Annotated in this window: 47 protein-coding genes and 1 pseudogene; 28 read left to right on the plus strand and 20 right to left on the minus strand. The window is 71.9% G+C overall.

The genetic code is table 11. From position 1 onward, the window contains the following. Nucleotides 1-842 precede the first annotated feature (842 nt). Nucleotides 843-1,058 (plus strand): DUF397 domain-containing protein, encoded by a 216-nt coding sequence (locus ACRX5S_RS03140; protein ID WP_436771156.1) that lies wholly within the window; start codon nt 843-845, stop codon nt 1,056-1,058. On the opposite strand, the gene ACRX5S_RS03145 is transcribed toward ACRX5S_RS03140, so the two are convergent. Further along, entirely contained in the window at nt 1,016-2,017 is a 1,002-nt protein-coding gene (locus ACRX5S_RS03145; RefSeq protein ID WP_436771157.1) for a helix-turn-helix domain-containing protein, read from the minus strand. The genes ACRX5S_RS03140 and ACRX5S_RS03145 overlap by 43 nt on opposite strands. A gap of 526 nt (nt 2,018-2,543) precedes the next feature. Between ACRX5S_RS03145 and ACRX5S_RS03150 the strand changes: the two genes are divergently transcribed. The 3 genes from ACRX5S_RS03150 (at nt 2,544) to ACRX5S_RS03160 (ending at nt 5,859) form a co-directional block, all read left to right on the plus strand. Then, entirely contained in the window at nt 2,544-4,247 is a 1,704-nt protein-coding gene (locus ACRX5S_RS03150) for an ABC-F family ATP-binding cassette domain-containing protein (protein WP_436771158.1), read from the plus strand. A gap of 38 nt (nt 4,248-4,285) precedes the next feature. Further along, nucleotides 4,286-5,116, plus strand: coding sequence for an exodeoxyribonuclease III (locus tag ACRX5S_RS03155; RefSeq protein WP_436771159.1), 831 nt, complete (start codon nt 4,286-4,288; stop codon nt 5,114-5,116). A gap of 533 nt (nt 5,117-5,649) precedes the next feature. Then, entirely contained in the window at nt 5,650-5,859 is a 210-nt protein-coding gene (locus tag ACRX5S_RS03160; protein ID WP_436771160.1) for a hypothetical protein, read from the plus strand. Between the two features lie 248 nt (nt 5,860-6,107). On the opposite strand, the gene ACRX5S_RS03165 is transcribed toward ACRX5S_RS03160, so the two are convergent. Together ACRX5S_RS03165 and ACRX5S_RS03170 are read right to left on the minus strand one after the other, a co-directional pair. Continuing rightward, a complete protein-coding gene (locus tag ACRX5S_RS03165; protein WP_436771161.1) occupies nt 6,108-7,337 on the minus strand; it encodes a DUF4328 domain-containing protein in 1,230 nt (409 codons plus the stop codon). Between the two features lie 646 nt (nt 7,338-7,983). Next, nucleotides 7,984-9,330 (minus strand): aromatic ring-hydroxylating oxygenase subunit alpha, encoded by a 1,347-nt coding sequence (locus ACRX5S_RS03170; RefSeq protein WP_436771162.1) that lies wholly within the window; start codon nt 9,328-9,330, stop codon nt 7,984-7,986. 281 nt (nt 9,331-9,611) lie between these two features. Between ACRX5S_RS03170 and ACRX5S_RS03175 the strand changes: the two genes are divergently transcribed. Beyond that, nucleotides 9,612-10,193: a TetR/AcrR family transcriptional regulator gene (locus tag ACRX5S_RS03175; RefSeq protein WP_436771163.1), complete on the plus strand. Its 582-nt coding sequence runs from the start codon at nt 9,612-9,614 to the stop codon at nt 10,191-10,193. 215 nt (nt 10,194-10,408) lie between these two features. Further along, a complete protein-coding gene (locus tag ACRX5S_RS03180) occupies nt 10,409-11,641 on the plus strand; it encodes a cytochrome P450 (protein WP_436771164.1) in 1,233 nt (410 codons plus the stop codon). 371 nt (nt 11,642-12,012) lie between these two features. Here ACRX5S_RS03180 and ACRX5S_RS03185 read toward each other — a convergent pair whose 3' ends face one another. Then, entirely contained in the window at nt 12,013-13,044 is a 1,032-nt protein-coding gene (locus tag ACRX5S_RS03185) for a GlxA family transcriptional regulator (protein WP_436771165.1), read from the minus strand. 128 nt (nt 13,045-13,172) lie between these two features. Here ACRX5S_RS03185 and ACRX5S_RS03190 point away from each other — a divergent pair, with 128 nt between their 5' ends. After that, nucleotides 13,173-14,054: an NAD(P)-dependent oxidoreductase gene (locus ACRX5S_RS03190; RefSeq protein ID WP_436771166.1), complete on the plus strand. Its 882-nt coding sequence runs from the start codon at nt 13,173-13,175 to the stop codon at nt 14,052-14,054. Between the two features lie 73 nt (nt 14,055-14,127). On the opposite strand, the gene ACRX5S_RS03195 is transcribed toward ACRX5S_RS03190, so the two are convergent. Continuing rightward, a complete protein-coding gene (locus ACRX5S_RS03195) occupies nt 14,128-14,511 on the minus strand; it encodes a winged helix-turn-helix transcriptional regulator (RefSeq protein WP_436771167.1) in 384 nt (127 codons plus the stop codon). A 170-nt stretch (nt 14,512-14,681) separates the two neighbouring features. Between ACRX5S_RS03195 and ACRX5S_RS03200 the strand changes: the two genes are divergently transcribed. The 3 genes from ACRX5S_RS03200 to ACRX5S_RS03210 all read left to right on the plus strand — a co-directional run bounded on the left by ACRX5S_RS03200 (nt 14,682) and on the right by ACRX5S_RS03210 (nt 16,907). Next, nucleotides 14,682-15,527: an NAD(P)H-binding protein gene (locus tag ACRX5S_RS03200; protein WP_436771168.1), complete on the plus strand. Its 846-nt coding sequence runs from the start codon at nt 14,682-14,684 to the stop codon at nt 15,525-15,527. Nucleotides 15,528-15,763: 236 nt separating this feature from the next. Next, nucleotides 15,764-16,408: an excalibur calcium-binding domain-containing protein gene (locus tag ACRX5S_RS03205; protein WP_436771169.1), complete on the plus strand. Its 645-nt coding sequence runs from the start codon at nt 15,764-15,766 to the stop codon at nt 16,406-16,408. A gap of 322 nt (nt 16,409-16,730) precedes the next feature. Next, a complete protein-coding gene (locus tag ACRX5S_RS03210) occupies nt 16,731-16,907 on the plus strand; it encodes a hypothetical protein (RefSeq protein WP_436771170.1) in 177 nt (58 codons plus the stop codon). 160 nt (nt 16,908-17,067) lie between these two features. On the opposite strand, the gene ACRX5S_RS03215 is transcribed toward ACRX5S_RS03210, so the two are convergent. Together ACRX5S_RS03215 and ACRX5S_RS03220 are read right to left on the minus strand one after the other, a co-directional pair. Then, nucleotides 17,068-17,829, minus strand: coding sequence for a hypothetical protein (locus ACRX5S_RS03215; protein WP_436771171.1), 762 nt, complete (start codon nt 17,827-17,829; stop codon nt 17,068-17,070). Between the two features lie 263 nt (nt 17,830-18,092). After that, nucleotides 18,093-19,508 carry an MFS transporter gene (locus tag ACRX5S_RS03220; protein ID WP_436771172.1) on the minus strand — a complete coding sequence of 472 codons (1,416 nt, stop codon included), beginning with the start codon at nt 19,506-19,508 and terminating at the stop codon, nt 18,093-18,095. 479 nt (nt 19,509-19,987) lie between these two features. Between ACRX5S_RS03220 and ACRX5S_RS03225 the strand changes: the two genes are divergently transcribed. After that, nucleotides 19,988-20,935 (plus strand): helix-turn-helix transcriptional regulator, encoded by a 948-nt coding sequence (locus ACRX5S_RS03225; protein WP_436771173.1) that lies wholly within the window; start codon nt 19,988-19,990, stop codon nt 20,933-20,935. A 101-nt stretch (nt 20,936-21,036) separates the two neighbouring features. Further along, nucleotides 21,037-21,837 (plus strand): hypothetical protein, encoded by an 801-nt coding sequence (locus ACRX5S_RS03230; RefSeq protein ID WP_436771174.1) that lies wholly within the window; start codon nt 21,037-21,039, stop codon nt 21,835-21,837. Nucleotides 21,838-21,962: 125 nt separating this feature from the next. On the opposite strand, the gene ACRX5S_RS03235 is transcribed toward ACRX5S_RS03230, so the two are convergent. Further along, nucleotides 21,963-24,245: a glycoside hydrolase family 3 C-terminal domain-containing protein gene (locus tag ACRX5S_RS03235; RefSeq protein WP_436771175.1), complete on the minus strand. Its 2,283-nt coding sequence runs from the start codon at nt 24,243-24,245 to the stop codon at nt 21,963-21,965. Nucleotides 24,246-24,487: 242 nt separating this feature from the next. Between ACRX5S_RS03235 and ACRX5S_RS03240 the strand changes: the two genes are divergently transcribed. After that, nucleotides 24,488-25,090, plus strand: a complete 603-nt coding sequence (locus ACRX5S_RS03240; RefSeq protein WP_436771176.1) for a TetR/AcrR family transcriptional regulator — start codon at nt 24,488-24,490, stop codon at nt 25,088-25,090. 246 nt (nt 25,091-25,336) lie between these two features. Further along, nucleotides 25,337-25,507, plus strand: a complete 171-nt coding sequence (locus tag ACRX5S_RS03245) for a hypothetical protein (RefSeq protein ID WP_436771177.1) — start codon at nt 25,337-25,339, stop codon at nt 25,505-25,507. Between the two features lie 173 nt (nt 25,508-25,680). Here the strand turns inward: ACRX5S_RS03245 and ACRX5S_RS03250 are convergent, their stop codons facing one another. Together ACRX5S_RS03250 and ACRX5S_RS03255 are read right to left on the minus strand one after the other, a co-directional pair. Then, nucleotides 25,681-26,175 carry a DUF3037 domain-containing protein gene (locus tag ACRX5S_RS03250; RefSeq protein ID WP_436771178.1) on the minus strand — a complete coding sequence of 165 codons (495 nt, stop codon included), beginning with the start codon at nt 26,173-26,175 and terminating at the stop codon, nt 25,681-25,683. Next, on the minus strand, nt 26,172-26,951 hold the full coding sequence (locus tag ACRX5S_RS03255) for a HipA family kinase (protein ID WP_436771179.1): 780 nt from the start codon (nt 26,949-26,951) through the stop codon (nt 26,172-26,174). Before ACRX5S_RS03255 ends, ACRX5S_RS03250 begins: the two co-directional genes overlap by 4 nt. Nucleotides 26,952-27,214: 263 nt before the next feature. Between ACRX5S_RS03255 and ACRX5S_RS03260 the strand changes: the two genes are divergently transcribed. Both ACRX5S_RS03260 and ACRX5S_RS03265 read left to right on the plus strand, forming a co-directional pair. Further along, nucleotides 27,215-27,832, plus strand: a complete 618-nt coding sequence (locus ACRX5S_RS03260; protein ID WP_436771180.1) for an effector-associated constant component EACC1 — start codon at nt 27,215-27,217, stop codon at nt 27,830-27,832. Beyond that, nucleotides 27,832-33,408, plus strand: coding sequence for a caspase, EACC1-associated type (locus ACRX5S_RS03265; protein WP_436771181.1), 5,577 nt, complete (start codon nt 27,832-27,834; stop codon nt 33,406-33,408). Before ACRX5S_RS03260 ends, ACRX5S_RS03265 begins: the two co-directional genes overlap by 1 nt. 158 nt (nt 33,409-33,566) lie before the next feature. On the opposite strand, the gene ACRX5S_RS03270 is transcribed toward ACRX5S_RS03265, so the two are convergent. The 4 genes from ACRX5S_RS03270 to ACRX5S_RS03285 all read right to left on the minus strand — a co-directional run bounded on the left by ACRX5S_RS03270 (nt 33,567) and on the right by ACRX5S_RS03285 (nt 35,754). Continuing rightward, a complete protein-coding gene (locus ACRX5S_RS03270) occupies nt 33,567-33,878 on the minus strand; it encodes a hypothetical protein (protein WP_436771182.1) in 312 nt (103 codons plus the stop codon). Nucleotides 33,879-34,157: 279 nt separating this feature from the next. Then, nucleotides 34,158-34,400: a hypothetical protein gene (locus ACRX5S_RS03275; RefSeq protein ID WP_436771183.1), complete on the minus strand. Its 243-nt coding sequence runs from the start codon at nt 34,398-34,400 to the stop codon at nt 34,158-34,160. 104 nt (nt 34,401-34,504) lie between these two features. Beyond that, nucleotides 34,505-34,948, minus strand: a complete 444-nt coding sequence (locus ACRX5S_RS03280; RefSeq protein ID WP_436771184.1) for a VOC family protein — start codon at nt 34,946-34,948, stop codon at nt 34,505-34,507. A gap of 170 nt (nt 34,949-35,118) precedes the next feature. Next, on the minus strand, nt 35,119-35,754 hold the full coding sequence (locus ACRX5S_RS03285) for a TetR/AcrR family transcriptional regulator (RefSeq protein WP_436771185.1): 636 nt from the start codon (nt 35,752-35,754) through the stop codon (nt 35,119-35,121). Nucleotides 35,755-35,989: 235 nt separating this feature from the next. Between ACRX5S_RS03285 and ACRX5S_RS03290 the strand changes: the two genes are divergently transcribed. After that, nucleotides 35,990-37,570: an AMP-binding protein gene (locus ACRX5S_RS03290; RefSeq protein WP_436771186.1), complete on the plus strand. Its 1,581-nt coding sequence runs from the start codon at nt 35,990-35,992 to the stop codon at nt 37,568-37,570. A 39-nt stretch (nt 37,571-37,609) separates the two neighbouring features. Here the strand turns inward: ACRX5S_RS03290 and ACRX5S_RS03295 are convergent, their stop codons facing one another. Next, complete coding sequence (locus ACRX5S_RS03295; protein ID WP_436771187.1) at nt 37,610-38,161, minus strand: hypothetical protein; 552 nt, start codon at nt 38,159-38,161, stop codon at nt 37,610-37,612. A 252-nt stretch (nt 38,162-38,413) separates the two neighbouring features. Here ACRX5S_RS03295 and ACRX5S_RS03300 point away from each other — a divergent pair, with 252 nt between their 5' ends. After that, nucleotides 38,414-39,250 carry an ATP-grasp domain-containing protein gene (locus ACRX5S_RS03300; RefSeq protein ID WP_436771188.1) on the plus strand — a complete coding sequence of 279 codons (837 nt, stop codon included), beginning with the start codon at nt 38,414-38,416 and terminating at the stop codon, nt 39,248-39,250. 111 nt (nt 39,251-39,361) lie between these two features. Beyond that, nucleotides 39,362-39,589 carry a DUF5133 domain-containing protein gene (locus ACRX5S_RS03305; RefSeq protein ID WP_436771189.1) on the plus strand — a complete coding sequence of 76 codons (228 nt, stop codon included), beginning with the start codon at nt 39,362-39,364 and terminating at the stop codon, nt 39,587-39,589. 242 nt (nt 39,590-39,831) lie between these two features. Here the strand turns inward: ACRX5S_RS03305 and ACRX5S_RS03310 are convergent, their stop codons facing one another. Continuing rightward, on the minus strand, nt 39,832-42,198 hold the full coding sequence (locus ACRX5S_RS03310) for a molybdopterin-dependent oxidoreductase (protein ID WP_436771190.1): 2,367 nt from the start codon (nt 42,196-42,198) through the stop codon (nt 39,832-39,834). Nucleotides 42,199-42,363: 165 nt separating this feature from the next. After that, complete coding sequence (locus ACRX5S_RS03315; protein WP_436771191.1) at nt 42,364-46,185, minus strand: indolepyruvate ferredoxin oxidoreductase family protein; 3,822 nt, start codon at nt 46,183-46,185, stop codon at nt 42,364-42,366. A gap of 328 nt (nt 46,186-46,513) precedes the next feature. Here ACRX5S_RS03315 and ACRX5S_RS03320 point away from each other — a divergent pair, with 328 nt between their 5' ends. From ACRX5S_RS03320 to ACRX5S_RS03335, 4 genes are all read left to right on the plus strand, one after another. Next, a complete protein-coding gene (locus ACRX5S_RS03320; protein ID WP_436771192.1) occupies nt 46,514-46,954 on the plus strand; it encodes an Lrp/AsnC family transcriptional regulator in 441 nt (146 codons plus the stop codon). 111 nt (nt 46,955-47,065) lie between these two features. Further along, nucleotides 47,066-47,998, plus strand: a complete 933-nt coding sequence (locus tag ACRX5S_RS03325) for a 3-keto-5-aminohexanoate cleavage protein (protein WP_436771193.1) — start codon at nt 47,066-47,068, stop codon at nt 47,996-47,998. A 106-nt stretch (nt 47,999-48,104) separates the two neighbouring features. Continuing rightward, nucleotides 48,105-48,632: a hypothetical protein gene (locus ACRX5S_RS03330; RefSeq protein WP_436771194.1), complete on the plus strand. Its 528-nt coding sequence runs from the start codon at nt 48,105-48,107 to the stop codon at nt 48,630-48,632. Continuing rightward, nucleotides 48,629-49,540, plus strand: coding sequence for a LysR family transcriptional regulator (locus ACRX5S_RS03335; RefSeq protein ID WP_436771195.1), 912 nt, complete (start codon nt 48,629-48,631; stop codon nt 49,538-49,540). The genes ACRX5S_RS03330 and ACRX5S_RS03335 overlap by 4 nt, the downstream gene beginning before the upstream one ends. Nucleotides 49,541-49,733: 193 nt before the next feature. Here ACRX5S_RS03335 and ACRX5S_RS03340 read toward each other — a convergent pair whose 3' ends face one another. After that, a complete protein-coding gene (locus ACRX5S_RS03340) occupies nt 49,734-50,303 on the minus strand; it encodes a L,D-transpeptidase (protein ID WP_436771196.1) in 570 nt (189 codons plus the stop codon). 464 nt (nt 50,304-50,767) lie between these two features. Between ACRX5S_RS03340 and ACRX5S_RS03345 the strand changes: the two genes are divergently transcribed. Then, on the plus strand, nt 50,768-51,352 hold the full coding sequence (locus tag ACRX5S_RS03345; protein WP_436771197.1) for a TMEM165/GDT1 family protein: 585 nt from the start codon (nt 50,768-50,770) through the stop codon (nt 51,350-51,352). A 94-nt stretch (nt 51,353-51,446) separates the two neighbouring features. Here ACRX5S_RS03345 and ACRX5S_RS03350 read toward each other — a convergent pair whose 3' ends face one another. Then, nucleotides 51,447-52,004, minus strand: coding sequence for a pyridoxamine 5'-phosphate oxidase family protein (locus ACRX5S_RS03350; protein WP_436771198.1), 558 nt, complete (start codon nt 52,002-52,004; stop codon nt 51,447-51,449). A gap of 181 nt (nt 52,005-52,185) precedes the next feature. Between ACRX5S_RS03350 and ACRX5S_RS03355 the strand changes: the two genes are divergently transcribed. From ACRX5S_RS03355 to ACRX5S_RS03365, 3 genes and pseudogenes are all read left to right on the plus strand, one after another. Beyond that, complete coding sequence (locus tag ACRX5S_RS03355; protein ID WP_436771199.1) at nt 52,186-53,004, plus strand: DUF4253 domain-containing protein; 819 nt, start codon at nt 52,186-52,188, stop codon at nt 53,002-53,004. A gap of 181 nt (nt 53,005-53,185) precedes the next feature. Then, nucleotides 53,186-54,040 carry a TIGR03619 family F420-dependent LLM class oxidoreductase gene (locus ACRX5S_RS03360; protein ID WP_436771200.1) on the plus strand — a complete coding sequence of 285 codons (855 nt, stop codon included), beginning with the start codon at nt 53,186-53,188 and terminating at the stop codon, nt 54,038-54,040. Between the two features lie 60 nt (nt 54,041-54,100). Then, nucleotides 54,101-54,469: pseudogene (locus ACRX5S_RS03365) on the plus strand (cold-shock protein); the annotation flags it as partial. A gap of 66 nt (nt 54,470-54,535) precedes the next feature. Here ACRX5S_RS03365 and ACRX5S_RS03370 read toward each other — a convergent pair. After that, nucleotides 54,536-55,369 (minus strand): SIR2 family NAD-dependent protein deacylase, encoded by an 834-nt coding sequence (locus tag ACRX5S_RS03370; RefSeq protein ID WP_436771201.1) that lies wholly within the window; start codon nt 55,367-55,369, stop codon nt 54,536-54,538. 184 nt (nt 55,370-55,553) lie between these two features. Here ACRX5S_RS03370 and ACRX5S_RS03375 point away from each other — a divergent pair, with 184 nt between their 5' ends. After that, on the plus strand, nt 55,554-55,940 hold the full coding sequence (locus tag ACRX5S_RS03375; protein WP_436771202.1) for a RidA family protein: 387 nt from the start codon (nt 55,554-55,556) through the stop codon (nt 55,938-55,940). The last annotated feature ends 118 nt before the right edge of the window (nt 55,941-56,058 follow it).

Below are 56,058 nucleotides of genomic sequence, written 5' to 3' on the forward strand. Positions count from 1 at the left end.
CGCGCGCCGAGACGCAACACGGCGCCGGGCGCGGCGCAGTTGTCCCGCGCGGTGCGCGGGCTGGGGAAGTCCGGCACCCGGGATGACGTGCGGAAAGAGCGCACGCGGGCGCCGGAGCGGGATCCGCCGCCGCGAATGCTTCGTCGGCTACTACGGGCATGCGCGGCACGACCCGGCTCACGTGCCGGGTACGGCGGTTCTCCGAAAGACGGGCCGGGGCACGGCATTTCGTGCCGGGGCCCGGAGAGCAGATGTTTCAGCCGACCATAGGCGGCTCCCCGAATTGTCCCGAGCGCGTGGGTTATCAACGCGTGTCACAAGTATGGCACACGTATATAGGGGTGAGATAAGAGGGAAACCCGGATCCGTGCCGGAGCATAGCGAATTGCCCCGTTTTGCCATCCTCTGTTCCCAGTGATGGCTCCGGGGCAATTCGCGGAGACCGTGGCGGTAGCCGATCGCCACGTCTCGTCCTTCTCATATTGTGCCAGCTATGTGTCAACCAGCCAAGTGTCGCGGCGCCAGTGTCATCCAGACGTGTCGCAACCCGAGAGCACTCTACAAGCCCGCAGTCAGCGCACGTGCAGGCCGCACGCTTGTTCGCCCCATGACCCGTGGCACACCGCCGAGTTGCCTTCGGCCGGGTGGCCGCGGGCGACTCCTCCGGGATTGCCCCCGAGGGATCCCGCGCCCGGGGTTTCCGTCCGCGTGTCCGAGGGTACGCGCGGGCATCCGCTGTGGTTCAATTCCGGACAGTGGCAGCCGTCCGCACGACGGTGTCGGCGCGCTGCAACGCGCCCCCGTGCGGGCCTTCGAGTTCGAGCGCAGAAGGAGTACGCACGGTGGAGCACCCTGTCGGGTCGGACCTGCACTGGCGGAAAAGTCGGGCCAGTCAAGCGTCCAATTGCGTTGAGGCGGCACGCTCGACCGGCGTGTTCGTCCGGGACTCGAAAATTGCGGTCGACGGTCCCGTTCTCGCTTTTCGCACCGGCAGTTGGGCCGACTTCCTGGATGCTCAGTCGGCACCGTCCACGCCCGCGGGCCCCTCGGTCGGCTGAACGGTCGGCTGAATCGTCGGGGGTTGGGCGTTCGGAGACTGGGCGTTCGGCGGCGGCAGGGCGGTGAGCGGAAACGGCGCACCGCCCCCGCCCGGAGGCTGGGCCTGGGCCATGCTGGCGATCGCGGCGTCCAACAGCGTCGGCGCCATCGCGGTCGGGGCCAACTGCTCCAGCTCCCAGAATGAGGCGAGGTAGTCGCCGGGGGTGTCCTCCTGGGCGCCCTCCACGGTGATCATCTCGCCGGTCTCCGCCTCTCGGAACAGGACGTCCGGTTCCTCCTCGGCGAACTCGAACAGCACATAGGCCATGCGGTAGTTGGCGTAAAGCCCCTCCCACCACGGCACGACGCGCACCGTCACGTTCGGGTACTCCGCGACCGCCAGGATGTGGCGCAACTGCCTGCGCATGAGAGCCGGGCCGCCGACCGCCCGCTGCACGACCGAGTGGTCCATGATGAAGTGCACGTTCGGCGCGTCGTCGCGCGTCAGCAACTCCTGGCGTGCCATGCGCAGTTCGACCAGCTCGTCGACGCGGCTCAGGCCCAGCCGCATCATCGTCTCGCGCGCGTAGTCGGGAGTCTGGAGCAGGCCCGGCACGACCACCGGCTCGAAATTACGGATGACCTGCGCCGACGACTCGAAGCCGATGTACGCCAGATACTCCGAACTGGCGATCCCCCGGTACACGCTCCACCACGCCCGCTGCCGGGCCGCGCGCGCCAACTCCACGAGATCGGCGGACAGTTCGGCGTCGGTGTCGTAGTGCCGCAGCAGCGCCCGGAGATCCGTGGTGGTCACCGCGACCTGGCCCGTCTCCATCCGGATGATCTTGGACAGGGACCAGTCCATCTCCTCGGCGACCTCGCGCTGCGTGAAGCCGGCCCCCTCGCGCAATCGCCGCAGCGCGTCCCGCAGCTTGCGTCGCGCGACCATCGGGTCCTGCCTCTGTCGCTCCGCCATCGTCGGTCCCCCACGACGTCCATGGTGCTTGCTGAAAGGCGTACCCAACCGGTCTGCCACCCGTGTCCGAGTCCGGCGCGGGTGTCGCGCGGGTGTCGAAGCGAAGTGCGCCAGACGGCGAGATCGCTGCCCGCCACCCGGCACACCGCCTGGTAGACGAACGACACCTGGTAAAGAGAATCGCCGGTCGGCGCCACCTGGGGCAAGACCTCACCCGTGCGGGTGGCACTGGTCGGAGGGGCGCACGGCGGCGCACGGGGGCACGCCGCACGCGCCCGCGGAACCGGATTCCGCCCCCGGGGTGGCCGAATGCCACCTCGTCAGTGTCCACGCCGCGACCGTCCACCTCGTCACTGTCCACCTCGTCACTGTCCACGCCGCGACTGTCCACCTCGTCACCGTCCACCGCGCGACCCGACACCTGGCCCGCGGCCACATGGCGCGCCCGCGGCGCCGCAAAATCGCGTTGGCGGACGGCCTCGCCGGCAGATAGAAACGGGGTGGACGGCGGGGGCACCACCAGGGCATGGGAGCGGCGTACACCGTGGGACACATCGACATCAACACGGTGAGCTACTCGCTGCCCGACGGCCGCGTGCTGCTGGACGAGGTCTCGTTCCGCGTCGCCGAAGGCGCCACCACCGCGCTCGTGGGCGCCAACGGAGCCGGCAAGACGACGCTCCTGCGCATCGTCACCGGCGAGGTCAAACCCGACTCCGGTGCCGTCACGCGCGGCGGCGGACTCGGCGTCATGCCGCAGTTCATCGGCCGGATCCGCGACGAGTCGACGGTCCGCGACCTGCTGGTCTCCCTCGCCCCGCCGCGCGTGCGCGACGCCGTCCGCGCGGTCGACGACGCCGAACTCGCCCTCATGGACACCGACGACGAACCCACCCAGATGCGGTACGCCGCCGCACTCGGCGAGTTCGCCGACGCCGGCGGCTACGACATCGAACCCGTCTGGGACCAGTGCTGCACCGCCGCCCTCGGCCTCGGGTACGACGTCGCCAAATGGCGGCAGATCACCACCCTCTCCGGCGGCGAGCAGAAGCGCCTCGCCCTGGAGGCACTGCTGCGCGGACCCGACGACGTCCTCCTCCTCGACGAGCCCGACAACTACCTTGACGTGCCCGGCAAGCAGTGGCTGGAGCAGGCGCTGCGCGACACCCCCAAGGCCGTCCTGCTCGTCTCGCACGACCGCGAGCTGCTCTCCAACGCCGCCGACCGCATCGTGACGGTGGAACTCGGCGCCGCGGGCAACACCGCCTGGCTGCACGGCGGATCGTTCGGCACCTACCACGCCGCCCGCGAGGCCCGCTTCGAGCGCTTCGAGGAGCTGCGGCGCCGCTGGGACGAGGAGCACGCCAAGCTCAGGGCCCTCGTCCTGATGTACAAGAACAAGGCCGCCTACAACGACGGGCTCGCGTCCCGCTACCAGGCGGCGCAGACCCGGCTGCGCAAGTTCGAGGAGGCCGGACCGCCGCAGAACATCCCGCGCGAGCAGAACGTGCGGCTGCGGCTGCGCGGCAGCCGTACCGGCAAACGCGCGGTCGTCGCCGAGGCGGTGGAGCTGACCGGCCTGATGAAACCGTTCGACCTGGAGGTCTGGTACGGCGACCGGGTCGCGGTGCTCGGCTCCAACGGCTCCGGCAAGTCGCACTTCCTGCGGCTCCTCGCAGCCGGCGGCTCCGACCCCGACGTCGAGCACCGGCCGGTCGGCGAGGTCGCCATCGCCGCCGTCGCGCACACCGGCCGCGCCCGGCTCGGCGCCCGGGTGCGCCCCGGCTGGTTCGCACAGACCCACGAGCACCCGGAGTTCGCCGGGAGGACGCTCGTCGAGATCCTGCACCGCGGCGACGCGCACCGCTCCGGCATGGGCCTGGAGCAGGCCGCGCGCGTCCTGGACCGCTACGAGCTCGCGTACGCCGCCGAGCAGCCGTTCGACACCCTCTCCGGCGGCCAGCAGGCGCGCTTCCAGATCCTGCTGCTCGAACTCTCCGGCGCCAACCTGCTCCTCCTCGACGAGCCGACCGACAACCTCGACCTCGTCTCGGCCGAGGCGCTCCAGCAGGCGCTTGAGGCGTTCGACGGGACCGTCCTCGCGGTCACCCACGACCGCTGGTTCGCGAAGGCGTTCGACCGCTTTCTGGTCTTCGGCGCCGACGGCCGGGTCCGGGAGAGCGCCGAACCGGTGTGGACCGAGGCGCGCGTGGACCGGCCTCGGGGCTGAGCTCCCGGGACTTTGCCCCGTTTGGGTACTCTTCCGGGATGCTCACCGTCAGCTCGATCAACGTCAACGGCCTGCGCGCGGCGACCGCCAAGGGCTTCACCGCGTGGCTCCAGGCCACCGCGTCCGACGTCGTGTGCCTCCAAGAGGTCCGTGCCGAAGCACACCAGCTCACCGACGCCGTCCGCGACCCCGACGGCTGGCACACCGTGTACGCCCCCTCCGTCCTCAAAGGCCGCGCCGGCGTCGCGGTCTACTCGCGCCTCGCCCCCACCGCCCACCGCATCGGCTTCGGCTCCAGCGAGTTCGACAGCGCCGGACGCTGGCTCGAAGTCGACCTCCCCGGCCTCACCGTCGCCAGCCTCTACCTCCCCACCGGCGAGGCCGAGACCCCCAAGCAGGACGAGAAGAACCGCTTCATGGCCGAGCTGGCCGCCCACATGGTCCGCATGCGCGAAAAGGCCGCCGCCGAGGGCCGCGAGGTCCTGGTCTGCGGCGACTGGAACATCTGCCACACCGAGGCCGATATCAAGAACTGGAAGGGCAACCTCAAGAAGTCCGGCTTCCTCCCCGAGGAACGCGCCTGGCTCACCGAGGTCTTCGGCGCCGTCGGCTACCACGACGTGGTCCGCAACCTCCACCCCGGCGTCGAGGGCCCGTACAGCTGGTGGTCCATGCGCGGCAAAGCCTTCGACAACGACTCCGGCTGGCGCATCGACTACATCGCCGCAACCACCGCCATCGCCAAAACCGCCACCACTGCCACCACCGGCCGAGCCCTCACCTACGCCGACCGCTGGTCCGACCACGCCCCGGTAACGGTCACCTTCGACTACGCCGCGTACGCCCCCGGGGACGGCGGGGACGCGTAGCGCGGGACGGATAGGGCGACGATGTGGGAACAGTGCCGAGACCGCCGCGGTCTCGGCGCCACCGGCTGAGCCCCCGCCGGCCCGGACAGCGCGGCGGCCGTGCCCAAATACCCGTAACCGGCGACGGCGAGGACGATCGGCCCGTCCGCGCGCAACACCGCATCCGTCAGCTCGAACAGCGCGTCCGCGCGGGTGGTCGGGCAGTCGCGGAACGCCCGGCGGAACCGGGAAAACACGTCGACGGCTCGACGGCGGGCACAGCACACGCACACCCGTCACAGCGGCCGCATTCGTATGCTTCGTGGCTCGACATCTCGAAGCGTAAGCAACAGCCGCCCCTTGCTGTCGCCGACACGGTGTCTCGCAGCAGATCACGACCGCAGCGAAGTTGGCGGACAGGCTGAGACCGGCGCCTGCAAGCGGGCCCGAGCACGACTGCCGGGGCTGGGGTGGCGCAACCGGGGGTGGGGGAATGTCGTCTGTGGGGGTGATGCGGTGGTTGCCGTGTCGGGGGAGTTGAGGGGGAGGGTGCAGTGCGCACGCTCATGAGGATCATCGCGCCGCGTTGGTACGCCCGTTGGTCGCACGCCCGGTCGGTCACCCGGCATCCGGCGTCCCACCTGACGCCTGCGCCGGTGCGCCGGGCGCGCAGGCGCTTCGGGTGGGTCCGCAATCCGCGCCGGGCCGCGCGCAGCCGGGTCGAGCAGGAAGTCGTGCGCGAGGTACGCCGCCGCCTGCGGTGAGGTTCGGGATTCGCGCGCGGGGTGGCGCCGCGTTCGGCCATGGCGCGGGACTGCTTCCCGTGTTGGTCGGGGCTTGCGCGTCGCCGGTGGATGGGTGGGAACCGCTGTTTGGAGGGGTGTGCTCGCGCCTCGTGTCGTGTCGAGGTGCGGCCAGCGGGGGTGTGGAGGCGTAGGCGAAATGCGCGAGGCCCCCGGTCTGTCCTCGGGGAGGGCGGGCCGGGGGCCTGGTGATTCTTCGGGTGTGCGCGTCAGTGCTTGTTGAGGTCGGGACCTTGGCCCGGGGCGGGGGGCGCGGGCGGGGGCTGCCGGCCGCCCCAGCCGGGTTGCGCGCCGGGTTGTGAGCCCGGTTGGGAGCCCGGCTGGGAGCCGGGGTAGCCGCCGGGTTGTGCGGCGCCCGGGTGGCCGCCCGGGTGCGGGACGCCCGGCTGCGCCGGCGGGAAGCCCGGGGTGCCCATCGGCATGCCGGGGGCGTAGCCGACCGGCGTCGCCGGCTCCAGGCCGAGGCGCTGGCTCTGCCACTTGGTGATCTTCTGGACGACGAGGATCGCCAGGATGGCCGCCGCGATGCGCAGGAGGCTGGACGTCCCGGCCAGGCTGTCGCCGGTCTCGCCCCCGTCGATGTAGTCCTCGATCGAGACCTCGCCGTCCTCGACGTCCTCCTGGGTCTCGCGGACGCCGAAGGAGATCGAGAACAGCACCCCGGAGAGCCCGAACACGATCCACCACGCCCACAGCAGCGCCTTGCTCGCGGGGCGCATCATCGGGCCGGCCGGCTGCGGGTCGCTGCGCTTCCACGTGTCGTTGGCCACGATCATCGGGATGACGTAGTTCGCCAGCGGGATGAACCAGCCGCCGATCGCCCATCCCTTGCTCATGGTGGCCTGCGGGGCGTACCACGCCTCGGTGTTGGACCGCGCCCGGTAGAACCAGATCATGAAGACGATCGCGGTGGCCAGGGCGCCGATGGCCAGCAGGCCGAGTGCGGCTTCCACGAGGTCGTCGGCGTCGTCCGCCTCGGCGAACGCGAAGAACCGTCCGTCGCGCAGGTCGCCGAAGAGCGAGGCGCGGCGGAAGAACGCGGTCGCGGCCAGGACGTCGATCGCCGCCATGACCCCGAGCAGGATCGATACGGCCGTGGCCAGGCCGCGCAGCGGCTGGACGGGCGTCCACTGCATCTGCGGGGCGTAGCCGGGCACACCGCCGGGCCACGCGCCGGGCGGCATCCCCGCGGGCGGCATGCCGCCGTGCGGGAACGCGCCGTGCGGGGCGGCGCCGTACGGTCCGGGCTGGGCGCCGGGGAACGCTCCCGGCTGCGCGCCGGGCGGGGGACCCTGCGGCCCGCCCGGAGCCTGCGGCGGCGGCGGTACGGAGCCGCCCGGCGGCGCGAAGGGGTCGCCGCCCGCCTGCGTCGGGGCAGCGCCGCACGCCGGGCAGAAGCCGTTCGGAGTGAGTTGGGCACCGCAGTTGGCGCACTGCATTTAAGGGGTTCCCCCTACTGGTCGTGAATCGCCGACACGGCCGCGCACCCACGGCGAACACCGGCTCGGTTGTGCAGCGCATCATGCCGTGCCCGGGGGCGCCGTGTCAGGTCAGGTCCGACCGAATCACGAGGAACCACCCGATGTGGGCGGGGCCGCGGGGCCGATGCGCCCGGAGTGCGGCATTGCGGGGCGGAGTTCGGCGTACGGTGCGGGCCCGCCGCCTCCGCGCCCGGCGGGACGGGGCGTGCAGGCGAGCGTCCGCGGGCCGGGCCGGCGCCGGCGCGGTGCGCACTGTCGCCGGACGGGCGTCAGGTCCATGACCACGCTCGCCATCCGGCCGCCCGTCAGTTCGCCGGCCCGGGCCACCACGTCCCCGACGTCGACGTCGATCGCGGCGTGCGCAACCGAGTGCCGGCGCGGTGGACGCGCACGGCAGGCCCTGGTGGCCGGGGTCCTGGACGACGGTGCCGCCGGGGGCCAAATATTGCGGCGCGGCGCCGGACCCGGGCGCGGTGCGGACCGTCTCGGTCGGGCCCGGTCGAGTCGACCGGGTCCAGCCGGGTCCAGCCGGGTCCAGCCGGGTCGAGCCGGGTTCGGGGCCGGCCGAGCCCGGTTCGACCCGGGGGCCCGGGCGGGTTCGGGGTCAGTCGCGCGGCCCGATGCCCAGGTACAGCTCCAGGTTCCGGTGTGTGTTGATGACCCGCTTCTCCTCCTGCGACAGCACCAGCTCGGTCAGCCCCGGCTGGTTCAGCCCCCGCTGGATCCCGGCCAGCACCGCCGCGTCCTGGTTCAGCACATAACCCAGGTCCAGGTCCTCGAAGGCGACGCGCAGGTCCATCGGTCGGGCGTACGGCGCGTCGCCGGACGCCGCGCGCCGGAACGCGAAGATGCCCATCTCGGCCGTCCCCGGCGTCGCCCCCGGGCGCGCCACCAGCGCACTGAGCGTGTCCGCCGTCAGCAGCACCGAGCAGTTCGGGAACAGCTGGTACTGGTGCAGCCGCATGATGCGGTCCGTGTCGAACCCCGACAGGTCCGTCCCCGACTTCGCCACGTGCCGGCGTACGCGCTCCGCGATCACGTCCATCAGCGTCTCGCCCGCCGGGATCTCCGGGACCGGGCACGCCTCGGTGATCCCCATGCGCTGACCCTGCGTCACGATGAAGGAGTCCCAGACCTCCTGGTCGGACAGGCCGTCCTTGAAGCGCGGGCTGGCCAGCCCGTACACCTGCTCCGACTTGCCGGTGTGCCCCCACAGTTGCTGCGGCGCGTTGACGTCGTCGATGTTGCAGAGCAGCTCGGGGTGCAGCGTCTGGATGTGGTACGTCTCGCTGAACCCGTCCGCGATGGTCTTCCAGTTCGCCGCCACCTCGCCGACCACCGAAGCCGTGCAGCGGAATTCCTCGATCCGCGCCCACTCGGTGTCGCCCGGAACCGCCTCCAGGTACGTGCCGAGGCCGGGCGCGTCCGGGTCGAGGTTCACGAAGACGAACGGCCCCCACGTGTCCACCTGCGCGGCGAGCAGTGGAAACTCCGCCATCTTGAGCTGCCCGAACCCCTTGCGGCCGGGCACCTTGCGGAGCTGCCCGGCCAGGTCCCACGTCCAACCGTGGTACCCGCAGCGAAGCTCGGTCAGACCCGAACCGGCGCCCGAACAAAGGCTGTTGCCGCGGTGCCGACAGGCGTTCTGGAACGCCCGCAGCACGCCGTCCGCGTCGCGCACGACGACGACGGCGTACGGCCCGACCCGGTACTCGAAGAAGTCGCCCGGCGCCGCGACGTGGTCCACGCAGCACGCCAGTTGCCACGTGCGGGTCCAGAGCCGCTTCAGCTCCAGATCCGCGAACTCGGGCGAGGTGTAGCGGTGCACGGGCACCTTCACGAGCTCGGCCGACGGGTCCACCGGGCCCGTCGCCGTACCGTCGTCCTCCCCCGCGTGCAGCCGCACGTCGCTGATCGGCGTGATCGCCGGGTGGTCCTGGGTCGCGGTCATGTGCGCCTCCTGCCGGGCCTGTGCACGCTGGCGCGCGCAGGGTGCCACGCTCCGTCCCGCGAAACAAGGGTCGCGATATGCGACCGGCGATCACCGACCGCGCAGGCTTGCGCACAGTACGGTCCCACTAGCCGACCGGCAAGCAGGAACCCCCGAAAACACGGGCTGCATGCCAAAATTGATTCCCCGTCAGCCTTGTCAATCGTCAACCGCCGACGTACGTTCATCCCGCAGGCGCCAGACCGCAGGACGCACCACGCACACGCGCGAGGGGAGGAAGGATGGCCGCACCGGCACCCGAGGACACGTACGACAAGGTGCTCGCCGCAGCCGTCGAACTCTTCGGCGAGCACGGCTTCGCGGGTACGTCGCTCCAGGCGATCGCCGACCGGGTGGGCGTCACGAAGGCGGCGCTGTATTACCACTTCCGCACCAAGGACGAACTCCTCGACGCCCTGCTGCGCCCCGCGCTCAACGAGCTGGACCGCGTCCTGGACGCCGCGGAGCGCCGCAAGGGGCAGGCGGTGCGCCAGCGAGTCCTGTTCGAGGGGTACGTCGACTTCCTGCTCCGCCACCGCACCCTCGCCGTCGTCCTCGACCGCGACGTCTCCGTGGGCACCCACCCCGCGATCCGGCCCCGGCTCGAATCGATCACCGAGCGGGTGCGGAGCGTCCTCAGCGACAGCGAGCGGCCCATCGAGTACCGGGTCGCGTCGACTGTCGCGATGGGCGGCATCTATTCGGCCGTGGCGATGTTCCCCGAGCTGCCGGACGACGAACTCCGGGGCGTGCTCCTGGACATCGTCCGCAGGCTGCTCGCCCCGCGGCGCGGCAGAACCGCGGCGTCGCCGGACGCCGCCTGAGCGTCGCGCACGTTCCCGGTCCCGGGTGTCGCGCCGACGCAACAGAAACGTCTCCGCACACACAGAAGCGTCTCCGCACACCCCGCGCGCCCCGTCCCGGCGCGCACCGCAGGACCCCGCCGTACAGCTGCTGTTGCACAAGGCACACCGCACGCCGTAGCAGACCGACCGCCACGCACCCCCCAACTCCGCTCACCCGGCCCGAGGAGGCCCCCATGACGTGTCCGGTTCTCCCGGAAGGCTTCGACCCGACCGACCCGGACCTCTACACCGAGCGTCTGCCGTTGGAGGAGTTCGCCGAACTGCGCCGGACCGCGCCGGTCAAGTGGGTGCCGCAGACGCCCGAGGTCTCCAACTTCCGCGACGACGGCTACTGGCTCGTCACGCGGCACGCGGACGTCAAGGAGGTCTCCACCAAGCCGGAGCTCTACTCGACCAACCGCAACACCGCGATCATCCGCTTCGCCGAGGGCATGGACGTCAACTCCATCGACGCCCAGAAGCTCATCATGATCAACATCGACCCGCCGGAGCACACCCGGCTGCGCTCGATCGTGCAGCGCGGCTTCACCCCGCGCGCCATCAACGCCCTCAAGGACGCCCTCACCGACCGCGCCGCGCGCATCGTCCACGACGCGATCAAGGAGGGCAGCGGCGACTTCGTCACCCAGGTCGCGTGCGAACTCCCGCTCCAGGCCATCGCCGAGCTGATCGGCGTCCCGCAGGAGGACCGCCGCAGGATCTTCGAGTGGTCGAACCAGATGCTCGGGTACGACGACCCCGAGTACGCCGAGGACTCCTCCGTCGGCGCCGCGGCCGCCGCTGAGGTCATGATGTATTCGATGGGCATGGCCGAGCAGCGCAAGGCCTGCCCGGCGCACGACATCGTCTCCAAGCTCGTCGCCGCCGAGTCCGAGGGCTCGCTCTCCTCCGACGAGTTCGGCTTCTTCGTCCTGCTGCTCGCGGTCGCCGGCAACGAGACCACGCGCAACGCCATCACCCACGGCATGCTGGCGTTCTTCGACAACCCGGACCAGTGGGACCTGTACAAGTCCTCCCGCCCGGAGACCACCGCCGACGAGATCGTCCGCTACTCCTCGCCGGTGATGTCCTTCCAGCGCACCGCGACCGCCGACACCGTCCTCGGCGGCCAGGAGATCAAGGAAGGCCAGCGCGTCGGCATCTTCTACAGCTCCGCAAACTTCGACCCGCTGGTCTTCGAGAACCCCGACAAGTTCGACATCACCCGTGACCCCAACCCGCACCTCGGCTTCGGCGGCGGCGGCCCGCACTTCTGCCTCGGCGCGAGCCTCGCCCGCATGGAGATCAACCTGATGTTCGAGGCCATCGCCGACGCGATGCCCAGCATCACCAAGGCCGCCGAACCCCGCCGCCTCCGCCACGCCTGGATCAACGGGATCAAGGAACTCCAGGTCAACTACACCTGACACACCCGCCGCGATCCGCAGTCCGCGGCCGCGAACCCCGGCCTCACCAGGCCGGACCAACTGAGGGCCCACTCGCCTACGGGAGCAGCGAGTGGGCCCTCGGCCGTCCCCGACGCCCGAGCGCCGGGGCGGAGGACGCACGGCGTACCGGCGCGATGATCTCTTACTGGCCTGCTCACCACCTGAGTTCGCGACCGCAGGGTTCCTTCGGGGCTTCGACGGCCGCGGGGCAGGTGCACCTGATACAACTGGCCGCGACGTATATGTGGTGGCGTACAACGTGCGGTGCACAATATGCGGTACGCGAACTCCGGCCTTACCAGGTCGGTTTGATGGGGGCCTCTCCGCCTACGGGAGCAGCGGAGGGGCCTTCATCGTGCCGGGGATGCCGTGGGGAAGCCGCGGCGGTATTCGGTGGGGGATACGCCCAGGTGCAGGGCGAATTGGCGGCGCAGGTTGTTGGCGGTGCCCAGGCCGCTGCGTTCGCCCACGTGGTCGATCGGCAAGTCGGTCGCCTCCAGCAGCTCCTGGGCGCGGGAGAGGCGCTGACCCAGGAGCCATTGCAGTGGCGTGGTGCCGACGGCGGTGCGCATGCGGCGGTGGAAGGATCGGGGGCTCATGCCCGCACGGGCGGCCAGTTCGTCCACGGTCAGCGGTTCGTGCAGGTTCTCGGTGGCCCAGGCCAGGACCGGGGCGAGGCTGTCGTCGTCGGTTTCGGGGACCGCGCGCTCGATGAACTGGGCCTGGCCGCCCGGGCGGTGGGCCGGGACGACGAGGATGCGGGCGAGTTGGTTGGCGACCTTCGCGCCGAGGTCGTGGCGCACGAGATGGAGGCACAGGTCCAGGCCGCCGCTCATTCCGGCGCTGGTCAGGACGTCGCCGTCGTCGATGTAGAGGACCTGGTCGTCCACCTCGATCCGGGGATGGCGGCGGGCCAGGGTCGCGGTGTGTTCCCAGTGCGCGGTGGCGCGGCGGCCGTCCAGCAGTCCGGCCGCGGCGAGGGCGAACGCGCCGTTGCAGAGCGAGACGATGCGTGCCCCCGCGTCGGCGGCTCGGCGCAGCGCGGTGATGAGTTCGGCCGGGATCTCGCGCGTGCCGTACACGCACGCCTCGGGGACGGCCGGGACGATGACGGTGTCGGCGCGGGGGAGTTCGTCGAGGCCGTACGGCGCGTTCAACACGAACCCGGGCGCGCCGCCCGCGGAGTTCGGGGCCACGCCGCACAAGCGCAGGTCGTACCACGGCGTGAACAGGGCCTCGTGTTGGACGCCGAACACCGCGCACGCGAGTCCGATCTCGAACATGTCCCAGGCGTCGAGCGGCCCGTCGTCGAACACGACGAGGGCGACGGAGCCGGTGCGACCGGTGCCGTCGGTCGGAGTGGGAGGTGGGGACGGGCGCATGCCGGAAGTGTATGGCAGGAATCTGGCGAATATCGTCAGTCCTGCCAGTGTTGTGCCGCCGCCTCGACTGCGAGGGTCTTTCCAGAGCGCAGACCCACGCGATCCGAGTACTTCTGGGAGCACAACTCATGGGCGACACCACCCGTACCGTCACCGTCTTCGGCCTCGGCCTGATGGGACAGGCCCTGGCCGGCGCGATGCTGGCCGGCGGCCGCGACACCACCGTCTGGAACCGCACCCCGGGCAAGGCCGGCGACCTGCCGGAACGCGGGGCGAAGGAGGCCGCGGGCGTCCGCGAGGCGGTCGAGGCGAGCGACCTGCTGGTCGCCTGCGTGCGGGACTACCGCGCCGTACGCGAATTCCTCGACCCGGTCGCCGACGCGCTGTCCGGCCGCACCCTCGTGAACCTCACCTCCGGCTCGTCCGCCGAAGCGCGCGAGACGGCCGCCTGGGCGGCGGGCCACGGCGCGGCGTACCTCGACGGCGCGATCATGATGACGCCGCCCGGCATCGGGCAGCCCGACACCGTCCTCCTGTACGGCGGCCCCGCCGACGTGTTCGCCGCACACGCGGACACCCTGCGGCTGCTCGGGGGAGCCACCACGCACCTGGGCGAGGACACCGGCATCGCCTCGCTGTACGACGTCGCCCTCCTCGGCATCATGTGGGGCAGCCTCAACGGCTTCGTGCACGCCGCCGCACTGCTCGCCGCAGACGGCGTGCCCGCCAAGGACTTCCTCCCGTACGCCACGTCGTGGCTCGGCGCCATCAAGGTCTTCAGCGGAGTCGTCGCCGATCAGGTCGACAGCGGCGACTTCGCGGCCGTCGACGCCTCCCTCGCCTCGCACCTGTCGCCGATCGAGCACCTGATCGCGGAGAGCCGCGCGCGGGGCATCGACGCGTCACTGCCGGAGTTCACACACGGGCTGGTGGCCGCCGCGATCGCCCGCGGGCACGAAGGCGACGGGTACGCCCGGCTGATCGACCACTTCCGGCCCGCGCAGCGGTGACGACCCGACGTGCGGACGGGCCGGGTCGGCCGCTCGGTCCGTCCGCAGCGCCGCGCACGAAACGCGCGAACGGCTAGTGCGCCGGGTCGGCGTCGTAGGCCTCGCGGGCGTGCTCGACTCGGGCCAGATTGGCGTCGGCCCATTCCGCGAGGTGGGCGAAGAGCGGGGCGAGGCTGAGGCCGAGGTCGCTGATCTCGTACTCGACGCGGGGCGGCACCTCGGCGTGGTAGGTGCGGACGACCAGCCCGTCCCGCTCCAACTGCCGTAGCCGCTGCGTCAGCACCTTCGGTGTGATGGCGTCGATCCGCCGCTGCAACTCGACGAACCGCTGCCGCCCGTGGGCGTGCAGCGTCCACAGGATCGGCGTGGTCCACCGACTGAACACGATGTCGACCACCGGCCCGACGGGGCACGCCAGTTGCGGGTCGACAGTGCTCTGCTCCGGCATGGTCTTCATCGTCGCCACCTGGACCCCTCGGCACGGTCAATGGGGATAGTCACTTTCCTGTAGGTACCTACTATATCCGCGGTGTTAGCGTCGGTTCATCGCCCCGGAGCGCAGCCTCCCGGGCCTTCGCAGCGCATTCAGGCGCATGCGAACACGCTTACACATCGCGGGAGTTACTCATGATCGTCGTGACGGGTGCCACGGGAAACGTCGGACGCGCGCTGGTCGGCGTCCTCGCCGCCGACGGGCGCCCGGTGACCGCGACCTCGCGGGGCATCACGGAGGCGGACGTACCGCCAGGGGCCATTGCAAAGCCGGCTGATCTCATCGAAGTCGACACGTTGCGGCCGTTGTTCGAGGGCGCCCGCGCGCTGTTCCTCCAGAGCGGCGGGGCGAGCGCCCACCGGCTCGACGCGCGAGCCGTCGCCGAGGCCGCCAAGTCGGCCGGGATCGAGCACATCGTCCTGCTGTCCTCGCAGGGCGTGGCCACCCGGCCGGAGTCCGGCTCCCACGGCGGGATCGCGGCGGCCATCGAGGACGCCGTCCGGGAGTCGGGGGTGGACTGGACGATCCTGCGCCCCGGCGGGTTCGCCAGCAACACGTTCGCGTGGGCCGAGCCGGTCCGTACGCGGCGCGCGGTGGCCGCCCCGTTCGGCGACGTCGGACTGCCGGTGATCGACCCGCTCGACATCGCCGAGGTCGCGGCGGCTGCGCTGCTCGGGGACGGGCACGACGGCCAGACGTACGAGCTGACCGGCCCCGAACCGACCACGCCCCGGCAGCGCGCCGAGGTGATCGGTGCGGCGCTCGGGGAACCGGTCGCGTTTGTCGAGCAGACGCGCGGCGAGGCCCGGGCCGAGATGCTGCGCTTCATGCCGGAGGACGTGGTCGACACGACGCTGGCGATCCTCGGCGAGCCGACGGAGGGGGAGAGGCGGGTGAGTCCGGACGTGCGCCGGGTCCTCGGACGCGAGCCGCGCCCGTTCGCGGACTGGGTGGTGCGGAACGTGGGGGCATTCCGGTAGGCGACCGCCGGGCGGGGGGCTCGGTTGGGGATCCGCGCAGGCGCCTGACGGGTTGTCAGGCCGGCCTCCTCGCGGTTCCCCAGCCGGATCCTTCGGTTGCGCCTGCCGCCCGGAATGCGCGGGCCTGCGGCGTCTTGGGGCTGCCCGCGGATACGGGATTTGGAGGTTGGAATGTGCGTTCGGGTGGCGCGTCGCTAGTGTTCCGGCAGTCGAATGCTTCCGGAGAGATGGCCACCATGCGCGACCAAGCCGCACGTACGACCCTGGCACTGCTTGCCTGCGCGACTCTCGGTGTCGCCGGGTGCAGCAGCGGATCCGGGAAGGGCAAGGAAGAGGACAAGTCCACCCCGATAGTTCGGGACACGGGCGCGCAGGACGGCGCGGCGCTGCCCACGGTGAACATGCCCGACCTGACGGGCAAGGACCTGGCGGCGGCGACCGCGGCGGTGAAGGCTGCCGGGTTCACCGGGGAGGTCGCCTACCGCGACGCGCTCGGGCAGAACCGCAAGCCCGCCGCGGACAAGACGTGGAAGGTCTGCACGCAGATGCCCGCGCCGGGGCCGTCGAACCCGCAGGAGAAGGTGGACCTGGCGGCGGTCCCCGGCAAGGAGACGTGCTCCGGTGCGCCGACCTCGGTACCGCCGGTGAAGACCGCCGACCCGACGCGGATCACGATCCCGCCGACGAAGGGGCAGACGTCGAACCCGCCCAACCCCACGGCCACCAGGCCCGACCCACGGCCGACCGGGCGCCCGACGTTTGTGTTCTACCGCAACTGCCGCGACGTGAAGGCGGCGGGCGCGGCGCCGATCCGCAGGGGTGACCCGGGCTATGGCCTGCACCTGGATCGCGACGGCGACGGCATCGCCTGCGAGCGTTAGGCCGCGCAGCCGCGCGACTGACTCCACGACAGCGCGACTCCACGACTCCGCGGCGTGGGGGCCTCGGGACGCCGAGGGTCGGGCCCCACCTTCCCGCCCCGTGAGCGAATGAGGAGGACTTGAGCCGCTTTCGATGGCTACTCGAACTATTGGGAACTTGGCGGATGTTCGCCCGATTTGCCGATCGTCAACCGACGATTTCGTTGCTCCATTCGGGGGATCTCCGCGCCATTCGGTGGCCTCGGCGTCCGAGGGCAAAGCAGACTTCCTGAGAGGTCGACAGCGGTCGGCCGCGCATCGCCGACGGGCGGGGGGATGATCGGTGAGCCGCAACTTGCGCCCCCAGTCGGGTTTCGTGGCGCGGCCATGCTCGGTCGCCGGCGGCGCGGTGGGCTGTCTCGAACTCGAGAAGTCCGAGGGCGCCCGGGTGGTGAGCGTCAAACGCCTGAGCCACGACCGCGCACGGCTGGACACGACGCTGCACTATCCGGAGGGGTGAGCGCGGGGGGTCGTGGCGGAGAAGGGGCCTAATAGCAGGCCCTTGCCTCGTAACGCTGTGAAACCCCGGAACGCCACCGGCAGCCGGGGGCGGGCGGGCGCAAGCAGGGGCCGGCCACGCCGTCGTCCGCTCCGGCGACCCGCCGTCTCGCCTTGTCTCCCTACTTCTCCTTCATCTTCGCGGTCAGGCGCTGGACGACCAGCTCCGCGCCGCGAAACGCGATCTCCTGGGTCGTCTCCACATCCGGCGCCTTCAGGTCCACCGCGAGCGTCGCCACCACAACCGACCCCTGACGGGCCATCACCCACACATACGGCGCGTTGCGTTCGCCCTTCGCATCGACCCAGATCGCGTCCATGACCAGCGCCTCGTCGACGTCGGCGAGTTCGTGCTCGTCGGTGGTCACGCTCGTCAGGCGCGCGCCGCCGGCGAGGGTCTGCGACGGGCAGCGCTTCGCGTCCTGGCGTACTTTCTCCAACGACTCCTTCGCGGCGTCCACGGTGTCGAACGCCGTCGCCCCCGACACCGCGAAGACCTGTTCGAGGCCGGAGGCGGTGGGGCTGAACGTGTAGCGGTACAGGTTCGCGACCGCGCCCGGCATCGTGCCGTCCTCGCGGCTCGTGCAGTCGTCGCCGAAGACGAACCGGGCGAGCGAGTCCTCCTCGTAGCCTTCCTGCCTCTGGTATTCGGGTCCCCAGTGGCGCGGTTCCAGCGGGACGGCGCGTACGACGTCCTTGGCCCGGTCGCCGAGCGGGATGTCGACGGTCGGGGACGGCGGCGGTGGCGGCGCGGGACGGTCCGGCGACGGCCGCGCCGTGTCGCCGCCCAGAATGCGCGCTATGTCGTTGGTGGGCGCACCGTCGCCCTGCCCCGTCGCATCCGAATCGCTGCTGCACCCCGCGACCAGGACGGCCGCCAGCATGAAACCCGTGAACCCCGTGCCCCGCAGAACCAGCCCTCGACGACCCACCGTTGCCCCCATGTGCGTGCGATCAACTGACTGATTCTCCGCACATGGAGGCAACAGAGTCGACACCATCCCGGTGACGGTTTGCGGCCGGGCCGCCGGCCGGACCGCTGGCCGTGCCGCCGGCCGGTCGCCGGTGGGGCCGTCGTTCGCGCGTCGTCAGCCGGGCCGAGAGCCGGGACATCGGTCGGGCCGAAGCCCGGTCGTGAGTCGGGCCGTCAACCGCGCCGCAGCATCAGCGCGCTCAGCGCCGCCGCGAGGGCGACCCCCGCCAGGCCCAGGCCCGTCGTCCAGCCCGCCTGCGCGGCGCCCGCGCCGATCCGTTCCAAATACACCGTGCCGAACACCGCCACCCCCAGCACCTGCCCGAACTGCGTGACGGTGGCCAGGAGTCCGCTCGCGTCCGGGGCGTCGACCGGCGCCACCCGCCGCAGGCCCAGCGCCATCACCGGGCTGAACGCGGCCCCCAGCGACGCCCCGACGGCCCCGAGTACCGCGATCAGCACGGCCTGGTTCGCGTCCTCGTGCTGCGCCCATGCGAGGCCGAGGTACGACGCCGCCACCGGAACCATCGCGACGGCCGGCAGATGCCGGTGGTAACGGGCGGGCAGGCGTTGCCAGTTCAGGCTGACCACGGCGAAGACGAGCGCCGCCGGTACGAACACCCCTCCCGCGTGCAGCGCCGAGTAGCCGAGCCCGCCTTGCAGGTAGAGGGCGGAGGTGAACAGGAATCCGGCGTACGACGCCATCACCAGCGTCATCGTCACCGCCGCCGGGGTCACACCGGGTGTGCGCAGCAGCCGCCCGGACACCAGCGGTGCGCCGCCGCGCGCCTCGACACCACGTTCCACCACCGCGAACAGCGCGAACAGCACAGCCCCCGCGGCCATGCACACCCAGCCCCACAGCGGCCAGTCCTCCTCGTGCCCGAGCACCAGCGGCACCACGAGCAGCACGATTGCGGGCGACACCACCAGCAGCCCGCGCAGGTCGAGGCGCCTCGCGGTCTCCGCCCGGTCCGGCGGCATGAGACGCGGTACGGCGGCCAGCAGGGCCAGGCCCACCGGCACATTCACCAGGAACACCGGGCGCCACGAGAGCCCGAACAGGTCGGCCGTCACCAGTACGCCGCCGAGCACCTGCCCGGCGACCGCGCCTCCGGCGATGACCGCGGCGTACAGGCCGAGCGCCTTCGCCCGTGCCTCGCCCTGGAACTGACGTTGGATCACGGACAGCACCTGAGGCACCATCAGTGCGGCCCCCGCGCCCTGCACCGCCCGCGCGGCGATCAGCGACCCGGTCTCCGGCGCGACCCCGCACGCGAGCGAGGCCGCGGTGAACACGGCGAGACCGGTGACGAACAGCCGCCGGTACCCGAACATGCCCCCGAGCCGCGACCCGGTGACGATGAGCGCCGCGTACACGATCGTGTACCCGGCGACGATGAACTGGAGTGCGGCGCCCGAGGCGTCAAGGTCCTCACGCAACGTCGGAGCCGCAACGTTGACCACGGAGACGTCCAGCAACGCCATGAACTGCCCGGTGAGCACCGCGGCAAGCAGCAACCCGGGCCGCCCCGCCCCCGACGGACCCTCCGTCGCACGCAGCGGACGGGAAAGTGTTGTCTCAGTCATCCCCCAACCGTGACCGCGCGCCCATACCCGTAACAGAAGCCTGTTTATCCGGGTATAACCAACACCCGGAACCCACATCGCAGTTCAGAACGCCGCTTGTCGGGGCCACGCGACGACGCCCACACTCGGAACGTTCCCGAACGCCACGCCGCCGTGCGGCATCGACACGGCAGAGAAGGAGCTTCGATTCGATGAACGACAGGCCCGCTCCCGGCGAATGGTTCAAGTCCAGCTACAGCAACAACCAGGGGGGGAAACTGCGTCGAGGGGGCGCGGCTCGGTGTTCGTGGGATGGCGGTTCGTGACAGCAAGGACACCGCGCGGGGTGCTCGTTGTGGGAACCGCTTCTTGGGCGCTGCTCGCCTCTGCGCTGAAGGCGGCCGGCTGACGGTACCCGGCTGGTACCGGTAACCGGCGCGTGGTTATCCGGGTACCAGGAGCACCTGGTTCGTCTTCGCCGTTGTGGCGAGGATGGATGGATGACCAGTACTAGTGCGGTGGCCAAGGTGCCGCAGGCGGTGCGGCGCGGCGAGTTGTCGGCGTTCCTGCGCAGCCGGCGGGCGCGGATCACGCCGGGGGACGTCGGCCTGCCGGAGGGCACCCGTCGGCGTACCCCCGGCTTGCGTCGCGAGGAGGTCGCGCAGCTCGCCGGAGTGGGCGTCACCTGGTACACGTGGCTGGAGCAGGGGCGGCCGATCAAGGCCAGTGCGCAGGTGCTCGACGCGGTGTCGCGCACGCTGCGGCTGGACGTCGCCGAGCGCGAGCACCTGTACCAACTCGCGGGCATCCCCTCGGTGTCGCGGCCGGACAGCACCGACCACGTACGGCCCGAGGTGCAGGGGATCCTCGACCACCTCGTCCCGCTTCCCGCGGCGGTCTACAACGCGCGGTGGGACGTGCTGGCGTGGAACGCGACGTACGCGATGCTCTTCCCCGGCGTGTCGAGTGCGGCGCGGGCGGAGCGGAACGTCATGTGGAACATTTTCACGAAGCCGGAGTGCTGCTGCCCGTTCATGGACCCGACCCTGGAGATGCCGCGCATGGTGGCCTCGCTGCGCCCGGCCTACGGGCGGCACATCGGCGAGCCCGCGTGGGTCGCCTTCGTACAGCGGTTGTGCGAGGCGAGTACCGAGTTCGCAGCACTGTGGGCGCGACAGGACGTGCTGGTGGGGGACGCGTACGTGAAGCGGCTGCGGCATCCGGAGGTCGGCGAGATCCGGGTGACCGTGACCTCGATGGCGTTGGAGGTGCCGGAGACGCGGATGAACGTCTACACGGCCGTGGACGCGGAGTCGCGCGCCGCCATCGACCGCCTGCGCACGATCGCCCGACCGCGGGTCGGCTGCCCGGGGCACGGGTACGTCCACTACCGCAACCCGGCCTTCGCCGCGGCCGATTCGGCCCTCGCAGGTGCCGCCGAAAGCTGAAGGCGGCGGCCGACCGGTAGCCGCGGTGCCCGCCTTGGCGTTCTTCGCTGGTCGGCGAACACCGAACCTCTGTGTGACTGTTGGGCGGGTACCCTGCGGAAGTGCCGTACCAGCTCAACGCCGTCATAGGCAGTTTCGACCTGCTCAGGAGCCGCACTGCCGGGATTCGCGAAACGGCCGTCGCCCCGCTCCGGCAGGGCATGGGGCTGGTTCCTGTCACCGAACAGCTCCTCGGCGACCAGACGGGGCATATCAGCCGAACCGGCACCGGACTTGGTCAACCGTTCACGGTGACGTCGCCGGTCTTCGAGCAGACCTTGAGCGACTGGTCCCGGGGCGGGCCGATTGCCTACGTGGAGGCGGATTTCCACGGAGGGGACGGGTGCCAGGCCGCTGCCGTCTGGCGTACCGGCGCGAAGGCGTGGGGTACGGCTCGTACCTGGGACTTCACCGGCCCACGGGAAGATTGGCCGATCAATGCCGCGCTCGCCCTGCTCGATGTCGTTCCGAGCAGCTTCGAACGGGCGGACCACCACGACCTGTTCCTGGAGGTGGGGCTTGGCTGGGAACAGGACACGGAGGGCTGGCAGTCGGCCGGCCGGAGCGCTCTGTGGGCGGCAAGCTACGACGAATGGCATCAGGAGCACCTGAAGGAACAGGCGAGAACAGCACGTGCCGCCGCGGACATTGAGAAGCGCAGGAGGCTTCCCGGCGTTCCGGTGGCTCTTGACGGTAAGGCGATCATCGAGCTGCTCGGCCTCTCTCCGGGCCCGCTCGTCGGTGCGGCCACCCGCCATCTACAAGAGCTGCATCTCGAACGCGGCCCGCTGTCACGGGAAGAGGCCGTCACCCTGTTGAGGACCTGGGCCGCGGAGCAGGACACGGGATGCCGAGGCCGGTGATCGGTCAAGTGTTGGTTCTGCTGTGAACGGGCGCGGGACGAGTGCCTTCGCATCCCGTCCCGCGCCCGCCGGTACCCCCACTACCTCGTAGGGCCCCCGACGCCCCGACGCCCCCTCAGCCGCTGTCAGCCCGCCGTCGCCTCCGCGAACTTCCGTACGGCCTCGTCGATCTGCTCGTCGTTCACCGGGAATCCGGGGAACCGGGCCAGGCGGGACAGGGGGATCGCGCGGATCATCTGGCCGCTCTCCGGGTCGAACAGCATCGCCGCGAAGCCCTCGGTGCCGACCGCCTCGCGCAGCCACGGGCCCGCGGCCGGGTGGGCGAACCACTGCTCGGCGGTGGAGTCGGCCTGGAGCGGCACCGCGTAGGCGTCGCCGGTGAGTTCGACGGTGCCCTCGGCGCGGATGTCGCGTGAGGACGCCCCGACGCGCAGCCCGAAGGCGCCGCTCTCGACGATCCAGCGGCCCACGGCTTCGTGCCAGAAGGCGAACGCCCGCCGCCCCAGCGTCAGCGTGACCGGGGCGCTCTCGCCCGGCTCCAGCGTGACCCGGGCGAAGGCGCGCAGCTCCTGCTCCGGCCGGAAGACCGACGCCTCGGGGTCGGTCACGTACAGCTGCACGGTCTCGGTGGCCGCGCGGTCGCCGGTGTTGGTCACCGTGACCGTGACGTCGACCTGCGGTTCGGCGCCGTCCGCGCGGACCGCGATCTCCAACCCGTCGTAGCCGAAGGTCGTGTACGACAGTCCGTGCCCGAACGGGTAGGCCACCGGCAGCCGGTGCGCGTCGTACCAGCGGTACCCGATCAGGAGGCCCTCGCCGTACTGCACGCGCCCGAAGTCGCCGGGGAAGTTGCCGATGGTCGGGTTGTCCTCGTAGCGCACCGGGATGGTCTCGGCGAGCCTGCCGGACGGAGAGACCGCGCCGAGGAGCAGGTCCGCGACCGCGCTGCCGCCGGCCTGGCCGAGCAGCCAGGTCTCCAGGAGCGCCTTGGCGCGGTCCTGCCAGGGGGCGAGGGTGACGACGGATCCGTTGGACAGCACGACGACGAGGTTCGGGTTCGCGTCGGCGACGGCGTGGAGCAGGGCTGTCTGCTGGGCCGGGAGGTCCATGTGCGCGCGGTCGTAGCCCTCGGACTCGTACGACGGCGGCTGGCCGAGGAACAGGACGGCGACCTCCGCGGCCGCCGCGGTGGCGACGGCCTCGGCGACGAGTGCGTCGTCGGCGTCCTCGGACTCGATGACGTACCCGGCGGCGAAGGCGACCTCGCGGGTGCCGTCGAGGGCGGACCGCAGCGCGTCCAGGGCGGAGTCGATGCGGGTGGGGTTGACCTGCGAGGACCCGGCGCCCTGGTAGCGGGGCGTACGCGCGAACTCGCCGATGACCGCGACGGTTCCGCCCGCGGCCGGGTCGAGGGGGAGCAGACCGCCCTCGTTCTTGAGCAGGACGGCGCTCGCGGCGGCGGCCTCGCGGGCGAGGGCGTGGTGCGCGTCGGCGTCGTATCCGGCCGGGTCGGCGAGGGCGGGGAGCGCGCGGTCGATCAGGGTGAGGACGCGGGTGACGGCGAGGTCGACGTCGGCCTGGGTGAGCTGTCCGGAGGCGACGGCGTCCAGGATGATGCGCGTCCCGGCGCCGCCGGAGGACGGCATCTCCAGGTCGAGGCCCGCGGCGACGGTCTCGGCACGGCGGCTGACCCCGCCCCAGTCGGAGACGACCAGCCCGCGGAAGCCCCAGTCGCCGCGCAGGATTTCGGTGAGCAGTTGGCGGTGCTCGGCGACGTACGTGCCGTTGACGCGGTTGTACGACGACATCACGGTCCACGGGTCGGCCTTGGTGACGACCGTCTCGAACGCCGGCAGGTAGATCTCGCGCAGCGTGCGCTCGTCGACCTCGGCGGAGACGGTCATGCGGTCGGTCTCCTGGTTGTTGGCGGCGTAGTGCTTGACCGACACGCCGACGCCCTGGCTCTGCACGCCCTGGGTGAACGCCGCGCCCAGCTCGCCGGCCAGCGCCGGGTCCTCGGAGTAGTACTCGAAGTTGCGGCCGCAGAGCGGCGAGCGCTTCATGTTGACGCCCGGGCCGAGGACGATGGCGACGCGCTCGGTGCGGCACTCGCGTCCGATCGCCTCGCCGACGCGGGCGAGGAGCGCGGTGTCCCAGCTCGACGCGAGGCCCGCGGCGGGCGGGAAGCAGGTGGCCGGGACGCTGGCGAGCAGGCCGAGGTGGTCGCCGCTCTCGTCCTGCTTGCGAAGGCCGTGCGGGCCGTCGGACAGCATGATCGCGGGGATGCCGAGGCGCTCGATCGGCTGGGTCCGCCAGAAGTCGGAGCCGTCCAGGAGCGCGGCCTTCTCCTCAAGGGTGAGTTCGGCGAGCAGTGCGGGGATGTCGAGCCGTGCGGCGTCGCTGGTCATTGCGTCGTCTCCGTGGTCGCGGTGGATGGACGGCCCGCTGCCGGTGCGTCCCAGGCTGGCGGTGGCGCCACTATAGGCACAATCCCGAGTGAGTGGTAAGTATTCAGCGGGAAAAACCTAGCTTATGGTAGGTATTGAGTGGTGTGGCATCCTGTCGCGCATCCGAGCGCACGCGCGGGCACCCGCCCACAGGCACGTGCGAGCACGCGAATCGAACGCGACGCGAGGCCGGGAGGAACGACGTGACCGCCGCCGAGGCGCGGCGCGGCTACGCCAAGGGCCGCGCGAAACGCCGCGAGATCATCGACCAGGCCGTCGCCCTGTTCGGCGAGGTCGGCTACCGCGGCGCGTCGCTCCGCGAGATCGCGGCCCGCTGCGGCATCTCACACCCCGGGCTCATCCACCACTTCCCGACCAAGGAGGCCCTGCTGCTGGCCGTGCTCGCGCAACGGGACGAGGACGACGCCCGGCGCGTCACCGCCTCGGGCGAGGTCGGCGTCGACCGCCTGCGGCGCATGGTCGAGGTGGTCGAGCTGAACACGCACCGCCGCGCGATCGTCGAGATGTTCACGGCCCTGTCCGCCGAGGCCACCTCGCCGGACCACCCCGCGCACGAGTACTTCGCCGAGCGTTACCGCACCACCGTCGCGGGACTGGCGTACGACTACGCGCACGCCCGCAAGGCCGGGCTCCTGCGCCCCGGCGTCGACCCCGAGGACGCGGCCCGCCAACTCGTCGCGCTAATGGACGGGCTCCAGGTGCAGTGGCTGATCGACAGCGAGGGGACGGACATGGCCGCGATCGTGCGGGCACACGTCCAGGCGCAGCTGACGGTCGGCGTGTGAGGCTCGGCAATTGACGGTCGGCGTGTGGCGGTCGGAATGTGACTGCCGGCCCGGCCTCCGCTACCCGAACCTCACCGTCCGCTTCCGATCGCAGTGGGATCCGGCTCGTGGAGTCGACGGTACGGAGCCGAACGTACGCGCGACGCGCTGCCCGAGATCTCCCGGATTCCCCGCCCGGCGCGCTAACCTGCAAGTCAGGGGCCCTGTCCCGGGTCCTGCCGACGCCGTAGCCCCAGGGGAGGGCCCATGTCCGGTGTCACCCCGAGCTCGACGAGCCGCGGCCTGGTCATATGCACCGGGATCTACCTCGCCCTCGCGTCGCTCTACTCCGCCATATACAGCCCGCCGGCGTGGATGTGGTTCGGATGGTCGGTCATGGCCATCGCGACCGTGATCCTCGTCGTCACCGATCGCTGACCTGACCGCAGAGGCGGGCGCGGATCCGGCTGCCTTCCGGGCCGGGTCCGGTCGGCCTTTCCGGCATGCATCGGCGGCTGCGTGTCGGGCGCCGGTCGGGCCGAGCCCGCGTCACGTCGTACGGCGGCACAGCGGCATGTCGGTAAAGCGATGTGGCGCTACTTGGTACGACGTCAGAGCACCAGCAGGTCGAACAACCGGTCGAGTTCCGCCGCCGGGTTCGCCGTCAGCCCGCCGTGCACCGGCCCCGGCTGCACCACCGCGCTGCGCGGTGCCGTCAGCCAGCGGAAGCGTCGTCCCAGCGGCTCCGCCCCCGCCGGCCCCGCGCCCGGCGCGCCCGCGCACACCAGCTCCCACGCCGCCAGCGCGGCGCGCGTCTGTACGGAGTCCGCCGCACGGTCGAGCGCGCACAGCCGCGGCACGTCCAGGTGCGTGCGCGCGCCCAGGAAGTCGAACGCCTGGCTGTACAGCACGACGCCCGCGTTGATGCACTCGCCGCGGTCCACGCGCGGCACCACGCGGATCAGCGCGTACTCGAAGAACTCGCGCGGCCGCGGCGCCACTTCGGCGGTCAGCGGGGTGGCGCGGGGCGCGGTCGGCGGCACGGTGTCCGGCAGGTCGCGCGGTGCGGTGGTGGCGTCGGGCGGGGTCACGTCGGGCGGGGTCATGAGGCGTCCACCGCCGGGAGCCAGGCCTTGCGGTTCGCGAGGCGTTCGAGAAGGTGGTCGACGTACGCGGCCCGCAATGCGTCGGGCGAGTCGAGCCCGAGCTTGGCCTCGGCCTCGTTCGGCTCCAGCCAGGCGTTCGGGACCAGGTCCGTCACCTCGGTCAGCAGGTCGCGCGTGACCAGCGGCGACAGCGCCTTGTCGGCGTCTGCCAGGTGCCCGGCCGCGGTGGGCGCGAGGACGTGGTCGGACGCGTCGTACGGGCGGGTCGCGGCCGCCTTCGCCGCCGACCACGCGTGGTGGAACCACAGCGCCGCGCCGTGGTCGATCAGCCAGAGCCGGTCGTGCCACACCAGCAGGTTCGGATTGCGCCACGTGCGGTCGACGTTGCTGGTGAAGGCGTCGAGCCACAGCACCCGGGCCGCGGTGGGGCCGTCCGGCTGCCACGCCACCGGGTCGAAGCCGACCGCGCCCGGCAGGAAGTCCATGCCGAGGTTGAGGCCGCCGGACGCGTGCAGCAGGTCCTGCACCTCCTCGTCCGGCTCGCTGCGGCCGATCACGGGGTCGAGTTCGATGCGTACCAGATCGGGCATCGCCAGCCCGAGGCGGCGCGCCAGCTCGCCGACGATCACCTCGGCGACCAGGACCTTCGGCCCCTGGCCCGCACCGCGGAACTTGACGACGTACGTGCCGAGATCGTCGGCCTCGACGATGCCCGGCAGCGAACCACCCTCGCGCAGCGGGGTGACGTAGCGGATGGCTTGGACCAGGGGGAGCACAAGATCAGCCTAGCGGGAGGCGGGGCGAGGGCATGCGGGCGGCGGGGCAGCGTCGGCACGAGGCGGGAGTTCGGCGGACGGGCGGCTGGGTGGGCCGGGTGAGCAGGTGCACGGGTCTGCGTGCGAGCGGGCGTCCGAACACGGCGGCAGGTTCTAGGCTGGTGCGCCACAACACCAGTGCGGGCGGTCGGGGTTCGGGATCCGGGCAGCCGCCGCGGGACCGCGGACGGCCGGGGGCGGCCGGGGCGAGGGGGACACAGCCGATGCACGTCACGATCACCTTGGACGGCGCCGACGCGCGGGACGACGTCCGCCACCTCTACCGGTGGCTGCGCGACGCCGACCAACTCCGTTACGACGCCCGCGTCGAGCTGACCTCGTCGCAGGACACACTCGGCGAATCGTTGATGGGCCCGACGCTGGACGTGATCGACATCGTGCTCGCGAGCGGCTTCTCGGCGGCGAGCCTGGCCGCCACGCTCGCCATGTGGCGCAGCAGCCGCCCGCGCGCGGGATCGGCGACGCTGACCGTGGGCGCCACGACCGTGACCGTGCAGGACGGGTCGCCGGAGACCATCCGGGCGATCGTGGACGCACTGACGGCGAACGCGGGTCCTGTGGCTGAGGCCGTGTCTGGGCCCTTGTCTGGGGCTGCGCCTGGGGCCGGGGCCGCGCCCGGGCCCTCGTCCGGGGCCGCGCCCGGGCCCACTCCCGGGCTCACTCCCGGGCCCACGCCCGTGGCCGCGCCCGGCTCCGCGCCTGGACCGGGGCCTGCGCCCGGGGCTGGGCCCGCGCCTGGGCTCGCAGCCGCAGCCGCCGCCGCCGCACCGCCCGCCACGCCGCCCGCGGACGGGGACGGGGACGCCGAAGGCGCCGCCTGATGGCCCCCGGCCTGCACGACCCGCGGTCCTCGGGCGCCGTGCTCATCGGCACCCACACCTACGACCACCTCCCCGACCTACCGGCCGTCGCCCACAACCTGAGGGCGCTGCGTGCCGCCCTCATCGACCCGCTCGTGTGGGGCCTGCCCGACGGCCACTGCACCGTTGTCGAGCAGCCCGGGAGCGCCGACGACGTCCTGGAGGCCGTCGCCGAAGCCGCGTCCGCCGCAAGCGACCTGCTCCTCGTCTACTTCGCCGGGCACGGCCTGCTGTCCCCGGTGGACGACGGCCTCGACCTGGCCCTGCGGGGGTCGCGGCACGACCAGCGGTTCCGGCGCCTCGGGTACGAGTCGGTACGCGGGGTCCTGCGCGACGCCCGCCACGTCCGCGCCAAGGCGGTCGTCCTCGACTGCTGCTTCGCGGGGCGCGCGATCGTCGGCGCGATGGGCCCGCCCGTCGAACTCGCCGACATATCACAGGTGGAGGGCACGTACCTGCTCGCCGCCGCCTCGGCCACGGAAGCCGCGCTGGCGCCGCCGGGGGAGACGCACACCGCGTTCACCGGCGAACTCCTCGACATCCTGGCCAACGGCATCGCGGGCGCCGACACGTACCTCGACTTCGGACGCATCCACGACCACCTGAGCGCGCGACTCGCCGCCAAGGGGCGGCCGCGGCCGCAGCAGCGCAACGACGGACACGGCTCGCGGATCGTCCTGGCCCGCAACCGGCGCGCCGCGACGGAGGCCGACGAGAGCGCCACCGGGCCGACCGGGCCGCTGCGCGACCTGCTGGTCGCGCAGCAGCGGGCGGCGAGCAAGTTCCCGTACCGGCTGTACGGCGCGCCCGCCAATGCTCTGGCGACGGTCTACGTGCGGCAGCAGACCCGCGCGTACGTCTCCGAACGCGACCGGTCCACGACCACCACCGAGCCGGACGAGCGCCGCGATGCCGGCCCGGTGGTGCGCGACCCGAGGGACCCGTCCGGGCGTCCCGACTCCTTCGCGCCGGAACGGCATCACAGCGAACCCGTGCCGATGCCGACGCCCCGGCCGACGGTTGCCCGCTCCGCGACCGTCGCGCCGCTCCGTGCGGTGGACGAAGCCCTCGCCCTGCACCGCCACTTGCTCATTCTGGGCGGCCCGGGGCAGGGGAAGTCCACCCTCACGCTCCAGCTCGCCGCGTCCCTGGCCGACGAGTTCGCGCCCGGGGAGAGCATGCTGCCGCTGCGCGTCACCGCCGCGAAGCTCGCCGACCTGGACGGCCCGTGGAGCACGCGGGTCGAACGCGCCCTCACCGACGAACTCGGCCCGTTCCTCGACGGCCCCCTGCCCGCAGACCTGTTGGCGTGCCTGCCGGCCGAGCACACGCGGCTGCTCATCGTGGACGGGCTGGACGAGATCACCAACCCGGAGCAGCGGCGGGCGTTCATCGCCATGCTGGGGAGCCGGTTGCAGGACCAAGAGGTGCCGTACCGTCTGCTGATCACCAGCAGGCCGCTGCCTCCGGACGAACTGGATACGCTGAACCAACTCGCTTTGGGTGCCTACACGTTGGAGCCGTTCAGCCGCGAGCAGTTGGAGGAGTTCGCGGGGCGGTGGTTCGGTGACACGGCACAGGGACGCCTCCGCGCACAGGCGTTCCTGCACCAGATCGGCCGCACGGGAGTGCGCGAGCTGAGCCGGGTTCCCCTGCTGGCCACGATTGCGGCGATCGTGTTCACCGAGGGCGCGGCGGAGACGGTGCCGACGAGCCGGTTCCGGTTGTACGAACAGTACTTCGCCTATCTCGACCGCGACCACACCGCCGCCCATCACGAGCAGAAGGAACGGATCCTCGACGGCCTGCGCCACGCGCGCGAGGTGCACGTGCGGAGCGTGTCGTACCTCTTCGCGCACGTCCGCGAACTGGTCGAGCACCTGGCGGAGTCGGTCGTCAAGGTCCGGGACGCGGACGCCGAACCGCGCGACCTGCTCCGTGCAGCGTTGTCCTGGCTCGACGCCCAGGGCTGCCGCCCGACCCGGCTGCAACTGCCGCAGTGGCAGACCCTGGTGGCCGGATTCCTGGGCGCGTCAGGGTTGTTCGTGCTCCAGGGCGACCGACTCCGTTTCGTGCACTACACGTTCGCGGAACACATAGCGGCCGATGTGCACGCCCGCCGCCTGCCACCCGAGTTCGACCCGGAGGACGAGGCATGGCACGCCCTGGTAGACGAAGCGCTTGCGGCGAACATGCAGGCGTGGGCGGTCGTCGTTCACCACTCCAACATGCACGCGAGTGGCGACGCGATCCTGAATTGGCTGAACGGCGGCGGGGTCCGGTTCCAGGCCCTGGCCGGGACCTTCCTGGCCAACGGCATTGAGGCGGACGAGAGCCATGCGTCCCGCTTCGTGGACCACGTTCTGCACCGACTGGCCAACAAGATGCCCCACGAGGAAAGCCGCCAGATCGTCGGCGACATCGCGGCGATGGTCCAACACCCCGAGATGCGCACCGCGATCGACCGGTACCTACGCGAGGAGTACCGGTCCTATGAGATGCAGATCGCGATCGCCCGGGCCATCGGCCCCGACGCCGTGCACATCGCCGAACCCGTGCTGGCCGCCGTCATGCGGAACGCTGACGCCCCCGGCCGCCATCGCGTGGCGGCAGCCCAAGCGATTGCGGAACTCGCACCGCGCCATCTGGGCGACGCCGTCGACATCGTCCGCGCCCTGTCCGCGGCGGAGCAGAGCACCCCAGACGACCGCGCCACGGCGGCCGAAGCCTTGGCGGATTTGGATCCCCGATTCACGGACGAGGCCGCGGACATCCTCCGAGCGGTTCTCCGCAACTCGCATGCGGGGTGGGTGACTCGCGCCGACGCGGCACGGTCGCTCGTCGGACTGGGCCCCCGATACGTCGACGAAGCCGCCGCGGAACTCGGCACACTCGAGGCCGGACCCGAGGTGTCCTGCTACGAGATCGCGTACGCTGCGAAGGCCCTTGCCGAACTCGGGTCCGACCATGCGCTGACGGCCACCGAGTTGCTGTGTGTTTCGGCCCAAGGCCGTGACCAGGACGACTGCATGACCCTGGCCGAGGCGATGCTCCACTGCGGACCGAAGGGCACGCATGAGGCAGCCGAGTTGGCGCGCGGCGTTGCCGCGAGCCCGGACGCCGAGGCACTGGACCGACATCGCGCGGCGGGTTTGCTCGACTCGCTCGGTCATGCCTCGGAAGCCGCGGCGATATTCGTCGATATCGCCGGCGACCGACACAGCGACATCGAGTTGCGCACAGTGGCCGTCCTGGGGGCGTGGTGGTTCGACGCGGCGTTCGCCCACGAAGCAACCGAGATTCTTTGGCAATTGGCCCGGGATGAGGACACCGCCGCACAGCAGCGGGCTCTCGCCGCCGTCGCTCTGGCAGCCCTGGGCCGCGCACACCGTGACGGCGCCGTGGCACTGTTGCGTACGGAAATGAGGTCGCCCGAGTCCACGTCCGAGGACCGCACAGTCTTTGCAGGTGCACTGGGCGAACTGAGTCCCGAGCATACCTCCGAGGCGACCGAAGCCCTCCGTGAACTAGCGACAGTCATACCGCCGTTGCGCCTCCATGTACTCGCACGTGCGTTGGCGGATCTGGGGGCTCAGAACTCCAAGGCCGCCGCCGGGCTGCTTCGGACCGTCATCGCGCACCCTCACGCGAGCGCGCGAGACAGAACGTCGTCGGCAGGGGCGCTGGCCAGACTCGGCTCCGTATACCTGGGCGAAGCCGCGACCGTCCTCCGCGAGGCCGCCGCAGCCGGCGACGCGGACTACTACGTCCGTAGCCAGGCCGCTGTGAACCTCGCCAATCTGGCACCGCGATACATCCCCGAGGCGGCGGCAGTGCTGCTGGCGATCGTGTCCGACGAAGGTGTCGAGACGTGGGTGCGCGACGATGCCGCCAGGGAACTGGCCGAACTCGAATCTCCGTTGGCGGAGTCCGGGACGGCGCGCCTTCTGGAGAGCCTTTGCCTGGCACGCAGGCGCGCCCACGCGACGGTTTCGACCGCGCGACAACTCGCCCGTTTGGCCCCCCGGCACACGTCGGTCGTGGTGGCGAAACTCCGTGAGCGCATGGCGGCCCCCGACACCACGGTCGAGGACGCGGTCGTCCTCGGCGGCTACTTGGCCTCGACCGATCCGGAAACCGCCCAGGAGTTCGCCGATTTCCTGCGGGGCGTCGTACGTTCGGCAGACACGACACCCTACGCTCGGCGCTGCGCGGTCCAGGCGCTGGGCAGCCTCGGACCCGGTTTCCGCGACGAGGCCGTGGGGCTGGGCGACATCGTGTTGTCGGCGGACGACGTGCCCAACGAGATCCGGTGGATGGTCATCGCGGATCGTGTCGACTGGGGGCCCAGGCTCCGGCGTCCGGCACTGGCCACTTTGCGGCACGCTCGTTCTGACCGGACCGTCAGTCGGCGCGAACTCCGTGAACTGGCGGGCAAGTTCCGCGACTTCGGTACCGAAGGTCGGACTGACTCGGCCGCCCTGATGTTCGAAGTGTTCACTGACACGGACACACCTGGCATTCTGCGTCGCCTGGCCGCGCGCGAGGTCCCTTCGTCCAGCCCGCGCCGGGTGCGCGAAGTCGTGCGGCGGCTGCGTCAAGCAACCGTGGACGCGCAACTACCATTGCCCGACCGCGTCGAGGCGATCGCTGTCCTGCTGGCCATAGACCCGGACACGGGACCGGAGACTGCCGAACTCCTGCCGGATTTCCTGGAGTCCGCCCCAGACGCATCACAGCGCGTCGCTGTAGCCCATGTGTGTGTCACCGCAGGCGGACATTTCCGCGGCATCGCCGTCGAAGCCATGCAGAGGATCCTGGCGGATGCCACCGCCGACCCGAGCCACCACCTCGGCGCCGCCGAAGTACTGCTCTCGGCCGGCCCCCTGCTTCGCGACGAAACGGTACGGGCCTTCCGCGCCGTCGCGTCCGCCCCGCACGCCACGCTGGAAGTACGCAGCATGGCCGCCTACCGACTCGCGGACATTGCGCCGCGGTACGAGGACGAAGGCGTGGCGCTGCTGCGTGCCCTCTGCGACGAAGCGGGAACCGCCCGCGCCGCCGCGCTCATCGCGAACCGCCTTGAGTACATCGGCGAGGTCCACCGACCGGAAGCCGCCGCGCTGTTGCGCCGCGCCGCGCGCGACGACGCCGCACCCGCGTACGTCCGGGCAGGAGCCGCCGGGCGCCTCGCGTACCACGGCCCGGTGAACCGTACCGAGGCCATCACGGTGCTCCACGAAATCATCGCCGCCCCCGACACCCCGCGCCGCACGCGGCGGATGGCGGCGGCGGATCTGGGCCAGTTCGGGGTCTCGTGTGCCGCGGAGGCGGCGGACGTCCTGTTCGGGATGGCCGCGGCGAGCCCGCCTCGTTCCGTCGCCCGCCGCGCCGCGCTCCGGGCCGCCGCCCGGATCGGCCACGGCTACGCCCGCAGAGCCCTCGCCGAACTGGACGCCTTGGGCGCCGAGTCGCCGTCCTACTGCCAGCGCACACCCGCCCCGACACACCCCGCAGTCACCGCAGCGATCCCGTGAACCGGGCGTTGTGGCGAGACCCCCGTCACCATGCCGACCGAACCCCCCTCAAAGGAGCCTGAGGGACCAACAGGACAAAGGAGCTTTAGGGACCAGCAGGACAGCGGCCCCGACACGTCCGCCCCCGGAATGCGAGCAGATCACCGCGACTTCGCTCCTCAACCGGGGAACGGACAGGGAATGTCCAGCCTTTGAGTGACCTGACCCCCGGAGCGGACTTCGACGCGACCGGGGTACCGGCTGGAAAGGTCGTCCCGCGCTTTGTCCGCGTCACCGCTGACCGCTACCACGAGGATCTGCCCGTCCGGTTCGACCGAAACGCTGGTGACCTGGTAGTCGGGATGCTTGCTGGCGGCCGGCGCGAGTTGGAGTCCTTCGTTCTCCCGCGGGGTGAACCGCGCCGACTTGAGATCGATCCGGACACCGCCCGCCAACCCCCGGACGTCGCGGTCGAAGCGGGGATCAGGCATGCGGTACACCGTGATCGACCACGAACTCGCCTTCAGTCCCGCGCAGTAGGCGCCCTCCCGAGTCCTCGCCATGGCTCCCGACGCACTCCATCGCGTCCCACACCTCCGAAGACGGCACATCCCCAGCCGTGTCCGACGGGCACCTCGCGTCGCACGCGGCCGCTGGCGGCTGCGGACTTGGGCCAGTTCGGGTCTCGTGCGCCGCTGAGGCCGCGGACGTCCTGTTCGGGATGGACGCGGCGAGCCCGCCCCATTCCGTCGCGGGCCGCTGGGTGGTGTTCACCCTGGGAGGGTGTCTCCGGGGAAGCCGTGGCATGGGTGGACCTCGCAGCGCATCATGCCGGCTTGCACGCAGGGGTCTCCGGCCATGATCTCCTCGGCCTCCTGGGCCGGGACGGTCATGATCGCGACGCCGGCCATGGTGTCGGAGGCGACCGGGCACAGGATCGCGATCACTCCCTCGGCGCGCAGCGAGACCATGCGTCGCTGGTGTTCGAGTTCGATGGCGTCGGCGCCGTCCATGGTCCGCTCGGGACCCCAGTGCAGGAGTGCCAGGCTGAAGGCTTCGCGGTCGCGGCCAGAGCCTGGATCTGTTCGTCGGTCACGGGCGTGGCCATGTTGTCTCCCTACTTCTCGATGTGTTCGGCCAGCGAGACGATGATTCCTTCAGGTCCTCGGACGTATGCCATCCGCCACATGCCCTCGTACTCGCCGATGCCGCCCACCAGGCCGTAGCCGTTGGCCGCGGCGTGGTCGACCGCGGCTTGGAGGTCGTGCACCTCGAAGGCGATGTTGCGCAGGCCCAGTTCGTTCGCCGGCGCGGCAGGGGAACCCGGGAGGTGGTCCGGGCGCGTGAAGCTCGACAACTCCAGCGTTGTGCCTCCGCCGGGTGGCCGCAGCATGACGATCTCCGTGCGGGCGCCGGTCATGCCGATCACCGTGTCCAGGAACTCGCCTTCGACGGCCATCCTCGGATCGGCCTCCAGCCCGAGGCTCACGAAGAACGCCGTAGCGGCGTCGAGGTCGGCAACGGTGATGCCGACGTGGTCGAAGCGCTTGATGAATGCCATCGAATCCCTCTCGGGTGCCTGAAGAGACGCCGAGAAAGTAGCACCCCGAGTTCCGTGGAGGCCGGACATCCGGTCCTCCATCGCCACCATGCCTGCCGGCCGATCGGCCACATCCACCGCGTCGTGGTCAGCGGCCGTCGCCGTGTGTCCCGGCGGGGCGGACCCGCCGTTCAGGCGGACGCCACCATGACGGGGAGGATCTGGCGGACGTTGGTGGCGAGGGCGGTGGGGGCCTCGGGGTCGCCGGTGAGGTGGCGTTGCAGGGCGTGCTGGAAGACGCCGTCGTACATCGCGTAGGCGGTGGTGGTGGAGAACGCCGGTTCGCGGCCTGACAGTTCCGCGTACTGGGTGACGATGCGGGCGATCATGCGCTCCAGGCTCTGGTCGATGTCGCGGACGTCGTCGCGGAAGGACGCCTCGAACAGGCTCTGGTTGCGCAGGTCGTACCAGAGGCGGTGGAGGGTGGCGTCGTCGCGCAGGGTGCCGGCCATGGCCTCGCCGAAGCCGCGTGCCAGCTCGTCGGGGGTCTCGGCGGTCGCGACGACGTCGTCGTACCGCTTCACGCACTCGATCTTGTACTGCCGGACGCAGTGTGTGATCAGGTCGACCTTGTCGCGGAAGTAGTAGTGCAGGACGCCGTGCGAGAACTCGGAGTTCTGTGCGATGTCGCGCAGGCTCGTGCGCGCGTAACCCAGTTCGGCCAGCGTGCGCAGCGCCGACTCCGCGAGCTGGCGTCGCCGGGCCTCGAACTTGTCGACCTGGCGGCGGGAGATCCTGTCCCGGCCCTGGTCCGAAACCTGGGTCATAGTGCGTCTTCCGTCGGCCGCTCCGCGGCTTCGGGCCGCGAGTCGTGGCTTTGCAGCTTAGCGCGGGGGATTCGGCGGCCACGAGGGGCTTTGGTGGGCGCCCGGAAGGTCCTTGACAGTTGTCAAAAGATGTCTTGACGAGTGTCAAGACTTCATTAGGCTGTGCCCCACGTCACACACCCACGACACACGCCGCGTCCACCCTCCGCCCCTCGCCACACCCCACAGGAACGCCATGCGGCTCTGCGACTACCTCGACAAGGGTGCCTCCCTCGGCGCCGACGCCCCCTGCCTGACCATGGACGGGACGACGCTGACCTACGGCGAAGTGCGGACGCTGTCGTCACGCATCGCCGACGCGCTTGCCCGCTCCGGGGTCCGCCCCGGGGACAAGGTGGCGGTCCTGTCCGCGAACGACTCGACGGCGTTCGCATGCGTGTTCGGGATCTCCCGCGCGGGCGCGGTCTGGTGCCCGGTGAACCCGCGCGCCGCGGCGGCGGAGAACCGCGAACTCCTGGACCTGCTGGACTGCGTGTGCCTGATCTTCCAGCCGTCGTTCGGGGCCCTGGCCGAAGGCATAAGGGCGGACCTCCCGAAACTGCGCACGCTCGTCAGCCTGGATGTGGGCGGCGGTTCCGACGTCGTTCCCGCGGGTGCCGTCCCGTTCAGCACATGGCTCCACAACGACAAGGACAGCGACAAGGACAGCGACGGTGACAGCGTCGCCGCAGCGCGCGAGGCCGTCCCTCCCGACGACATCGTCATGATCGCCGGGACCGGCGGCACCACCGGAAAGCCCAAGGGCGCCATGCTCAGCGGGCGCAACATCGAGACGATGTCGGCGCTCACGCTGATGAGCTGCCCGTTCCCGCCGCGCCCGGTCTACCTCGCGCTCGCGCCGCTGACGCACGCCGCGGGCACCCTGTGCTTCCCGGTCCTCAGCCTCGGCGGCGAGATCGTCGTCATGCCGCGCCCCGACCTCGGCGAATTCCTCGCGCTGGTCGAACACCACGGCGTCACCCACACGTTCCTGCCGCCGACCCTCATCTACGCACTGCTCGCCCACCCCGCGCTGCACGACGCCGACACGTCCTCGCTCCGCTGCCTCTGGTACGGCGCCGCCCCGATGGCGCCCGCCCGGCTCGCCGAGGCCATCGGACGCCTCGGACCCGTGCTCGGGCAGCTCTTCGGGCAGACCGAGGCCCCGATGACGATCTCCACGATGGCCCCCGCGGACCACGTCGGCCCGGACGGCACGCCCGTCCTCGAACGCCTCGGCTCCGCGGGCCGCCCCACGCCGCTCGTCACCGTCGGGATCATGGATGCCGACGGAACCCTGCTGCCGCCGGGGAAGTGCGGCGAGATCGTGGTCCGCGGCTCGCTGGTCACGCCCGGCTACTACCGCGACCCCGGCGCGACCGCCGACGTCTCGCGGCACGGCTGGCACCACACCGGCGACGCCGGCTACCTCGACGAAGCCGGATACCTGTTCGTCGTGGACCGCCTCAAGGACATGATCATCAGCGGCGGATTCAACGTGTACTCGGCGGAGGTGGAGAAGGCACTCCTGGACCACATGGACGTACGCGACTGCGCCGTCGTCGGACTCCCCGACGACACCTGGGGCGAACGCGTCGCCGCGGTCGTCCAACTGCATCCCGGCCGCGCCGTGGAACCCGAGGCCCTGCAAGCCTTCGTGCGCGAACGCCTCGGCGGCGTCAGGACGCCCAAGCAGGTGGAGGTCTGGCCGGACCTGCCGCGCTCGACGGTCGGCAAGGTCCTCAAGCCGGACATCAGGCAGCGCCTGCTCTCCTGATCTGCGACCGGGGACTCCCGAACTCCCGTGTGCGCTGCCTCAGTCGGTGGGCTCGGCCGCGTCGTCCGTGCGGCGCGGCGAGGTCACCGGGTCCACGAACGGCACATCGGGCGCGAAGTGGGCGGCGGCCGCGGCGAAGCGCTTGACGTCCTCGTCCGGGCCGGTCCAGATGATCGCCGTGCCGGAGACGGGCATACCGACGGTGTCGTCGAGCAGTCGGTTGACGCCTCTGCCCAGCCCTCTCCGCTCGCGGTACTCCTGACTGGCCGCGACGCCGACCCAGTTGCCGGGCTTCGTCCGCCAGGATACGACGGCTTCGACATCGGACCACGGGACGACCACATCCGCCGTGAACGAGGCCCCGAACGTCACCCCCGCCGAGTCCACGCGCAGCAACACCGGCGCTCGCCGCCGCGCGACCGTCACCAGCAGCGCGAACAGCGTGGGGAGCACCCACAGCGGGATGGCGACGCCCAAAGGCACCCCGGGAACGAACCCCGCCGCCACGAGGAGCAGACCGATCACGCTCATCACGGTGTCGGAGGTCTGCCAGCCCTGACGCAGTTCGAACGGCGGATTCTCGTTGGTCATCCCGGCATGCTCCCAGGTCGGCCGGACGGTGGGTAGCCGCCCTTGCCAGGGTGAGGGCAGCGGCCGGGCGCGGAAAAGCGGGGGCGGCGGGAGGGCGCGGCGGGGCATGCTCGCGGCATGACGCGGATCCCGGCCCCGAATTCCACCGCGGCGTCGACACTTGGCCCGACTCCGACTCCGGCACCCGCTCCGACTCCGACTCCGGCACCCGCTCCGACTCCGGCACCCGCTCCGACTCCGGCACCCGCTCCGATGCCGACGCCGGCCCCGACCGACCACCCCCGCACCCTCGTCCTCGCGCCGCGCAGCACGGAGACGGACCGGTGGCTCGGGGCGGCCGCGTACCGCCGCGGGTTGCGGGTGGAGCGGTCGTACGACTGGGCGGTGCCCGCGGGTGTACGCGGCGGTGAGGCGTACGTCTACGCCGGGCCGCTGTTCGCGGACGCGGTGTCCCGCGACCTGCACGTCGGCCTCCTCGAACCGGCCGACGACTGGCTCGCCCGCCTGCCCCGCGCGCTGACCGGTCGCCGCGTCGAGGCGATGCCGCTCGCGCGGGCGCGGACCCTGCGCGGGCCGCGGTTCGTGAAGCCGCCCGCGGACAAGACTTTCCCCGCGCGCGTGTACGCGGACGGCTCCGAACTGCCCGGCCACGCGGTCTCGGACCAGGACGCGCTCGTCCTGGTGTCCGAAGTCGTGTGCTTCCGCAGTGAGTTCCGGCTGTTCCTGCTGGACGGCCGGGTCCTCGCCGCGTCCCGCTACGCCGTCGACGGCGACCTCGCGGTGGCGCCGCTGGACGGGTGCGCGGAGCGCACCGACGCGGAGGCGTTCGCGGCCGAGGTCGCCGGGAGCGGGGTCGCGGGGCTGCCGAGCGCGGTGGTCGTGGACATCGGGCGGACGGACGCGGGGGAGTGGGCGGTGGTCGAGGCCAACGCGGCCTGGGCGTCCGGCGGCTACGCGTGCGACGACGACGGCGTGTTGGCGGTGGTGATGCGCGCGGGCGGACCGGCGGCGGAGGTGCGCGCGTCGGACCGGGCGTTCGTGCGCCCCGCACCGCAAATCGTACGAGGAATGGCCGAGGAATCCGGATAAATGCCACGGCATCGAGGAGATTCCGCATGACTTGCGGCCATCCGGGTAGACACGCGAACCATACCCGCGCCCGCATCCGGGCGTCGGTCCTTGCTGCATGGAGGTAAACGCATGCTGATGGCGCATCCGGCGGTTCTGGCGGACCTGGTCGAGCAGTACGAGGCACTCAGCCTCCTGCACGCCGAGCAGGGCACTCCCGAGGCGAAGCGCCGCATGGAGGACGTCGCCTACACGCTGTGCGTCTCCACCGGAACCCGGGACGTCCACGCGGCGCTCATCGCCGCGAAGCTGCGCCTGGCGGGGGCGCGGCCGGAGGGCGACCCGCTCGTCGAGGCGTGACCGACCGCGCCGGACCGCTGCGTGACGGCCTCGTGACCGCTGCCTGAGCGGCCCGGCTCGTCACGCCGGTCGAGGCGGGGCGACGCGGGGCGACGCGCGAATCCGCGGGCCGGACACGACGGCGGTGTCCGGCCCGCGGATTCGCGCGTACGGCCTGGGCCTGCGTCCCGCAGCGCGCCCCGGCTCAGCGCGCCCCGGCTCAGCGCGCCCCGGTTCAGGGCGCCCCGTTCAGCGCGTCCCGGTCAGACCACCGCGACCGGCAGCGGCGTCACCGTGACCGGGATGCCGTTGACCGCGGCGTTGCCCGAGATGGCGTCGACGAACGCGCCGGGCGCCAGCACGTTCGAATTGACCCCGGCGTGCGCGCGGGCCGTCGCCATCCGGGTGCCGGGCTCGTCGTGGCCCCATCCGTGCGGCATCGAGACCACGCCCGGCATCATCTCGTCGGTGACCTGCACCGCGACCGTGATGCTGCCCTCGGGCGAGGAGACTTCGGCGTCCTGCCCGTCGGCGAGGCCGGCGCGCGCGGCGTCGTCCGGGCTGATCAGCAGCGTGCAGCGGTTGCTGCCGCCGACCAGCGCCGGGACGTTGTGCAGCCACGAGTTCTTCGACCGCAGGTGGCGGCGGCTGACCAGCAGCAGCGACGCGGGGTCCGCGGCGCGCTCGACGTGCGCGCGCAGCCGGGGCAGGTCCGCCGTGATGTAGTCCGGAGCCAGCTCGACCTTCTCGAAGCCCGCGGCCGCCAGCACCTCGGCGATGCGCGGCTGCATCTCCCCGAGTTCGAGGCCGTTGGGGGCGTCCTTGAAGTCCTGGAGGGTGAGGCCGCCCTCCACGCGCCCGTAGCGGTCGCCCCACGGGCCCGTACGCACCGACAGGTCCGCGATGCGCTCCGGTCCGCCGCGCTGGTAGTGCGGAAGGACCTCCTCGGGGTCCAGGCCGCAGATGCGCACGAGCGTGGTGAACCACATGTCGTCGAGCGCGGCGATGTCGACCTCGTCGGCCTTCTGGCCGGCGAGGATCGCCGCCAGCTTCAGGACGATCTCCCACTCGGCCGGGCGGTCCGGGTCGGCGGGCAGCACCGGCTCCGACCACTTGCCCGCGCTGCCGACCGCGAAGTTCCACATCAGGTCGTCGAAGTGCGGCACCTGGAGCGGGCCCGGGCCGGGCAGGATGACGTGCGCGTGCCGCGTCGTCTCGTTGATCCAGTTGTCGATGCTGACCATGGCGTCCAGCTTCGGCAGCGCCTCGCGCAGCCGGGCCGCGCCCGGGGCGCTCACCGCCGGGTTGCCCGCGATCGTGACCAGGGCCCGGATGCGGCCCTCGCCCTCGGTGTCGATCTCCTCCGCGAGGCACGACACGGGGACCTGGCCGAGGACCTCGGGGGCGCCGCGGACACGCGAGTGCCAGCGTCCGAACGGCGCGCCGTCGGCGGACTTGCTGTGCTGGGTCAGCGTCGCGACCGACCAGTTCATCGGCTTCGGGAACATCAGGCCGCCGGGCGTGTCGAAGTGCCCGGTGAGGATGTTGACGACGTCGACCAGCCAGCTCGCGAGGGTGCCGAACTCCTGGTTGCACAGGCCGATCCGGCCGTAGACGACGGCGGAGCGGGCGGCGGCGAGCTCGTGGGCGAGCTGCCGGATGCGCGCGGCGGGGACGCGCGTGGCGTCCTCGACGGACTCCGGCGTCCAGCCGAGCGCGAGCTCGCGGAGCGTGTCGACGCCGCCGAGGTGCGCGGCGACCGGGCCGGGGTCGACCAGGCCGTCCGCGAACAGCACGTGCACCACGGCCATCAGCAGCGCGGCGTCGGTGCCCGGGACGATCGGCAGCCACTCGTCGGCGGCGTCCGCGGTGCCGGTGCGGCGCGGGTCGACCACCACGACCTTGCCGCCGCCGCGCCGGATGCGCTTGATCTCGCCCATGATGTCCGGGCAGGCCAGCAGCGAGCCCTGCGACGCCTGCGGGTTCGCGCCCATGACCACGAACAGGTCCTCGGTGCGCCGCAGGTCGGGCACCGGGATGGTCCACATACCGCCGTACATCAGCAGCGACGAGACGTTCTTGGGCCACTGGTCGACGGTGCCGGACGAGTAGATGTGGTGGATCCCGGCCATGCCGACCAGAACGCCCGCGTACCGCGCGAGGGCCATGTTGTGCGCGAGCGGGTTGCCGAGGAAGGCGGTGAGCACCTGCGGGCCGTACGCGTCCAGGACCGGCCGCATGACGCGCTCGCACTCCGCGAACGCCTCGTCCCAGCTCACCTCGCGCCACGTGTCGCCGTCGCGCACGACGGGCGCGCGCAGCCGGTCGGGGTCCTCCTGGAGCGCGCCGAGCGTCGTGCCCTTGGGGCAGATGTGGCCCTTGCTCCACACGTCGTCGCGATTCGGCCGGATCTTGTGCACGCGGTTGTCGCGCACGTGGATCTCCAGGCCGCACATCGCCTCGCAGAGGTGGCAGGTGCGGCGGTGGACGGTGGTGGCGCCGTCGGCCGCGCCGGTCGTCGCCGCGCCGGTGTTCGCGCCGGGGGTCGCGCCGGGGGTCGCGCCGGATCCGGCGGTACTGGAGGCGGCCGCGTTCTCCGTGCCGCCGCTGTTCTGGTGTGCCGTGGTCATCCGGACCGGCCTCCCTCGCTCCGCCGAAACGTGCGCGACTATCGCAGAGATCGCGTGCGAGAAGAAGGCCGACTACGGGTTTTCGTAGGACGTAATTTCGGAATGGCGCACCGGAATGTTGACCGGCGGGCGGCGCCGGGCGGGTGCCTCGGCGCAGCCGCGCGGTTACGAGGCCGAGCGCACCGCCGCCCGCCCCTCGCCGCCGGAACCGCCCGCGGCCCCCGCATCCGGCACGACACGCGGCGCGGGCGCGGCCAGCGCCTCCAGCGCGGACCGCATCCGGGAGCGGAACTCCGCCACCCGGGCCAGCTTGATGTCCTCGTAGCCGCGTACCACGTCCGGCAGTTCCGCGACCTCGACGACGGCGTCGACGGTCGCCGGGTCCAGGTGCGCGAGGGCGGTGTCCACGGCCCGGCGGTACTCCCCGACGAGCGCGCGTTCGACCTTGCGGACGTGCGCGTACCCGAAGACGTCCAGCCTCGTGCCACGCAGACCGCGCGCGGCGTGCAGCGCGCGGAACGCCGGGACCGCGGTACGCCGCAGCCGGATCTTGCGCTTGACGCCCAGCGCGCGCAGCACCGGCGGGTGCAGCAGCACGGACACGTCCGCGTCCGCGCCGAACTCCGCGTCCCGGCGCGCCTTCTCGACGGTGTCCAGGTGCAGTCGGGCGACCTCGTACTCGTCCTTGTACGCCATCAGCTTGTGCAGCCCGCGCGCGTACGCTGCACCCACCCGTGCCCCGTCCGCCGCACCGACCCGGCCGCGCGCCGCCTCGGTGACCCGCCGCACGTCGTCGGCGTAGCTGCGGGCGTACGCGGCGTTCTGGAAACCGGTCAGGTCGGCGATGCGGGTGGCGAGGGCGTCGCGCAGGTCGGTGGCGTGGGGCTCGGTGGTGTGCGAGTCGGTGGCGCGGGGCTCTGCGGCGGTCGGGCCTGCGTCGAGACGGACGCTCACGGCCGAAGTGGCGTGCACGGCGCGCTCGGCGAGAGCGCGCGAGACCGCGTCCACCTCCACCACCGGCACCTCGGGCGCCGCCACCGCGGCCCGCACCGCCGCCGGGTCGACCGCCGCCGCGCGGCCCCAGCGGAACGCGGCCAGGTTCGCGTCGACGGCGGCACCGTTCAGGCGTACCGCGGCCTCCAGGGCCTCCGCGCTCAGCGGCAGGCAGCCGTGCTGGTACGCGGCACCCAGCAGCAGCATGTTCGCCGGCATGTGGTCGCCGAACAGCGCCTCGGACAGACTGAGCGCGTCCAAGTAGAGGTTGCGGGGGATCTCGCCTGCCCCGTCAGCCGCCCCCACGCGCTCGTTCGCGCCCTCATTCGCGCCTTCGCGCGCGCCTCGGTGCGCGCCCTCGTCCGCGGTGGCCGCCTCGATGCGCACGACCGCCTCGTCCGGCGAGCCCGGCAGCGCGAGCTGGTTCGTCACCATCGCCGCCGTCGGCACGATCGCCGTGTTGACCACCGCGACCGTGTGCCCCGCGCGCACCGACGCGAGATTGCCGTCCGCCGCCGCTCCCAGCAGGTCGAAGCCGACCAGCACGTCCGCCGTCCCGCGCGAGGCCCTCAGCGCGCCCGCCACCGGGGCGTCCGCGATGCGCACGTCGCTCACCACCGGGCCGCCCTTCTGCGCGAGGCCGGTCTGCTCCAGGCCCGCCGCGTACCGCCCGTCCAGGTGCGCGGCCATCTGGAGGACCTGCGACACCGTCACCACACCCGTGCCGCCGATCCCCGGCATGCGCAGCAGGACGCCGTCCCCGGCGGTGTCGAACCGCCGTACCGGCTCCGGCAGTTCCACCGGAAGGCCGGGCAACTCCCGGGCGGCCGCCTTCCGGCCCGCGCGCGTGCCCGGCTCGACCAGCAGGAACGACGGGCAGTCGCCCTTCAGGCACGAGAAGTCCGAGTTGCACGACGCCTGGTGGATCCGTGTCTTGCGGCCGAACTCGGTGTCCACCGGATGCACCGACAGGCACGTGGACTGGTCCCCGCAGTCGCCGCAGCCCTCGCACACCCGCTCGTTGACCACGACGCGCTCCGCGGGCGTCGGCAACTGCCCGCGCTTGCGCAGCCGCCGCTCCTCCGCCGCGCAGCGGTCGTCGTGGACCAGCACGGTGACGCCGTCCACGGCCGCGAGCTCGCGTTCCACGTCCGCCAGTTCGTCGCGGTGCCGGACGCGCGCAACCGGATCCAGCGCGACACCCCGGTACGCCGCCGGGTCGTCGGTCGTCACCACCACCCGGCGCACCCCCTCCAACGCGAACCACCGCGTCAGCGTGGGCACGTCCATGCGGCCCTCCGCGCGCTGGCCGCCCGTCATCGCCACCGCGTCGTTGTAGAGGAGCTTGTACGTCATCCGCACCCCGGCCGCGACCGCCGCCCGCACCGCCAGCGACCCCGAGTGGTGGAACGTCCCGTCCCCGAGGTTCTGCACGAAGTGCCGGTCGTCGGTGAACGGCGCCAGGCCGATCCACTGCGCGCCCTCGCCGCCCATCTGGGTGAGCCCGATCTGATTGCCGCGCCCGCGCCCGTCGAGCGCGATCATCGCGTGGCAGCCGATGCCGACGCCCACGAGCGTGTCGTCCGACGTGCGGGTGGAGGTGTTGTGCGGGCAGCCCGAACAGAAGTACGGCGTGCGCGCGGCGGCCAGCGGCAGCGCGATCCGCGCGGGCCGCCGCGGCGCACCCGCGGACAGCAGGGCCGTCGCCGAGTGGGGGAGCCGGTCGGTGCCGAGCCTGGCGGCGAGCACACGCGCCACGTCCTCGGCGCCGACCGTGCCGCGCACCGGCAGCAGCGGGCGCCCGTCCGCATCGCGGCGGCCGACCACCAGCGGCGCGTCGGGTCGCCGGTAGAGGGCCTCCTTGAGGTGCCCTTCGAGGAACGGGACCTTGTCCTCGACCACCAGCACCTCGTCCAACCCCGCGGTCAACTCGGCGAGTTCCGCGGCGTCGACGGGAAACGGCATGGCGAGCCGGATCAGCCGCAGGCCCAAGCGGGCGAGATCGGCCTCGCCGGTCCCGACGCCGAGGTCGCGCAGGGCGCGGACGACGACGGCGTACTGGGTGCCGGAGGCGAGCACGCCCAGGCGCGGCGTCGCCGCCCGGCCGTTGCGGGACGCCGGGACGCCGTCCGCCGTCACGCGGTTCAGGCCGACCGCGCGGGCGTACGCGCGGGCCAGGTCCAGGCGCCGGGTCAGCATGTCCAGCTCCGCGTCCAGCGACGCCGGGCCCACCAGCGCCGCCGCCGCCCCGCGCGGGCGCCGCGAGGGCTCCGGCACCAGGGCCCCGAACGCGCCCGCGTCGACCGTCGCCGACGCGTCCGCGACGTCCGCGACGATCTTCAGCCCGGTCCACAGCCCGCTGGCCCGCGACATCGCCACCGCGTGCAGTCCGAACTCCAGCACCTCGGCCACCGACCCCGGGGCCAGCAGCGGCATCGCCAGGCTCTCCGCCATCGGCTCGCACGAACTCGGCACCGTCGACGACTTGCTGGACGGGTCGTCGCCGATCCACGCCACCGCACCGCCCAGCGGCGCGGTACCCGCCAGCATCGCGTGCCGGATCGCGTCGGCGGCCCGGTCCAGGCCCGGGTTCTTGCCGTACCAGAAGCCCACCACGCCGTCGTGCCGACGGCCGGGGACCTGGTCCGCCAACTGGCTGCCGGCCACCGCGGTCGCCGCCAACTCCTCGTTCAGGCCCGCCTGGAAGACCACGCCCGCCGGGTCGAGGAACCGCGCGGCGCGGCCCATCTCCAGGTCCAGCGTGCCGAGCGGGGAGCCCTGGTAGCCGGACACGAACACGCGCGTGTCGAGGCCGCGGGCGGCGTCCAGGCGCCGCTGCTCCAGCGTCAGGCGGACCAGCGCCTGGACGCCGGAGAGCAGGATGCGGCCCTCCTCGGCGGCGTATTTGTCGTCGAGCGACACGTTGGACGGGCCGACGGACGACCGGCCGGACAGCGGGCTGGACGGCGGGCCGATGGACGGGTCGATACGCACGGGAGCCTCCGACACGCGGAACAGGAGCGGCGAGCTACGGAACGGAACCGCGGCATCCGGAAACCGCGGGCGGGATGGTGCCCCGAAAGCACATCAACGCGCCCGACCCCACGCAAGTACCCGGAGGCAAAAGCTCCAGAAGACGCAAATGCTTGACGTGGAAATGGGAAGGATCGTCAATAGTTTGCGCACGGACCCCCGAATCGAACACCTGACTCGACCTGGCGGCCGCGCCGCGCCCGACACCGCCGGGGCCGCCGAACCGCACCGCCGCACCGCCGAACCGCCGAATCCCGTCCGGGCTCGGCCCCGACCCGAGAGGCGTCCCATGGCCGACGTCGACGACACCGACCACCGCCTGCTGCGCCTCCTGCGCGAGGACGGCCGCCGGACCTTCTCCGACATGGCCGCCGAGGTCGGCCTCTCCGTCGCCGCCGTCAAACGCCGCGTCGACCGTCTCCGCGACCTCGGCGTCGTCACCGGCTTCACGGTGCAGATCGACCACGCCAAACTCGGCTGGGGCATCGAGGCGTTCACCGAACTGCGCTACGCCGGAAGCACCACCGTCCAGGAGATCATGCGCACCACCACCGGCGTCCCGGAGATCCAGGCCGTCTACACCATCGCGGGCGACCCCGACGCGCTCATCCACGTCCGCGTCCGCGACATCGCCCACCTCCAGCAGGTCATCGACACCCTGCGGCGGGACGGGCGCGTCACCGGCACCAAGACCCTGATGGTGCTGGGATCCTGGACTCGCGAGGCATGATCCGCCACCATCAGGCAGCCGTACCACCCGGGCCCCGGCGCCCGGCTCACGTACTCCGCTCACGTACCCCCGTCCGGTCCCGGCGCCGGGCGGTCCGTCAGGAGGCCCCGCGTGTCCGACCCGACCACCCCCGCCGCCGACGCGGTCATCGTCGAAGCCGCCCTCAACGGCATCAACCCCCTCGCCCCGCGCGACCCCGCCGCCATCACCCGCGACGCCCTCGCCGCGCTCGACGCCGGCGCGTCCGTCCTGCACAACCACATCGACCTGTCCGGCCCCACCACCAGCGAGGAAGTCGCCGAACGCTACCTGCGCGCCTGGCGCCCCCTGATGGCCGAACGCCCGGACACCCTGGTCTACCCGACCGTCGGCTACGGCTCCGACGTCGCCGGCTCCTACGCCCACGTCGAACTCCTCGCCAAGGGCGGCTGGCTGCGCATCGGCATCGTCGACCCCGGCTCCGTCAACCTCGGCGGCTGCGACGCCGACGGCATCCCGACGGGCGGTGTCGTCTACCGCAACAGCTACGACGACATCCGCCACCAGATGGCCCTGTGCGCAGAACACCGCCTCGGCCCCAGCCTCGCCATCTACGAACCGGGCTTCCTGCGCGCCGTCCTCGCCTGGCACCGCGCCGGGCGCCTGCCGGCCGGGGCCATGGTCAAGTTCTACTTCGGCGGCGAATACGGCTACCTCGGCCGCACCACCGCGGGCCCGTCCTTCGGCCTCCCGCCGACCGCCGCCGCGCTCCGCGCGTACCTCGAAATGCTCGACGGCACCGACCTCCCCTGGTCCGTCGCCGTCATGGGCGGCGACCTCTTCGCCACCCCCGTCGCCCGCCTCGCCCTCGAACTCGGCGGCCACCTCCATGTCGGCCTCGAAGACCACGCGGGCCCCGGCCTCCGCGAAACGACCAACGCCGCGCTCGTCCACGAAGCCGCCGCCCTGGCCCAGGAGGTAGGCCGCCCGCTGGCCACCCCACGAGACATCCCCGCGCTCCTGAACCTCCCCACCCCGCAGTACGCGGGCCCGACGGATGCCTGACCCGGGGGCGCCCGATCCGACCGGGATGGCGCCGAGCGGCGGGGGAGCGTTGCGGGAACCTGGGCGGACAGGCGATGCCGACGTCCGCGCGCCTTCGCCCGGTTTTGTGCGGAGGCCCGTCACGGCCTGGGACGACCTGTTGGAACCGTTCCTCGACACCTGGCACGACGACGAGGTGACGGCGGCGATCGACGGCCGCCTCGCGCAACGCGGGTTCGGTGCGGATGAGATCGCCGCCGTCCGCGAACGCGTGGAACCGCTGATGCGGGCGTACAACCTGGTCCTGTGGGAGTGGGTGAGCCTCGACTACGGCGACGTGCTCGAAGCACTGACGGTGCCCTGGGTTCCGGACCACGTGAAAGCGGCACTCGGCGACCTCGACGAGTTCCGCACCTGGGCCGCCCACATCGCCGACCGTGAGGCGACGGAGGCGACGGAGGCGCCTGAGGCGCCTGAGGCGACGGAGTTGAACGCGCCGCCGCGGCTTCGCCGATCGCGGCCGGGCTCGCGAGTGTGGCTCGGCGATCGGGTAAGTCGCCGGTTCCCGGCTGGATTTGGGGTCGGGGAGCCGGTGGCATCAATTTCCTTGTCGGCATCGTGCATTCCGCTTGGGCTCGCTACGTTGCGCGGGTGACCCTCCAGCAGCTCCGCTACCTCATCGCGATCGTGGAGCACGGCTCCATCTCGGCGGCGGCCGAGGCGCTGTTCACCGCGCAGCCCGCCGTCACGCGGGCGATCCAGGCACTGGAACGTGAGCTCAAGGTGCCCCTGGTGATCCGCGCCCAGGGCCGCGCCCGGCTCACGCCCGAGGGGGAGGCGGTGGTCCAGCTCGCCCACCGCGTCCTGGCCGGGGTCGCCGCGATCGGCGAGTCGATGCGTACCAAGGACGCCGCCCCCGCCAAAGCGGCGCGGCCGGTCCGGCTGGGGACCACCCCGGCGCTGGCCATCCAGATGATCAGCGCGCTCTCCCCGCGCTTCGCCCGGCACCTGCCGGGGATCACCGTCGACGTCGTCACGTTCCCGTGCCGTGACCCCATCTTCGACGCGCTGCGCTCGGGCGACATCGACGTGGGCCTGACCGACCTCCCGGCGCCGACCGACCTGGAGATGGACCTGCTCCGCCCGCACGAGGTCGTGCTGGTCTCGCCGCAGCAGTTCGACCTGCCCGACCCGCTGCCGTGGGAACTCCTCGACGGGCACCCGATGATCGTCCCCACCCGGTCCTCGCCGCGCCGCGCCGACTTCGAGGAGTTCTTCGCCACCGCCGGAATCCGCCCCGCCATCGTCCTGGAGACCGACGAACGCGCCGCCTGGCTCGCCGCGGTCGCGGGCGGCCTGGGATCCATGCTCTGGTACCGCGACCTCCTCGACGGCTTCGACGCGATGGTGCGGCTGCGGTCCTTCTCCCCGCCCATCCACCGCACCGTCGGCCTCGTCTCCGCCCGCCGCGCGATGCGCCCCGAGGTCCGCGCCTTCTACGGCTTCGCCCGGCGCGTCAACGCGACCGTGTTCCACGCGAGCGGTGAGGGGGGGACCGGCTGACCGGTCNTCCACCGCACCGTCGGCCTCGTCTCCGCCCGCCGCGCGATGCGCCCCGAGGTCCGCGCCTTCTACGGCTTCGCCCGGCGCGTCAACGCGACCGTGTTCCACGCGAGCGGTGAGGGGCCGACCGGCTGACCGGTCGGCCCCTCGCGCGTGGCGGGTACGTCCGCCGCGCGTCCGTCCGCGGCGCGGCTCAGCGGCGGCGCCCCCAGATGTACGCGGCGTCGCCCTTCTGCGTCAGCGAGAACAGCCGCTTCGCGTCCGCGAGCCGCATGTTCACGCAGCCGTGCGACCCCGGCGGCGTGGTGATCGGCTGCGCGTACGCGTGGAACGCCTGCCCGCCGTCGAAGTACTGCGCGTACGGCATCGACACGTTGTAGAGGTACGACCAGTCCTTCACCTTCTTGGCGTAGATCCGCTTCAGGCCCGTGCGCGTCGGATAGGCCTTCCGCCCGCTCCGGACCGGGACGGGGCCGAACGTCCGGCGCCCGTTCTTGTCCTGCATCCACAGCGTCTGGTTGTCGAGGTTCACGCAGACGATGCGGACGTGCCCGCGCGGACACGGGTTCGCCGCCGCCGCGGGCGCCGCCTCCACCGCGGGCGCGAGCACGACGAGGAGCGCACCGGCGAGAGACGACGACAGCAGCACGCGCCCGAGCCGCCGCCGAGGCTCACCCGATCCCCGGAGCCGCGGGGGCTCGGGGGCAGGGGCGCAGCGCCCGAACCGGGCGGTGAAGCGGGCGGCTATCCGCATGTCACGCATGGCAGTCTCCTGCGCTCGACCGGACGCCCCGAGCAGGAGGAGCCCGGGGCGGCTCTCCAGCATCAGGCGTCACACCAGTCACGCGCATCTCGGCATTCACCCACGCGGCCCACGGAGAGTCACCATGCGTCCAACCGTGCGGGTGGGGAGGCGGCAGGCGTACGACAATCGGATTTCGCGACGGAGCCCGGGCAAAGGCGGCGAGGGGCCTCGGCTACACTGTGTGGCTGCGAAGGGGAGTAGTCCTTCAACGTCGGATGGTCGACACACTGGGCGCCCGCGGGTGCCCCGGCCACCGAGCCCCGCTGAGGTTGGATGCGGGGTGGACGAGACCTTCGGCCAAGGCATGACCGGTCCGCGCATCCGCGCGGGCCTGCTCCGTCGTGCCGGGCCGAACGGTCGTATCCCGCCGCACACGCGGGGCCCGCACGCTCGGCCCGGCCCCCGCAGAAAGCAGTTTCCGCGTGAGTTTCGACCCCCTGGCGATGCTGACCGCCTTCGGGCTCATCTTCCTGGCCGAACTGCCCGACAAGACGATGTTCGCGTCGCTGGCCATGGGCACCCGAATGCGGCCGCTGTACGTCTGGTTCGGCACGTCCACCGCCTTCATCGTCCACGTCGCGCTCGCGGTCGGCGCGGGCAGCCTCATCGGCCTCCTGCCGAACGTCGCGGTCAAACTGGTCTCGGCGGCTCTGTTCGCCTTCGGCGCCGTGGTGCTGCTGCGCGGCGGCGGGGACGATGACGACGAGGACGCGGCAGGCCGCACCGTCACCGGCTTCTGGCCCGTCTACACCACGGCGTTCATGGCCGTGTTCATCAGCGAGTGGGGCGACCTGACCCAGATCACCACCGCCAACCTCGCGGCGACGAACGGCTGGCTCCCGACGGCGATCGGCTCCGCCGCCGCGCTGATGACGGTCTCCGCGCTCGCACTGATCGTCGGCCGGTTCATCGCCAAGAAGGTGCCGCTGAAGACGGTGCAGCGGATCGGCGGCGCGTGCATGGGCGTTCTGGCGGTCTGGACGCTGGTGGAGGCGTTCACGGGTTGAGCGGGTGGCCGGTGGCCGGTGGCCTGTGACCAGTGGCGTCGCGAGGCTGTGTGGGCGGTGTGGGGGTGGCGGTGCCGGTTGCGGGGCGCGGCGGTCAGAACGTCCAGCGGGTGTGGGTGTAAACGCCGCCGTCCCTGCCGAACCCGTACGCGGTGCCCGGAACCACGCCGAACACCAGATCGTCGCCCTTGCGCATCGCGTCCGACATGCCGTGGAAGGTGCCGTCGGCGGACGTGATGTGCGCACCGTACTTGGCCTCGAACGCCCCGATCACCTCCTCCAGCGCCGCCGCGTCCTCGACCCGCCGGGCCGTGCCCTCGACCACGACGTCGAGGCCCTCGGTGAGGGAGTTCGTTCCGGTGAGCAGCGCGCAATGGCCGTTGCGCGCCAGATTCCTGGCCTTCTGCTCACCCGGTCCGGTGGAGAAGTACGCCGCGCCGTCGTGCCACGTCGCGATCACGGGCGTGACGTGCAGCCGGCCGTCCGGGCGTACGGTGATCGCCCAGCAGATCTCGGCCGTGCGCAGCAGGCGCCGGGCGTCACTCCAATCGGTGGCAACAACATCCGCGGCACCGGGGCGGGGATTGAGAGCAGAGCTGTATCGGGCGTCGAGCTCGGCGGTGGGATGCTCCGCGGAGGGGTTCGAGGGCATGGCGGACTCCTTTCGGTCTCCTTCCTTTAGACAGGAAGCCGCCTCTCGAATCATCGGTGCTTCAGTGAGATCTTTTGGCGGAGCATCCGGAGACACAGCCCGGCGATCGCATCCGACGGGTCGTCGTCATGGGCGAACGGCCGTCGGCCGCAATGACGGTGGGCGGCACTAGGGTCCGCGCATGACGATGCACCGCGACCCTCTGGCAGTCCTGGCGAACGACCCGACGGGCCGGTCGCTCGGCCTCGACCTGCCTCGGGGAACAGTCGTCCACCAAACCTCTGAGGGACCGCGCCCGGCGTTCCTCTGGCACACCGGCACCGCTGTCGGCGCGGGTATCTGGACACGATTGGAAGCCGCCGCACAGGCGACGGGACTGCAACCGGTCGTGTTCTGGGGAGACTGGCGCCACGACCTCGACCACCGCCACGCGTCGGACCCAGGCGACCACGACCCCGACGAGGTCCTGAACAGGCTCTGGGACGCCTGCATGTCCGACGTCGACGATCCCGCCGACGTGGTTCGAGCCAACGACAAGACCATTGCCCCGTTCGGCACCACCTGGCCGGGGCCGGCTCCCGCGTCGACCGCCGCCCCTGCGGACGGTGCCGCAGCGGAACTCGTCGAGGACCTGGTCGGCAGCAAGTGGTTCACCGAACCCCGAGGCGGTCTGGTGGACGCGCGGCGCAGCGCCGACATCCTGACCACGATCGGCTGGACGGGCTCTCTCAACCACGACAACGACGTCGCGGTATTCGCGTCCGTCCTGCGCTCCTGGGAAGAGCGCTTCGGAGCCCGACTCGTCGCCCTGTCCTTCGACCGCCTCGAAGTGGCGGTCTCCGCGCCGCCCTGCTCCGCCAACGAGGCACTCGCGGTCGCCGCCGAGCACTACGCCTTCTGCCCGGACAACGTCTGGCAGGCCACCCGCCGCACCCGAACCATCGGCCACTACGCGGCCACCTTGGTGAACGCACAGCGCTGGTCCTTTTGGTGGGACTAGACAGCCCGAACGCACCGCGACGGCGGCGCGCCCTTCTGCGTCCCGAACCTGCGTCCCGAACCTGCGTTCCAAGCCGGTTGGTCCTCGGAGCGCAAACCCGCTCTTGGCTTCCGTCCGCCAAACTGGCGCAAGTCTGCCGGTACCTGTCCGGGTACCTGCGTCGTCGCGAGGGAGAGCACACGTGAAGTTCTGGGTCCCCCTGATATGCCTGCCCACGGAGGAGTATCTCCCCCTGGCCGAAGCGGCCGAACGCCTTGGCTTCGCCGGGGTGCTGCTCGCCGACCACCTTGCCGTCCCGGACGAGTTCGCCTCGGTGCACCCGTCCGGCGAGAATCCGTTTTCCGCCGCCACGGAATTCCCCGACCCCGTGACGATGATCGCCACGCTGGCCGCGCGCACCGAGCGCCTGCGCTTCATCACGTACACCTACATCCTGCCGATGCGCGACCCCTTCACGGTGGCGAAGCAGTTCGGGACGCTCGCGCAGGTAATGGGCGGCCGGGTCTCGCTGGGCTGCGCCGTCGGGTGGCTGAGGGAGGAATTCGAGCTCCTGGGGCAGGACTTCGGCACCCGCGGCGCCCGCACCGACGAGGCCATCGCGATCATCCGCGACTTCTGGGACGACGGGTGGGCGGAACACCACGGACGTTTCTACGACTTCGACCGGACCGGCATGTTCCCCAGGCCCGATGTGCGGGTGCCCGTCCTCATCGGGGGTGCCGGACGGCGGGCCCTGGAGCGCGCGGTGCGCAACGACGGCTGGCTCGGCATGAACTACTCCTGGGACGACGTCGAGGACAAGGTCGGCACCCTGCACCGCCTGCGAAAGAAAGCCGGGCTCGACGGCGGCGAGTTCACGGTCTTCGTCGTGGCGAACGCGGCCCCTTCGGAGGCGACGTACGCCCGTCTCCGGGACATGGGTGTGACCGACACCCTGGCCGCGGCGTGGCAGGCGGGGCAGCCGGGGCAACCGGACACCGAGACGCTGGAGGACCGGATCGCGCACCTGGAGAAGTTCGCCGCCCGGTACCTGTAGAACGCCGAAGAGGGCCGCACGTGACGTGCGCAGGGGAGACTCCATGGCCGAGGCACGGTCCGATGCTTCGACGACGTCCAGGGCTACGGCCTCATCGTCCCCGACGACGACCGCAGCGTCAGCTCCCTCCTCCCGGGCGGGGACGTGCGGGTCAATCGCGGGGACATCCAGACCAACGGCTACAAGAGCCTGGAACCCGGCGAGCGTGTGTCGTTCGACATCCAGCTCGACAGGTCGGTGGAGGAGGGCGTGCGAGCCGTCAAGGTCACCCCGCTGGGAGACTTCGCTCCAGTGCCCGAAGTCTCCCACCGGCCGTTAGCCACCATGCCCGCGTGGCTCGGCTGCTGTATCGGCCTGCTCGCGGCGGCTGCTCTCGTGGCCTACGGCGTGTGGCTGGTGCGGGCTGTCGTCGCGGACATCGACTGGTGATGCGGCGCGTCACCACGGATCCCACGCCCCACCCAGGCTGCCGCTCGTCCGTCGCCGAGACAACCTCTACGCACTCTCGCCTGCCTGCTGCCCCCGAGGCGACCGAAGTTCGCGCAGCACGTCGTCCAGGACGGCCGCTGCGTCGCCGAGGACTTCGCGCTGGAACGGCGACGTGCCCTGGACGTCGGTCCAGGGCTGGGCGTTGACGAGCACGCGGACGGCGTCACGGCGGCAGTACTCGATGAGTCCGGCCGCGGGGTACACCGTCCCGGACGTCCCGATCGCCATCCACACGTCGGCGCCGCGGGCGGCCTCGGTCGAGGCGCGCACTTTCGCGCGGGACAGGTGCTCCCCGAACAGGACGACGTCCAGCCGCGCGATGCGCCCGCAATGCGGGCAGTTCGGGACCGTTTCGTGGGCGGTCTCGTCGGGCCACGCGCCGTTGCGGGCATGGCACGCGCGCCCGGAGCAGCGCGTACGGAACACGCTGCCGTGCAGTTCCGCGACGTTGGTGGACCCGGCGCGGTTGTGGAGCCCGTCGATGTTCTGGGTGGCTATGTGGACGTCGAAGTGGGCTTCGGCGGCGGCCAGCGCCTCGTGCGCCGGGTTGGGCCGCGCGGCGGACGCGGCGCGGCGGAGATTGCTCCAGTGCTCCCACGCCTGCGCGGCCTTGCCGAACCACCGCGACGCGGTGCTGAGCTTCGCGATCTCGGGGTTCCGGTCCCACAGTCCGTCCCCGCCCCGGTAGACGGGCAGGCCGGACGGTGCGGAGATCCCGGCCCCGGTGAGGACGGCGAGTCGGGGTTTGCGGGCGAGCGGGGTGGCCGGATCGGCCGGATTGCCGGAGTGCGCAGGGCCGCCGGTGGGATCGGCGCTGTCGGCGCCGTCGGGGGTGGGCATGCGGCCATTTTCGGCTCCGGAGGAGCGTGCCCGCACCGCATTATCGGAGCGCGGGAACAGCCGACCGGACTGCCGAGACCTGAAGAGTCGTGATCGGCGTTCGTGATCCGGATACCCCTGTGCGCCACAGGGCAACGATGATCGGTCCTCAGCCGTGGAAATCGACCAGAGAGTGAGGCAGTCGATGGAACTCGTGCGCCACAACCCCGCCGAAGGCGTCTACCCGGCCACCGACGACTACGTGCACGCAATGGAGGTCCGAGGTGCCGGACGCCTGCTGTTCGTCGCCGGCACGATGGGACTGGACCCGGCCGGGAAGCCCGGGGCCGGCCTGGCGGAGCAACTCACCCTGATCTGGTCGAACATCCGCGCCATCCTCGCCTCGGCCGACATGGGCGTCGACAACATCGTGCGCCTGACCAGCTACCTGCGTGACCCCGCCTACGCCGAGGCCAACGCCGCCGCCCGAACCGTGGCACTCGGCGGCCGGCGCGTCCCGACAACCGCGATCGTCGCCACCACGCTGGACAGCGACTGGCTCGTCGAAATCGAGGTCATCGCCGCGGGGTGACATCCGGCCTCGGGCGCCTTCGGGGCCGGGCGAGCCACACGGCAGGGGGGGGGGGGGGGGGGGGGGGGGGGGGGGGGGGGGGGGGGGGGGGGGGGGGGGGGGGGGGGGGGGGGGGGGG

It is taken from the genome of Yinghuangia sp. YIM S09857 (assembly GCF_051388915.1).
Taxonomy (GTDB): Bacteria; Actinomycetota; Actinomycetes; order Streptomycetales; family Streptomycetaceae; genus Yinghuangia.

What these genes read in the sequence shown, in the direction of transcription:
- ACRX5S_RS03145 (WP_436771157.1), bottom strand. Translation starts at nt 2,017, where the DNA reads ATGGCGGAGCGACAGAGGCAGGACCCGATGGTCGCGCGACGCAAGCTG.
- ACRX5S_RS03150 (WP_436771158.1), top strand. Translation starts at nt 2,544, where the DNA reads ATGGGAGCGGCGTACACCGTGGGACACATCGACATCAACACGGTGAGC.
- ACRX5S_RS03155 (WP_436771159.1), top strand. Translation starts at nt 4,286, where the DNA reads ATGCTCACCGTCAGCTCGATCAACGTCAACGGCCTGCGCGCGGCGACC.
- ACRX5S_RS03165 (WP_436771161.1), bottom strand. Translation starts at nt 7,337, where the DNA reads ATGCAGTGCGCCAACTGCGGTGCCCAACTCACTCCGAACGGCTTCTGC.
- ACRX5S_RS03170 (WP_436771162.1), bottom strand. Translation starts at nt 9,330, where the DNA reads ATGACCGCGACCCAGGACCACCCGGCGATCACGCCGATCAGCGACGTG.
- ACRX5S_RS03175 (WP_436771163.1), top strand. Translation starts at nt 9,612, where the DNA reads ATGGCCGCACCGGCACCCGAGGACACGTACGACAAGGTGCTCGCCGCA.
- ACRX5S_RS03180 (WP_436771164.1), top strand. Translation starts at nt 10,409, where the DNA reads ATGACGTGTCCGGTTCTCCCGGAAGGCTTCGACCCGACCGACCCGGAC.
- ACRX5S_RS03185 (WP_436771165.1), bottom strand. Translation starts at nt 13,044, where the DNA reads ATGCGCCCGTCCCCACCTCCCACTCCGACCGACGGCACCGGTCGCACC.
- ACRX5S_RS03190 (WP_436771166.1), top strand. Translation starts at nt 13,173, where the DNA reads ATGGGCGACACCACCCGTACCGTCACCGTCTTCGGCCTCGGCCTGATG.
- ACRX5S_RS03195 (WP_436771167.1), bottom strand. Translation starts at nt 14,511, where the DNA reads ATGAAGACCATGCCGGAGCAGAGCACTGTCGACCCGCAACTGGCGTGC.
- ACRX5S_RS03200 (WP_436771168.1), top strand. Translation starts at nt 14,682, where the DNA reads ATGATCGTCGTGACGGGTGCCACGGGAAACGTCGGACGCGCGCTGGTC.
- ACRX5S_RS03205 (WP_436771169.1), top strand. Translation starts at nt 15,764, where the DNA reads ATGCGCGACCAAGCCGCACGTACGACCCTGGCACTGCTTGCCTGCGCG.
- ACRX5S_RS03215 (WP_436771171.1), bottom strand. Translation starts at nt 17,829, where the DNA reads ATGCTGGCGGCCGTCCTGGTCGCGGGGTGCAGCAGCGATTCGGATGCG.
- ACRX5S_RS03220 (WP_436771172.1), bottom strand. Translation starts at nt 19,508, where the DNA reads ATGACTGAGACAACACTTTCCCGTCCGCTGCGTGCGACGGAGGGTCCG.
- ACRX5S_RS03225 (WP_436771173.1), top strand. Translation starts at nt 19,988, where the DNA reads ATGACCAGTACTAGTGCGGTGGCCAAGGTGCCGCAGGCGGTGCGGCGC.
- ACRX5S_RS03235 (WP_436771175.1), bottom strand. Translation starts at nt 24,245, where the DNA reads ATGACCAGCGACGCCGCACGGCTCGACATCCCCGCACTGCTCGCCGAA.
- ACRX5S_RS03245 (WP_436771177.1), top strand. Translation starts at nt 25,337, where the DNA reads ATGTCCGGTGTCACCCCGAGCTCGACGAGCCGCGGCCTGGTCATATGC.
- ACRX5S_RS03250 (WP_436771178.1), bottom strand. Translation starts at nt 26,175, where the DNA reads ATGACCCCGCCCGACGTGACCCCGCCCGACGCCACCACCGCACCGCGC.
- ACRX5S_RS03260 (WP_436771180.1), top strand. Translation starts at nt 27,215, where the DNA reads ATGCACGTCACGATCACCTTGGACGGCGCCGACGCGCGGGACGACGTC.
- ACRX5S_RS03265 (WP_436771181.1), top strand. Translation starts at nt 27,832, where the DNA reads ATGGCCCCCGGCCTGCACGACCCGCGGTCCTCGGGCGCCGTGCTCATC.
- ACRX5S_RS03270 (WP_436771182.1), bottom strand. Translation starts at nt 33,878, where the DNA reads ATGCCTGATCCCCGCTTCGACCGCGACGTCCGGGGGTTGGCGGGCGGT.
- ACRX5S_RS03275 (WP_436771183.1), bottom strand. Translation starts at nt 34,400, where the DNA reads ATGGACGGCGCCGACGCCATCGAACTCGAACACCAGCGACGCATGGTC.
- ACRX5S_RS03280 (WP_436771184.1), bottom strand. Translation starts at nt 34,948, where the DNA reads ATGGCATTCATCAAGCGCTTCGACCACGTCGGCATCACCGTTGCCGAC.
- ACRX5S_RS03285 (WP_436771185.1), bottom strand. Translation starts at nt 35,754, where the DNA reads ATGACCCAGGTTTCGGACCAGGGCCGGGACAGGATCTCCCGCCGCCAG.
- ACRX5S_RS03290 (WP_436771186.1), top strand. Translation starts at nt 35,990, where the DNA reads ATGCGGCTCTGCGACTACCTCGACAAGGGTGCCTCCCTCGGCGCCGAC.
- ACRX5S_RS03295 (WP_436771187.1), bottom strand. Translation starts at nt 38,161, where the DNA reads ATGACCAACGAGAATCCGCCGTTCGAACTGCGTCAGGGCTGGCAGACC.
- ACRX5S_RS03300 (WP_436771188.1), top strand. Translation starts at nt 38,414, where the DNA reads ATGCCGACGCCGGCCCCGACCGACCACCCCCGCACCCTCGTCCTCGCG.
- ACRX5S_RS03305 (WP_436771189.1), top strand. Translation starts at nt 39,362, where the DNA reads ATGCTGATGGCGCATCCGGCGGTTCTGGCGGACCTGGTCGAGCAGTAC.
- ACRX5S_RS03310 (WP_436771190.1), bottom strand. Translation starts at nt 42,198, where the DNA reads ATGACCACGGCACACCAGAACAGCGGCGGCACGGAGAACGCGGCCGCC.
- ACRX5S_RS03320 (WP_436771192.1), top strand. Translation starts at nt 46,514, where the DNA reads ATGGCCGACGTCGACGACACCGACCACCGCCTGCTGCGCCTCCTGCGC.
- ACRX5S_RS03340 (WP_436771196.1), bottom strand. Translation starts at nt 50,303, where the DNA reads ATGCGTGACATGCGGATAGCCGCCCGCTTCACCGCCCGGTTCGGGCGC.
- ACRX5S_RS03350 (WP_436771198.1), bottom strand. Translation starts at nt 52,004, where the DNA reads ATGCCCTCGAACCCCTCCGCGGAGCATCCCACCGCCGAGCTCGACGCC.
- ACRX5S_RS03355 (WP_436771199.1), top strand. Translation starts at nt 52,186, where the DNA reads ATGACGATGCACCGCGACCCTCTGGCAGTCCTGGCGAACGACCCGACG.
- ACRX5S_RS03370 (WP_436771201.1), bottom strand. Translation starts at nt 55,369, where the DNA reads ATGCCCACCCCCGACGGCGCCGACAGCGCCGATCCCACCGGCGGCCCT.
- ACRX5S_RS03375 (WP_436771202.1), top strand. Translation starts at nt 55,554, where the DNA reads ATGGAACTCGTGCGCCACAACCCCGCCGAAGGCGTCTACCCGGCCACC.